Origin of the sequence: Microcoleus sp. F10-B2 (assembly GCF_036704965.1) — a bacterium.
Taxonomy (GTDB): domain Bacteria; phylum Cyanobacteriota; class Cyanobacteriia; order Cyanobacteriales; family Microcoleaceae; genus Microcoleus.
Window position 1 is genome coordinate 1 of record NZ_JAUBTB010000014.1, and the last position, 57,671, is coordinate 57,671.

Here is a 57,671-nt window from a genome sequence, read left to right on the forward strand (position 1 = left end):
AATCTTACGGTAATGAGTTAGCAGCATTTGTCATCATGCTCTATTTTGAACTCAGAGTACCGCCAGAGAAAATTCTGAAGTTGCTGCAATCGCAAGGGATAGTGATTTCGGCTGGGGAAATATCCAATATCTTGATTCACAAACACGCCTGTCAGTTTACCCTTGAGTATCAAGCTGTCTTACAAGCAGGGTTAGCCAGCACGTCTTATCAACACATAGATGACACAGGAATGCGGGTAAATGGAGTAAATCACTATGTAGTAACGCTGTGTAATCCATACTATACCAGTTTTTTTACTAATCGTCGCAAGAATCGCGATACGGTTAACCAATTGTTGTCTAAATTGTCGATAGACACTGACAAAGGTTTAGGCGAATCTATCAAAATTTTGGTGAGCGATGATGCCGGTCAGTTTAGTCAACTGACTAAACATCGGGCTTTGTGCTGGATACACGAAGGCCGTCATTACCATAAGTTGACTCCTTTCCTCAAATCTCATCAACTGGCAGTCGAAAATTTTGTGACCGAGTTTTGGGAATACTACGAGCGGTTAAAACTTGATCAACTTCACCCAACTACCACAGAGAAAAGTAATTTATCGCAAGAATTTGACCGCCTGTTCTCGCAAAAACAATCTTATCAAGCTTTGACCGATCGAATTGCCTTAACTAAACAAAAAAAACAACAACTGCTGTTGGCGTTAGATTTTCCTGATGTACCGCTAGACAATAATGAGGCGGAACGCGCCCTGCGAGAATATGTGATTAAACGCAAAATTTCTAACGGTACACGCACCGCGGAGGGAACTTGTGCGTGGGAAGTATTTTTGTCTCTATAGCAATCCTAAATGATTTTCTCTATCTAGATCAATCCTAAATGATTTTCTCTGTGTAAGTATATTGACGTATTTTGGGGAAATCAAATTTATGTTCGTTAGTAAAAAACTCAAATAAAAATTTGACAATCTTAAAAGAGCTACATAAATACCAATACTTTCTTAAAAAGTTTTTAGCTTGTAACCAAATATCTTCAACGGGATTCTGTTGGGGAGCATTGGGAGCAAATAAAATACAAGTAATTGACCAATTCTCAGGTTGTTTGTCACCATTTAGTTCCAATAAAAAGTCTCTAAATTATCCATATTTATGATAACTAGCTCCATCCCAAATCAAGATAATCTTGCAATTTTTATATTTATTTTGTAAGTATTTTATAAATTTAACTGTGGATTCTCCATCACCCGATGGATGGCTCTGAATATGGAATTCTTTGCTTTGATAATTGAGGGCGCCAAAATAAGTTTGTCTATCTTTTTCATTGGTAATTGGGACTTCAATTCTGATTTTTGATTGACCCCAAACATAACCAGTTAGATCACCATGAAGTAGATGACATTCATCTAAAAACAATACTATTATTTCCCCAGACTCTATACCAGCCTTGTTTTTAAATAAAATATCGTTAATCTCTTCCGTCTTGTTTTTTACCACTTTTTTATCAAATTTAGGATTAGCTTTTTGAGTTTTTTTCCAACTTATTTTCGCCCGGTCGAAAAGTTCATAGTAACTCTGTTTTGATTTATACATCACACCAAACTCTTGAGCTAAATAAGTAACCAACTCATCTAAAATCCAATATTCTTTATTCTTTAACCACTCGATTACTTCAGTATTTTGTCGAGCTGTTAAATACCCTTTTGACCCTTTATGTCCTAGTTTGATTCCGGCGATGCCTTTGGTTTTAAATTGTTTTTTCCAATAACCAATAAAAAATTTACTTACACCTAATATTTTGCTGATTTCATGGTAGATATTACCTGAAAGCGCCATCCTTACAGCTATTGCTCGTTTTAGTTCTCTTGCATCGATATCGCTTTTAATGAAATCTTCTAATTGGGCTATTTCTTTTTCCATATCTTTTTCTTGCAGTTGTAAGTTATTCATCTTTTTATTCACGATCGAGTATTGCATATAATTGTATCATAGTCTTGATAATGATTTAGGATTGCTATAGTTGACACCTGTCGCAAAAATGGGGTGAATTTTTACCACTATATTCTCGATCGCATTACACAAGCTTTTGAGCTACCTCAATTGGCAACTCTCATCAGAAATGCGGCTGTTTGAGCTGACGCGCTCATCACCATTTAACATCTATTCTTCCCCTACCTCTACACAATTAGAGCGACGCTCGCGCCTCATGAGCTGTACCTGATTCTCTCAATTTAAGGATTGAAGAGCTTTTTTCTGTACCTCACCTACCACCAGAAATGCTATCTTTTTTAAAGAGCGATCGCACCCAACATTTTGAGCAAGTTCTCAGCAATGAAGAACGTCCTCACTGTCGGGCGCGGTTGCTATAAAAGTTTGGGGTGCAGAACTTCTATCTGTAGGGTACACGGCAGAAGAACACCTTACCGATATGTAGCCTTTCTCAGTAACATGAGGTGCACGCTCGATCAGCGGCCATACCTCACCAAGATTGAGAACGGCTATAAGTAGCGAGTCAAACCACTTGTTGCGTATCGTGTATAAGTGATTAACTGGACTTGCTATGAAACCGCTAATATTATGTCACCTCGATCTACCGCAGTCAAATTGGTTGGTAGTTAGGACTTCATTCCTCATAAAACTGGCTCGGAACGATCGAGTTTTCTATGCAACGTTATACAGCACTTTTCAGGTTATACCATTTTTCTAAAGATGTGCTAGAGATAAAGAATGTAAGCTCCAAGACCATCCTGTGAGAAAACCAATGACATTATTTGTTAAAGATGATAAAATTTCCTGAACTTTTACGCGGAGTTCGTCAAGATTACTAAAGACTAACCAAGCTAAAAATTATTTGATGTATTCCCACACTCTTTCTGTTGGATTTACTTCAGGGCAATGAGGAGGCTGAAATAGTAAAATAATATTGTCTGGCAATTCAGATGTGCTTAAAAGATGACCAGGAGCATTATCGACTTGAATGATATGCAATTCATCTGGATATTGAAGCGACAACTGTTGCAAATATGCTTGAAAACAAACTTTATCTAAATGGGAAAACTCCAAAAAAAACTTCGACCAGTAGATGGGATACGGCTCCATAAAGCCAGAAATATTTAAATTTCCATTGATGTTTTTCTAGGGGTTTTACACCCCGTAGTGTTAGCCTTCGTCTCTGAATTGTATGTAGTCCTAATCGAGTTTCATTACTACACCAAAATAGAAATCTTTTGTATTTATTTAGTTGGTAATGAGCTTTTTCCAGCAAGGCTTTGAATTGATGAGATAGACTATTTTTGAATTCATTAATTGCCGTTGGCTTTTGTTCAACACTTCGAGGTGTTGGGATTTTTAATTTACTTTTTAACTCCCCTTTGACCAAAGAGTATACAGCTTGATAACTACTAGGTATCTCTTTGATTAACCAGAGCCAGAGATTAACTTCTTTATAACTGGAAAATCTGGGAGAGTCTCTCAATTATTGTTGTAATGAAGCCGCTACTTCAACTTAAAACTTCTTGGGCCTGCCAAAAATCTGCCGATTTTTTAACAAGTTTTCCAGACCACCCTCTTTATATTGAAAGAGCCAGCGATGAATTGTGGCTTCACTTTTACCCAAAACCGACGAGACTTCTCGGACTGTTTCTACTTTTTTTGATTGAAATAAATAAAGCATTTGAACTTTATTATATGCTAAAATTCTTTTTTGTTGTTTCCTAATCTCTAGCAATACTTCTACAGATTCGGCAATCGTTATATGAGGACGGCCAGACATTTTACTGTTCTCCTTTACTTTTTATATAAGTCTATCATAACTTTATAAAAATGGTATTAGTGAGGTACATAACAGAGCTAGGGACACGGCGCCGTGCCGTGTCCCTACGGCAATAGAAGAGCAATCTGGGTGTACTTCATAAACGTGGAATCTGCTGTAACGGTTATTTTACCAGACCTTATATAATCGCTGAGACTATTTCCTGCGACTCCGACGTTCTAACTCTTTAATTACTCTCAGAACAAACAGCGACATTAAAGCGCCAATTAATGCAAGTTGCCACAACCCGCATCCTGCCGCAGTTCCTAAAGCTGCTGACACCCAAATAGCGGCGGCCGAGGTAAGCCCGTGAACTTCAACTTTGCCTATTTCCTGTTGATTTTGCCGCAGGATTTCTCCGCCTCCCAAAAACCCAACCCCGGCAGCAATGCCTTGAATTACGCGCTCGATCGCCTCTCGTTCGTTTCCATTTTTATCTATTGCCAGCGGTATTAAAACAAACAGTGCAGAACCCATACTTACTAGCATATGAGTTCTCAATCCCGCTGGTTTGTGTCTGAGTTGGCGTTCCCATCCAATAATTCCGCCCACAAACATGGCTAGGCACAACCTTAATAGTATGCCTAGCCCATGATCGGGAGACCAAAAGTTAGCGATCGACAATGTTTTGCTGCAAATAATTAATCGGAAGATCCCAATATTAGCGGAGCACGATGTCCGATCGCAATCTCACTGCCAAATCTTGTTCCGGGCGAATCACGAGCACGTCAACGCTGCGCCGCCCCAACAATACTCCAGCTAAAGCGCCGATCCCAGCGCCTCCCAATACTTCTTCAGTGGCTATAGCTTTGTCGCCAGTAATGCCTGCTAGCGCTGCTGCTGCTGCTGCACCCAATGCTGCACCTTGCGCTACTGAACCTGTACCGGCACCTTTTTGAACTCTTTCGGTTCTGGTAATAACTCCCGAATAGCCGTCAATCCGATAGCGTTGGCGGCGGCTGATAATTAACTCTCTGGCAACAAATTGAGTACCGATTTGATTGCCTCTTCTGACAGGTTGCAGTGTCCCGACAATCTGACTGCCTGCGGGGATTAATACTCTGCCTTGAGCTGTGCGGATGTCTCGCGCTACTGTTAAAGTTAAAGGTGCTGTTTCTTCGCGGGTGACAAGAATTTTGTCTTTTTCATAGCTAACTGGAATTACACTGCCCGAGGGAATTCGGATGCTATCAAATTGGGAAATTCGTTGTTGGGCTTCTGCGGGGGTAGCTACCACCAGCGGCGCGCTGGTTCCAAGTGTAATGCCCAATGCGAGGATTGCTGCTGTTGCTGAACGCCATTTTTGAGAAGTAATCATATAAATTGTCTCCTTGCTTCGTTTTTGGTTTACTTAGGAACGCACTGCTGCTAAATTTGTTTCTGGTTTCGGATTCATCTGATGTTTTAATTATGGCAGCCTGGAATTGTACAAGCTGGGAAGATAAGGTAGATAATCCAGAATTTTAAAATTTGGAAAAATCGAGAAAATCCGCAAGACAGGGGCGATCGGGAAGATAAGGAAGATAGTCAACCGTCAACAGTCAACAGTCAACAGTCAACCGTCAACCGTCAACCGTCAACAATTAATTGTTGAGAGCGTTTAAGGCTAACAATCCAGCACCGAAAGCTGGTTCGTATCGGGGCGAGATGACCTTAGCTTTTGGGGCGATCGCACTTATTGCCGCTTCAAACCGACCCCGGAAATTTGCCTCTGAGTCCCACACACCTCCTACGAGCACAATTTCAAATTCTTCTCTGGGGTTAAATAGGGCTGAAATGGCTATTTTTGTTGAAAAGGTTAATTCTGCCACGGCACTGTTAATAATGCCGTCAGCGACGCGATCGCCCTCGGCTGCGACTCGATCGACAATCGGCGCTAAAGCTGCAATTTCTTTCACTCCCCAACCGCGCCGGTAAACGACTTCTACCAATTCTTCTAGGTGATTTAGGCCTAAATGGTTTTGAAAATTTTCTGCAAGTGCTGTAAAATTTCCGCGTCCGTCATAGAACTTCAAAGCCGCTTGCAAACCCTGAATGGCGATGTCATATCCGCTGCCTTCATCGCCTAAAAGATATCCCCAACCGCCGACTCGTTTAGTTTTCCCTTGACTGTTTTGCCCGAAAACAATCGAACCGGTTCCTGAAATAACGGTGATACCCACTGGATAGCCCGTGCCCCCAACAAGTGCGATCGCGCAGTCGCTGCAAATTACGATATTCCGAGGTAAGAACGATCGGGTTACTGGTAAAGTATTCGTCAACTGCAAGTTCTGCACTAGAAATTGCAATATTTCAATATCTTTTTGACGCCCGACGCCTGCTAGTCCCAGACCAATTGCTTCTATGTTGAGATTGCTAGTCGTCTCGATTTTAGCAGACAGAACTGCTCGTTCGATCGCCAATTGAATGGATTTTTTGGTTGTCTCAATTCCCAGAGTTTGATAATTTGACGGCCCTGCTTCGCCCCGTCCCAAAACAAGGTGGTTTTCGTCCATTAAGAGGCAGATAGTTTTCGTGCCGCCCCCGTCGATGCCGAATACGTAGCTCATGAATAATTTAGAGAATAATAGAGCAACCCAGATTAACAGATATATCTCTATTCTACGCTTTGCACACTCCGATTAAATCGACAGAGCAATGCTAATAATAATTAAACCAACTAAAGCTAACCAAACGAGATGGCGCTGACACCAATTTTTGATCGATTGCGGCCAGCCGCCGCTAATGTAAGGGCTCGTCGGCGGCACAAGCGGCTCAGCTCGATCGTGATAAAGCGTGCATTCTTTGGCAAAAGGACGCTGCGGGTAGTTGCAAGTGTCATCTTCGTGGTAAATACAAGTAGTGCACAGAAAGTCTTCCGATTTCGATCGATAAAGGGGGATACCCGGATGACCGAAAGCTTTGAGAGGGATTTTGCAGTGCGCGCAGGCGATGGCTCGGGCGTCTACAGGTTGGTGACAGCGGGGACAATCAGGCATTGACTTTGCTGGTGATAGGGTAATCTGGTCGGTAGCTCATTAGCGGGTTTTCCGAACGCCGAGAATGCGCGATCGACTCGCCATCAGGCGGCTGGATGCTCCAAAATAGAAAGGTAGGTGTGCGCTGATGTAACTTTAAGTTTACAGGTGGTTTCGCAGCGACCGCAGGCGACCTGAGCCGATCGGGTATGAAGGGGCAAACAGTAGGAAAAATTTATGGATAACAATAGCAACTTACTCAAACAACTGGTAATGCTGGGCATTGGTACTACCTCCTTGGTGGCCGAGAAATTGCAGGAAGTCAGCGAGCAGTGGGTCAAAGATGGCAAAATCAATTCCGAGCAAGCCAAAACCTTTGTCGATGACATGACGGAGCACCTCAAGTCGGAACAGGGCAATTGGGATACGCAGTTGCAGCGGCAACTGCGGAATATGCTGCAAGATATGGGCGTTCCCCGACAGTCCGAAATGGATGAGTTGCGGGGAAGGCTCGATCGTTTGGAACGTCAGATGCGGGATTTAGAGAACCGTAACTGGCGCTGAGTTCGATCGCCCGGGAGCGGTTCGCTGTTCTCTTGTGATAAAATTGTCACCCGAAGGCAGAAGGCTCAAGAAGGCACTTATGTAGAATTACAAACATTCTGACTTCATACTTTTGTCTTTAAAATTAGCTGGCACCTGCCATCTTTTGGCGGAAAAGTTCAGATAAAATTTGGTGGTTTTTGTTGTAATAGATGTCTTAGATATCTGAGATGTCGCGGTTAAAAGTATCAGGAGGATTAATTTTGCGAGGAGTTCTAGTCAGCTTGGGGGTAATGCTGGTTTGCTTTTTGTTTTTGATAGTCGCTCAAATGGGCGGTTCTGGGCCTCAAGCAGTTGCCGCCGAATTAAATAATCCTTCACCCGAGACTGCTATTGAGAAGTTATCAGCGCAGTCTTTGAATGAAGATAGCTTGCTAGTAGCTGATGCTACTTTACCGGAAGTACCAGCTACTATCGCTGGCAATAACATGACTGATAATACTGAGAAAGCTGAGAAAACTGTCACCACAAAATCAGGTCTGAAATATGTTGAATTGAAAGAGGGTAAAGGGGCGACTCCAAAAACCGGGCAGAAGGTGGTGGTGCACTACACTGGAACTTTGGAGGATGGCACGAAGTTTGACAGTTCGCGCGATCGCAATTCTCCTTTTGAGTTCAAAATTGGCGTAGGTCAAGTAATTAAGGGTTGGGATGAAGGTGTCGGTACGATGAAAGTTGGAGACCGCCGCAAGTTGATTATTCCCCCTGACCTAGGTTACGGCGCTCGCGGTGCCGGCGGGGTAATTCCTCCTAATGCTACGCTGATTTTTGATGTGGAATTGTTGAGAATCGCTGGCTAGGTAGCTCAACCTAATAAAACGTAAAACTTTGACGGTATTTAGAAACCCGGTTTTTCAAATAAACCGGGTTTTTTGGGTTATATCAATTCCGCTCTTCATCGGAATGATATAAACGGAGGACACGGCGCCGTGCCGTGTCCCTACCCCCATTAATTGTAGGGACACGGCACGGCGCCGTGTCCTCTGTATCATAAGGAGTGCAGCCGGAATTGATATTAGCGTGCGTCCAGAACTGTACAAATAAAGAAACCCGGTTTCTCAAATAAACCGGGTTTCTGGGATGACAGAAAAATAAACTAATTTTACTTGGTTTTCTTCTTCGTCGCAGTCGCAGTCGCCGTCTTTTTAGCAGTGGTTTTCTTCGCCCCAGTCTCCGTCTTCTTAGCAGTGGTTTTCTTCGCCGCAGTCTTCTCAGTTGCAGTCTCAGATTTCGCCGCCGCAGTCTTCGTTGACTTCTTGGACTTGCTGCTAGTTTTTCCCCCGGCAGCTTCCTTGGTTGCTAACAATTCCAGTGCTTTTTGTAAGGTAAAATTCTCCACAGATTCATCCTTGGACAAAGAAGCATTGATATCGCCGTGTTTCACGTAGGGGCCGTAGCGGCCGTCGTAAACATTGATGGGTTCTCCAGACTCTGGATGGGCGCCCAATTCCTTCAAAGGTGTGGTGGCTTTGCTGCGGCCGCGGGCGGCTTTCGGCTGCGCTAACAATTCTAATGCCCGATCGAGCTGTATAGTCAAAACATCATCCGGCGGTTTGATCGATCGATAATCCTTCCCAACCTTACCCTGGTCGTGAACCACATAAGGCCCGTACATCCCCAAATTAGCTTGCACCTTCGCCCCCGTCTCCGGGTGAGAACCCAACAACCGGGGTAAAGTCAACAAACTCACCGCCATATCCAGCGTCACGGTATCCTTATCCGTCCCCTTCGGTAAAGAAGCCCGCTTCGGTTTCTTGTTCGTTTCCGAAACATCCCCCAACTGAACGTATGGGCCGTAACTGCCAATCAGCACATAAATCGGTTCCCCGGTTTCCGGGTGAAGACCCAATTTTTCCGGGCCTTCCGTTTTTTGCTTTAACAGAAAGTCAACTTTTTCCGGGTCTAAATCTGCAGGCGTCAAATCTTGGGGAATCGATGCTTTTACCAGGCCTTCTTCGCTTTCTGATTCCAGGTATGCGCCGAATTTGCCGATGCAAACTTTGGCCGAGAGATTTTCCAATACCACAGTTCGGGCAACTTTCGCGTCAATCTGGCTTTCCTGTTCTTTGACTTGGGTTGCGAGTCCCGTTTCCCCTGTATAAAACTTTTGCAAATACGGCAGCCATTTAGCCTCGCCCGTGGCAATTTCATCGAGGGTTTGTTCCATTCGGGAAGTAAAACCGGTGTCTACTAAATCGGGAAAATGTGTTTCCAATAAAGTCGTGACGGCGAAAGCGGTGAATGTCGGAATTAGGGCGTTAGCTATTAATTTGGCATATCCCCGATCGACAATTGTACCGATAATACTCGCGTAGGTACTCGGACGGCCCACACCTTCGCTTTCGAGCATTTTCACCAGAGAAGCTTCCGTGTAGCGCGCGGGAGGTTGAGTTTCGTGTCCAACTGCCTCTAAATCTTTACAATTAGGTTTATCGCCCACCTTCAGCGCCGGCAAAATCACCTCTTGGTCTTCCAACGCCGCATTCGGATCGTCGGAACCTTCCACGTAGGCCCGCAAAAAGCCGGGAAAATCAATGCGTTTGCCGCTGGAACGGAAACCGGCATCTTCTACCTGAGTTAATACAGTGACGTGAGTTTGGCGGGAATCTGCCATTTGAGAAGCCACAGTCCGCTTCCAAATCAAATCGTAGAGGCGGAAATCAATGCCATCCAATCCGGTTTGCTGCGGAGTCCGAAAAGTGCTGCCGGCGGGACGGATAGCTTCGTGGGCTTCCTGCGCGCCTTTGCTTTTCGTCGTGTATTTGCGCGGTTGGGGGCTGAGGTATTCGCTGCCGTAAAGTTCTTGCACGCAACTGCGCGCCGCTTCTATCGCCTGTTCGGACAAATGCACCGAATCCGTCCGCATATAGGTGATAAAACCCCGTTCGTAGAGACTTTGGGCAATTCGCATAGTTTCCCGCGCACCCAGCCGCAGCTTGCGGTTAGCTTCCTGCTGCAAAGTCGAGGTCGTAAACGGCGGCGAAGGTTTGCGGGTGACTGGCCGTTCTTCGAGATTTGTGACAGTCCAGGGTTTGTTTTGGATGCGCGATAGTAAAGCCCGCGCCTGTTCTTCGTTCAGCAAAAGTACGCGGCGGCCTGCGATAATTTGCCCGGTATTTTCATCAAAATCGCTGCCGTTGGCAACTTTCACATTGCCGACTGTCACGAGTTTGGCATCAAAGGAAATCTTGCCCTTTTCCAAAAGGGCTTTTAAATCCCAGTAACTACCTTGGCGGAAGGCGCGGCGTTCGCGTTCCCGGCGCACCAAAAGCCTGACTGCGACTGACTGCACTCTACCGGCCGACAAACCCCAAGCGATTTTTTTCCACAGTAGCGGGGAGAGTGTGTAACCGACGAGTCTGTCGAGAATTCGGCGAGTTTCTTGGGCTTGTACAACTCGATTGTCGATATCGCGGCAGTGAGTCAAAGCATCGCGGATAGCTTCGCGGGTGATTTCGTGAAACACCATCCGCTTGATGGGAACTTTGGGTTTGAGGATTTGCAGCAAATGCCAGGAAATGCTTTCGCCTTCCCGGTCTTCGTCAGTGGCTAGAATCAGTTCTGTGGCTTCTTTGAGGGCGTCTTTGAGTTCTTTAACAATTTTCTTTTTATCTTTCGGGATGACGTAGAGGGGTTCAAAGTCTGCCTCCACGTTTACGCCGAGTTGCGCCCATTTTTCTCCTTTAACGGCTTCTGGTATTTCTTCGGCCGAGGAGGGGAGGTCGCGGACATGGCCCATCGATGCCTCTACGCGGTAGGTGGAGGGCAGGAAGTTGCGAATGGTGCGGGCTTTGGTCGGAGATTCGACGATGACTAGGGTTGACATGGCATCTTTAATATGGGTAGCGGCGCAGAAGCGAGTGTTTAATTTACAGAGTGTATGTCAGATGTCAAGGCTTCTGGAAACATTTGGGTATTATTTTCAACTAGAACAGCAGGATTCCCCCACCATAGCGTAGCTTGGTGGCGGGAGAAATGCGCGTGAGCGACGAATCCCGTCCCCAACCGAAACCGACAATCTTTAGATGTTGGAAGGGCTCTTTCGGTGAGGAGTGAACAAATTCCTTACTTTTCCTTGCTATCTTTATCTTCACGAGATACAATAATACTAGATTTCGTGAAAATAATGTCCCAAGTAATCACCGCCAAGCTAAAACTCAACCTGACCACCGAGCAAAAAGCTTTGGTGTCCCAGACTGCCTTGGCTTATCGAGATGCTTTGAACTACACTTCGCGAGTTGCTTTTGACGCAGGTAAAACCAGTAATGGGGCTAAGTTGCAGAAAGCTGTTTATAACGAGTTAAGAGCTAAATTTGGGCTGGGAGCGCAAATGGCTTGCAATGCTCCAAGACAGGTATCTGCTACCTATAAAGCCCTGTGGATCAAAGCAAAGCAGAACGCTGATGCTATTGCCAAAGGCTACACTAAGAAACGATATAAAGGACTAGACAAAGCTCCCAAGTATGTTTCTAGGACTTGCACTTTGAACTATCAGCGAGATTACTCATTTAAAACTGAGGGTCGAGTTAGTATTAACACTCTGAATGGTCGAGTGGTTGTTTCTTATAATGGTTACAATAAGCACCTTGCTCTGATTGCGAAATGCCCAAAGATTGGTGTGGCAAAGATTGTCTATCAGCGTTCTTCTAAGACTTACTACTTGATGGTGATCTTAGAGATAGAAACCCTTGAAATCGATCCCACAAAGATCACCAGAGTCTCTGGTGTTGATGTTGGGCAAAGATATCTGGCGGTAGAAACAGATTTACAAAACAAGTCTAAATTCTACTCTGGTAAATCTGCTAGACACAAAGCTAATCGCTACCATAAAGCGCGACAAACTCTTCAGCGTAAAGGCACTAGATCGGCAAAGCGTAGATTAATTGCTTTGTCTGGTAGAGAAAGACGGTTTATCGCTGATGTCAACCATCAAATCAGTAAAGAGATTGCTAAACCTCACAGCTTGATTGGACTAGAAAACTTGACTGGAATAGGGGATAGAACTAAGTCTAGGTCGGGAAAAAGGGCTAGCAAGAAGCAACGCAAAGCTAATCGGAACAAAGCTAAGTGGTCGTTTGCCGAATTACATGGCTATATTGATTATAAGGCTAATCTGAATGGTTCTTTGGCTACAAAAGTTCCGGCTCATTATACTTCGCAAAGTTGTCCTAAATGCGGTCATACATCGAAGGCTAATCGACCAAACAAAGGGCTAACATTTCGTTGTGAATGCTGCCAACATGAGTTGCATTCTGATTTGGTTGGGGCACGAAATATCACATTAAGAACGCTACTTGTCCGGCAAGACTGGATGAGTACGGGGAGCTTGTCAGTATCCCCTGATGTGTCAGGCAATGAAGCCAAAGCTGAGATTTTACAAAAATTCTCAGAATTGCGGTGGAGTCTGGACACAAGCCCCCACTATAGCGGTACTCCGCTTGGTGGCGGGTAATTGACACTACCTTAATTTTTAAGTTACTGCCTCACGGGTTGCAGGTGACAAGCTGATGGGATTTTACTGCTTTCGGGGCCGAGGCTGCCAATCGCGTCTCTACAAGATGCACCGGATGATGACCTGACTTTACCAGAATAGTCGGTAACTGGATGTTGAGACTGCTGGATGCGGGCGGATGGTTCCTCAATCTGGTTGTAACTTGAAGCTTGGGAAAGGTTGGGGGGATAGATTTTAGATTTTAGATTTTAGATTTTAGATTGGGAAAAATTGACTGAGTAGAGGTTTGGGACTATCGATTTTAGATTTTAGATTTTAGATTTTAGATTGGGAAAAATTGACTCAGTAGAGGTTTGGGACTTTGGTACAGTACGCTGTGCAGCATCAGCGCGGCGATCGGAAAAAAAGCGATCGCAGAAGGTTAAAATTACTGGAGCGATCGATTCTACGAACAATGCTATGACATTTGAATTCGACCATCTTTTTATCCTTACTGATATTGGTGCTTCGGAAGCTAATCGTTTATCATCATTCGGTTTAGTTGAGGGTGCATCTCGCATTCATCGCGGACAAGGTACAACCAATCGCTGTTTCTTTTTCCATAACGCAATGTTGGAATTGTTATGGATTCACGATCCAGAAGAGGCGCAGTCTGAGCCAATTCATCAGACTCGTCTTTGGGAACGATCGACAAATCGGAATAATGGTGCGTGTCCGTTTGGCATCTGTTTGCGTTCAGCCAAAGATTCTGATGACACAATTGCATTTTCTAGTTGGGCGTATCGTCCACCTTATTTACCTGAAACAATCAGTATAGCAGTGGCTACAAATAGTGATGTGTTGACTGAACCCATGCTTTTCCAAATTCCCTTTGGTCAACGTCCCGATCGATACTCGGGCGAGAACTCAAAGCCTTTGGAGCATGGTGTTGGTTTGCGCGAAATTACTCGTGTAGAATTAGTCAGTCCTGCTGCCAATAATCCCTCACCTGAACTGCAAGCAGTGCTTGAGACAAATCAGCTAAAGTTACGGATAGGAACCGAGTATTTTGTGGAGCTTGGTTTTGATGGAGAAGTGCAGGGACAACAGGTAGATTTCAGACCGGGATTGCCGCTTATTATCAGTTGGTAATCTCAAGCCGTCAGTTAACAATAATTTTTATAAACTGTAGAAGTCTTGGCATTGCACAATTTGAGAATGATGCTTGTGCGGAGCAGGAGTTAGGCATGAAAATACACGCCTTCGGGCGGGAGGCCCATCCCACAAAACAATCAAAATAATCCCGCAATTATGCAAGGCAGAATTTTTGGTCTATTAGCTATAGTTCACGGCGCTGCGACAGAATTATGGGAGCATCTCATATTTGTAAAAACACTTCTTCTGGCTCCTTCCTTCTTCCTCTTTCCTTCTTCCTCTTTCCTCCTGCCTCGCAGCCTCGGGCCGTTCTGCCTTAAAACTCCAATTTCTAGCTTAACTGCTTTCATTGAGATGCTCCCAGAATTATTTTTAAAGCGTCTGCCGTTAAATCAATTGTTTTTTAGTAATTTATTTTCATAAATTATTACTCAAACTCTCAGTGTCGCGGTAGTATTTTTTTGGGAAATTATATTTTTAACTAAAGTTCCCTTTTCAGTAACGTCAGCCTCCCGCTTAAAGACTAGCAACGTAATATCATCAAATACTTTCTGCTTACCGATATGTTGTCGCACATCTGCAATCACCGCCTCCTTAATTTCTCCAGCAGACTTGTGCCAATTTTGACCGATCACTTGACACAATTGCTTCAGTCCATACTGCTTTTTGCCGATGTTATAGGCTTCTGGAATGCCATCAGTATAAAGCACCACGCCATCCCCAGGTTCTAGTTCAATCAGGATGTGACTGATGAAGTCTGCGATATCATCATCTAAAGCGATCGGGAAGCCTAAATCCATCGTGTCGATGCGCTCAACCTCTCCATTTTTTCGTACCACTAGCGTTTCTTCATGTTGACCGCTGATGCTGATTCGTCCTTCGGAATAGTTCAAAATCGCCAGCGTCAAACTTTTCTCAGAATTCATCCGCTGCACGTTTTTGTAGAGGGTACGGTTGAGTACATCGAGGAATCGAACGGGGTCTAGTTCGCGAATCTCTTGCAGGGTGCGAACTGAGGTTTGCGTCATCAGCATTAGAATGCCACTCTCCAGGCCGTGTCCGGTGACATCGCCGATACCCAGTGTTACCACACCATCGATCTGTAGCACGTCGTAGTAATCACCTCCTACTTCATCGGCGGATTCCATATATGCGGCGATATCTAGTCCGTCAATTTCCAGTTCATCAGGGTTGGGCAAAATCATTTGCTGGATCTGACGCGCCACATTCAATTCTGCACCTAAACGGAGGTTGTCTTCTTTGAGTTTTGCGTTGAGGGCAATGATTTCCTCATTAGCATTAGCTAGTTCTGCTGTTCGTTCTTTAACTTTGTCTTCGAGGGTTTCAAAGGATTCTTGGAGTTGCCTCGCCATACTGTTGAAGGATCGTGCCAGCAGACCGATTTCGTCTTGCGATCGCATCTTCACACGCATATCTAAGCGACCGGCCGTAAACTGAGTAACCGCTTGGGTGAGGTCAATCACAGGCTTTGTTAATAGTTGTGCGATCGCAAAAGCGATGACAGTTACAAGTGTGGCGATGATTGCTAATAAAAGAAGTGCATCGCGTATTTGTTTTTCTACAGGTGCTAGGGCAACGGCAATGGGCTGTGCGAAAAGGACTGACCAACGTTGATGTTTCAGGCGGGCGATCGCTAAAAGGCTCAACTCATTTTTATTACCCCTACCTGGTAATCGTGTGGTTAGATAAGGCTGTTTAGTGTCTAATGCTTGCTTGAGTTCGGGCAAATTGATTGCAAGTTCTTTCCTTAGATTCTTAGGCAAACGCCCTTCGCGTTTCAGTTTCGCTACAAGATTGGGCGACAAAGGCACAATGGATTTGAAAAGGAGTTCTGGTTTAGTGCTATGTGCCAAATGGATATAGTTTTCATCTAAAAGAACTGCTAACGATTTCGCACCTCCGTGTTCAGTTTCTCGAGTCACCAACTGCTGGACAGATGTGGCATTGTATGCCACCCGCAATACACCCAATGTATTTCCCTTCGCATCGCGAACAGGACTGCTAAAGAACAGCGTAACGAGGTTGGGAATTGTCGGCGATTGCCTAATACTAGAAACAAAAGGTAGTTGAGTTTTGAGCGGTTTTTGGAAGTAATCTTGACCGGATTCATCTCGTCCAACATCCGGTGTATTCGTATCGAGTACATTCTGTCCCTTTAAGTTGAGCAAGGCATAGGAGATAATATTAAGCGTATCTTTGCGACTGAGCCTGGTTAAGGTTTCAGTCGCTAATATCTCTTGGGGACTATCCTTTCGCCGTTCTGGAGGTAGGTCCAGATAGGCTGCCAAACCCGGTAAAATTGCTTCTACGCGCACGGCATTGAGATTCGCATCGATAAACCCATCTATTCTGTTAGCGGTTTCGTGAGCCTGAGCAGATAGGGCTTGTCGTGCGTTTTCGGTCAAGGCGTTTTCGGTTGTATGTTTGTCGATAAATGCTAACAACAGCAATGGAATCAGAGCAACGACGAGAAACGACAAGATTAACTTTGTACGAATGCTTTTGAAAAAATAGCGATTCATGGTTTCAGACTAGGAGGGGGAGTTAAGAAAGAAGAATTGAACAAGGTTTCTAGATTGGGAAGGCGCGTTACATTGCCCGTGCGAATAAAAAAATCCGCATATTTAGTGGCAGTTTTGTATATATACTTAGGACTGTCTGATTGAAAGTATTTTTGATTTTCTGCCAAGTCAGTCAGGTCTATTCCCTCGAAAGATATTGTCTTGCTGGGAATATTCAACGCTTTGCTCGCGATCGCGTTTCCTTCGGGAACATTGGCTTCCCAATAGGACAAGCCTTGAAGCCAGCCTCGCACAAAGGCGCGAATATCTTGGGGGCGATCGCGTATGACCTCACCCCGAAACGCGACTACATCCAAAATTAAGCCAGGGGTTTGTTTGCTGGTAAACAAAATTTTTGCCCCTAATTCTAATGCTTCAGAAATATGCGGTTCCCAAGTGTGCCCTGCTTGGATAGCATTGTTTTGCAAGCGCTGGGTAACTTCTAAACCATCAACTTTAACCAGCCTAACATCATCGCTCGTCAGCTTAGAGATTTTCAACATCTCACTAACGAAGACTTCGCTAAAGCTGCCTAGATTTGCACCAAGCTTTTTTCCTTTCAAGTTAAGGATTGTTTTAATGTCGGATTGCGCGACTACCACATCTGCACCTGTCGATTCATCCACAACCATCACAGTTTGTATATCGGGATTTGTGGCACTCAAGATGATAAAATCGCCCAAGGTCAATCCGATCCCATCATACTTCCCTGCACTGAAATCTGCTTGTTGCAATTGTAAGTAGTCTGCATAGCTGAGTTCCACGTCTATTCCTTGCGCTTTGAAGAATCCTTTCTCTCGAGCGATGATGGCAGGTGTATGGCCAACAAAAGAGATACAACTTACTTTCAGGGGAGGACGTTTTACTTTTACAGGTGCTGAAGACTGACAAGCAAACAGCAGCCAGCCTGTAATAATAAAGATACAGATGTAATTGAGTAGTTTAGACATACTAGCTATAGCATTCCTGGTATCGAAAAAGCGACTGATATTTGATTGAGTTCGATCGACCTAAGTGCATCCTCCGCAATTGCCGCTAAACCTGTTCCGGGGGCGATATCTAGAACTTGCTGCCCCGACGATCGCACTTTTGCCAATTCTACTAACCGAGTTGCAGCTTGTTTGTGAAATTCATTTTCGCAGTCGGGACGGTTGTTGAAGTCATTGAGAATAAGTTGTTTGTACGCACTTAGCAAGTAAGCCATGCCGAATTACTGGTTTAACTTTCTATATTGTGGCAGTTATGGTCGATCGCGACTTTCGTCGCAGGTGACATCAGTTGGCAATCTCTACAATGCGCGCCAATGTATGCAAAACCGCTACCGAGTATCAACTCCCGGGTCACAAACACCCGCAAAACTGGGAGCGCGAAGCTGTAATCAGCTACAATCTGTGTTTGGTAAAGAATTTTTACGAGTTCGCTGCCCATTACAGCCTTTGCGGCTTGTACTACCCAACCTGCGTGAAAATATGGATTTTGCTACTCTTGCCGCCCAGCTAAATGCTGGAACTATCTTACCGGAGGGAATTGTCATCATCACCCTCTTGGTTGTTCTCGTCGGCGATTTAATCGTAGGCCGCAGTTCCTCGGGTTGGACTCCCTACGCTGCCGTTGCGGGTTTGCTGGCCGCCGTCGCTGCCTTGTGTTTGCAGTGGGATAACACGGATACCATCTCGTTTCTGGGCGGTTTTAACAGCGATGCCTTGAGTTTAGTATTTCGCGGAATTATCGTTTTGAGTGCGGCTGTCACTATTTTGATCTCCGTCCGCTATGTACTGCAAACGGGTACAGCTTTAGCCGAATTTATCGGCATTTTACTCAGCGCTACTTTGGGGGGAATGTTCCTCAGCGGCGCTGATGAATTGGTGATGATTTTTATTTCCTTGGAAACTCTGAGTATCTCGTCTTATTTGCTGACGGGTTACACAAAACGCGACCCGCGTTCCAATGAAGCTGCTTTGAAATATTTGTTAATTGGTGCATCTTCTTCGGCGGTGTTTCTCTACGGTATTTCGCTGTTGTACGGGTTGTCTGGCGGCGAAACTAAGCTGAGTGCGATCGCGGCTAACCTTTCTACTGTGAATGAAGGTCAATCTCTCGGTTTGGTGATTGCTTTGGTTTTTGCGATCGCCGGAATCGCCTTCAAAATCTCTGCAGTTCCCTTCCACCAGTGGACTCCTGACGTTTACGAAGGTTCTCCTACACCCGTGGTTGCCTTTCTTTCTGTCGGTTCCAAAGCAGCAGGTTTTGCCCTAGCAATTCGCTTGTTAACAACTGCTTTCCCCGCACTTACCGAACAGTGGCACTTCGTATTCACGGCCTTAGCTATTCTCAGCATGGTGTTGGGTAATGTGGTTGCCCTCGCCCAGACTAGCATGAAGCGGCTTTTGGCTTATTCGTCGATCGGGCAAGCCGGTTTTGTAATGATTGGTTTGGTTGCAGGAACAGAAGCCGGTTACTCCAGCATGATATTTTATATGTTGGTTTACCTGTTTATGAACTTGGGCGCTTTCGCCTGCATCATCCTGTTCTCGCTGCGGACTGGAACCGACCAAATTAGCGAATACTCCGGTTTGTATCAAAAAGACCCGCTGCTAACTTTAACCTTGAGTATTTGCCTGCTTTCTCTCGGCGGAATTCCGCCGCTGGCTGGATTTTTTGGCAAAATCTATCTGTTCTGGGCCGGCTGGCAAGCTGGACTTTACGGCTTAGTTATTCTGGGATTAATTACCAGCGTCGTTTCGATTTACTACTACATCCGCGTTGTCAAGATGATGGTAGTCAAGGAACCTCAAGAAATGTCGGATGCGGTGAAAACTTATCCCGAAGTTCGCTGGAACCTTCAGGGAATGCGGCCTTTGCAGGTCAGCGTTGTACTCGCCTTGGTTGCGACAAGTTTGGCAGGTATTTTGTCGAACCCTTTGTTTAATTTGGCTAATGATGCTGTTACCAAAAGTCCCATCTTGCAGTCGGCATTGAGTCAGATGAAACCTGTGGTGGCTGCAAAAGTTGAATCGAATTTGTTGTCTAGCCGCGATTAAGTTTACCTGTTTGGAAATCGGGAAAAGCGCCTAACTATTGAAGTTGGGCGCTTTTTTGTTGTGATATACTGTTAGTTATGATTTTTAACCGCAGATGCAGGCAGATTAACGCAGATAAACGTAGATAAAAGTTAGTACAGAGGCAACAATGTTAGTACAAAGTAAGAAAAAGTTTTATACTCCAGATGAGTACCGGAAGTTAGAGGAAAATGCTGAGTTTAGAAATGAATACCGCGATGGAGAAATTGTAAAAATGACGGGTGGTAGTATTAATCACAGCCGGATTATCCGAAATTTGAGTAGAGTCTTGGGAAATTTGCTTGAGGGGCAGCCCTATGAGCTTTTTCACAACGATTTGCGGTTGTGGATTCCTCGGTATCGACGGGGAACTTACCCGGATGTGATGGTGATTGAAGGGGAACCAGTTTTTACCGAGGGACGCAGTGATGAGATCCTCAATCCGATGCTCATCGTGGAAGTGCTTTCTAAGTCTACCAAGGATTTCGATCGAGAGGATAAGTTTCGGTTTTATCGATCGATCCCTGAATTCCGTGAATATGTGTTAGTCAATCAATCTGAGTTTTTAGTCGCACAATATATTAAAACAGAATCAAATGAATGGTTGTTTCGGGAATATGAGGGAGAGACAGCAACAGTTTCTTTTGCTTCCTTGCGAGTGCAAATGTCGATGAGCGAGATTTATGCAAAAGTGGTATTTGAAAGCCAGGAAACAGAAGTGCAGCAGTAAAATTCATGCTAGGGGGTGATGCAATGTCCAGCTTGGTAACAGTAAAACAATCATAATTTGGTTGGTGGTGAGGACTTTAGTCTTCTAATTTTTATGAGGGAAGATATGGATAAGTACCGAATTGTCGAAACTTTGACTGACAGCCAGATTTCTGACTTGATGGATTTATACAAAAACGAGTTTTGGAGCGACAAGCGGAAGCGGGAGGATGTTGTCAAAATGCTGGCTTCTACTGATGTTACCATTGGTTTTGTCGATGAGAGCGATCGACTAATTGGCATTATCCGCGTCATTACCGATTTCGTATACAGAGCCATGATTTTTGATGTCATTATCAAGCCGACACACAGAAAGATGGGACTGGGTGCGAAGTTGATGGATGCAGTTTTAAGCCATCCCGAACTGCAAGATGTCGAGCATTTTTATCTTAATTGTTTGCCCAACATGATGCCGTTTTACGAGCGTTGGGGTTTTACGGATGATGTGGGCGAACTTAAGTTTTTGCGGCGAACAACAGGCTGAACTCAGCCATTTTAAAGCCCCAATTTTTCTCGAATTGCGTCTTGTTTGAAACCTACTAAGACAGCCGTTCCATCTTTAACGAAAAGAGGACGTTTCAGCAGCATCGCATCCTTAGCAAAAGCCTCCACCCACTGTTCGCTCGTCCAATTATTCTTGTCGTCCCCCAAAGCACGGTAAGATTGACCGGAAGTATTTCGCATGGGTTTAAAACCCAAAGCAGCTACCCAGCTTTGAATTGTTTCGCGATGCGGCGGCTGTTCTTTTGTGTTAATAAACTCGTAATTAACGCCGCTATCTTGGAGCCACTGGAAAGCTTTTTTGCAGGTTCCGCAGTTCGGGATTCCGTAAACTTTAATTGACATAATATGGGGAATGGGGAATTGGGAGTTGGGAATGGGGAATTGGGAATTAACCAATAACTAATAACCAATAACTAATGACCACTGACTAATGACTAATGACTGCTGACTAATGACTAATGACTGCTGACTAATCTAGCTTGTTGAACCCATTTTTGCACGCGATCGACTGAAGGAGTCAAGTCATTGCGCTGCATTGTCGCTACGTGCAGCCTTAAAATTTGTTGGTGCAATCTCTCCACGGGCATTTGAGCCAATTGAGCCGGAGAAGCAACGCCGGCGTGCAGTAACAGCCCGCAATACTGACAACCTACACTCGGAATTCGAGCCAAATTTGCCATGGCTGCCCATTTATTAATATATTGAATGTTAATCTGTAATTGATGCGCTAGCAATGCTTTTGCAGCCTGCGTTTTCGTCATGCGAATTAGTTGTCCGGTTGTGGTGATGCTGCACTCTTCCAGTTGAGATTGGTTTTCCTTGCTCAATCCCGGTAAGTGTGCGATAGGCCAGTCGCGTACTTGTACGGAAGTTTGAGGAGCTTTGTGAGAAATTTTCATGTTTTTTCAGTGAATTTTACTTATACTTTAAAGTCTAAAATATCAAACCGTCAATACAGGCGATCGCTCAGCTCGCAAAATCAACAAAAACCAGACCAACAAATTTAGCTAATTGCGGGTATGGTGACATTTCTGGTAATTGGCTGCACAGTAGCACTTTCAGCCTTTCTTTCCTCGCAGCCGGCAGGGTTCCTGCTTAACAAAATCATGCCGGCGATGACGACAAATACGATTAAAAATACCGCCCTAAAAATGATAGCAAAAAATCCGAGCAAGATGAGACTTTTTCCAAAAATTGCTGCCAAGTTGGCAGTCAGGAATTTAGTGCTTTAATCCCGAGACTCAAACGACTTCCGCTTTATTGCAAACCAAACTCAAATTTATCGGTTTTTACCCATGAGAATTACAGCAGGTTATGATTTGTTAACTAATACTTTACACCAAAGGCGGCAAAAACTGGCCAATTTAATTAATTTTCCGGTAATTCTCTGGTCTGGTCGCAGCATTCCTCGCAATTATCCGGCACTTACTTTCCCTTTTCGCGCCAGCAGTCACTTTCTATATTTTGCTGGTTTGCCATTAGAAAATGCGGCCATTCGCTTAGAATCGGGTAAGTTAGAACTGTTCTTAGATGACGCACCTGCTAGCAACACGCTGTGGCACGGAGAAATGCCAAAAAGAGCAGAAATTGCTGAACTAATTGGGGCTGATGCTGCTTTTCCAATGGCCGAATTGAAAGCGCGATCCTCTTCGAGGGCTCCGCTAACGACAAATGCAGCAACTATCGCCGTCCAGGATTATTTGACTCAGTTGCAACAGTCTCAAATTCTCGATCGCCCTCTGGCACCGCCTAACTCGCCAACCGGAATCGACCTAGAATTAACTCAGGCGATCGTATCTCTGCGCCTGAACCACGATGCAGCCAGTTTGGCCGAATTGCGTCAAGCTGCGGCTGTCACCGTAGCAGCTCACAAAGCGGGAATGGCCGCAACTCGAAATGCTCAAATTGAAGCCGGGGTGCGCGCTGCAATGGAAAGTGTCATCATCTCCAAAAATATGACCTATGCCTATCCCAGTATCGTGACTGTACGTGGAGAAGTTCTGCACAGCGAACATTATCACAATCCCCTACAAACAGGAGATTTGCTGTTAGCAGATGTCGGTGCGGAAACATCAACGGGATGGGCGGCTGATGTGACTCGCACTTGGCCTGTTTCTGGTAAGTTTTCTCCGACTCAAAAAGCGATATATGATGTGGTTTTGGCAGCGCACGATGCTTGTATCGATAAAATTAGTCCGGGCGTGGAATATCAAGACATTCACCTGTTAGCTGCTCGAATTATGGCGGAAGGATTGGTCGATTTGGGCATTTTGCGGGGTCATGTTGAAGATTTGGTAGAAATGGACGCTCACGCGCTGTTTTTTGTCCACGGAATCGGACATTTAATCGGTTTAGATGTTCACGATATGGAAGATTTAGGAGATTTGGCGGGTTATGAAGAAGGGAGAGTTAGAAGCAGTCGGTTTGGGCTGGGATTTTTGCGGCTGAATCGAGTTTTGCGATCGGGAATGCTGGTATCGATCGAACCTGGATTTTATCAAGTTCCGGCAATTTTGAATAACTCGGAAAATCGCGCCAAATATAAAGATTTTGTAAAGTGGGACGAGTTGGAAAAATTCGCAGATGTGCGGGGAATACGCATAGAAGATGATATACTTGTTAGCGAAGAGGGTAGAGAAGTATTGACAGGGAAATTGCCAACAAAAGCTCTGGAGATTGAGGAGTTAGTTGCGGTAAGTGCATGAGTATGGATTGAATTAGATCGATCGGCCTCAGTTCGATCGGGTATGAAAAAAGATAAATAAAGGTCACTAACCCCACCCTAAAGGGATGGGGCTTGTAAGGAAGCCAAGCCATAGGTGGAAAACAAGCGCAAGTAGGACTAGACAAGGGTTGAGAAACCAATTTGAACTAACTCTTATGTGGCACTTCAAGGGACGTTACAGGCGCTCTTCCTAACCCGTAACCACTCCGTTAGTCAAAGTCGAAGGAAATTAAACAGTTAGGCTTACCGCTAAACCAACCCCATGCAATATGTTCCCGTAGTCGATCGAGATCGGCGTCCTTTAATGCCAACAACACCCGCAAGGGCAGAGCGTTGGATTAAATCTAAAAAAGCAACACCGTTTTTCCGTAAAGGGATATTTTGTGTTCGCTTAAACGTTGAACCTTCAAATCGTCATACTCAACCCGTAGCAGTTGGAATCGATCCGGGTTCTAAACGTGAGGGTTACACAGTCAAATCAAAAGCTCACACCTACTTAAATCAGCAATTTCATGCTGTTGATTGGGTCAAGGAGTCTGAAGAGACAAGTACAAATGCCAGACGTGCGAGGCGCTATCGTAAAACACCTTGCCGCAAACCCCATCAAAACCGCAAGCGGGGCCCGATTCCTCCCAGCACTAAAGCTCGCTGGCAGTTCAAAATCCGAGTAGTTAAAGTCTTTGATGGCTTATTTCCTATCTCAAACATTGGAATTGAGGATACAAAAGCTGTAGCCAAAAAAGGTTGTCGTAAATGGAACAAGTCATTTTCGACTTTAGAGGTCGGCAAAAATTGGTGTTATTCCCAATTAGAAAGAATTGCACCCGTCACCAAGTTTGATAGCTATACCGACACTTACTTAACTCGTCAAGAATGGGGTTTGAAAAAATCCACAGCAAAGTTGTCTAATGGTTTTGACGCCCATTGTGTCGATTCCTGGGTACGTCTTCAATCCTGGGAAAAACCGATATCGCCGTCCTTATGGTGGCTTCATGTCACAAGGATTAAAGCGTGGGGGAATTGTCAAACCTCCGAAATACGGCAAGTGTTATGTAGGTGGCGAAGATATTCAGAAATCTCGCATTAGCCTGCACAACCTTGATACAGGAAAACGCCTGTGCCAAAACGCAAAGCCCACGGATTGTAAGTTTTTGGCTTACAACTCTTGGCGAACCGTAAAGCCGTCCTTTTAGGACGGGGTTTCCAACCCATTTTTTTGATGAATAAAGCTTGGCAAATAGGTCTTTTGATGCTCGTTGAAAAACTGGCCGCGCAAGTCCAAAAATTCGCAGCACATAGACTTGCGCGCATTTTTCGGAAACGTGTATCCTCGCCGCCGCCGATGCAAGCTGCACCTTTGCCCAGCAACGAAGAAGAGAGGCTAGAAGCACTTTACCGCTACCACATTCTCGATACAGATGCCGAAGCAGCTTTTGATGACCTAACAGCTTTAGCCTCCTATATTTGCGGTACTCCTATTGCTTTAGTCAGCTTAATAGATTCTAACCGACAGTGGTTTAAATCAAAAGTCGGTCTGGAAGCGCCAGAAACTCCGAGAGAGTTAGCTTTTTGCGCCCACGCTATTTTAAATCCCAACGAATTGCTAGTTGTACCGAATGCTCTAGAAGACAATCGCTTTGCCGGCAATCCGCTAGTAACTTCCGATCCCAATATTCGATTTTATGCTGGAGCCCCGCTAGTAACTGCTGACGGTTTCCCGATCGGCACTTTGTGCGCGATAGATACAGTTCCTCGCAATCTCGCTCCAGAACAGCTAGAAGCGCTGCGGACTTTAGGACGGCAAGTTATCAGCCAAATGGAGTTGCGAATTAATCTGACTAAATTAAAGCGGGCACAGGTTCGGCAGAAACAAGTTGAAGCAAAACTCCGTTCAAGTGACGAGCAAATTGTCAATTTTTTGGAAGGGATGAGCGATGCTTTTTTTGCTTTCGACCTCCAGTGGCGATTTACTTACGTCAATTACAAAGCAGCGCAATTTTTACAGCGCTCGCCGGAAGAACTTTACGGTAAAAATTTTTGGGAAGAGTTTCCCGAATTAGTGAATTCGGATTTTTATGAAGAGTATCATGGAGCTGTAGCAAAACAAGTTGGAGTGGCTTTTGAACAATATTATCGTCCCTTAAAAGTGTGGGTGGAAGTCCGGGCTTTTCCTTCTCATGACGGCATTTCAGTGTTTTTTCACGACATAACCAAGCGCAAGCGGATGGAATCAGCACTCAGGAAAGAACAGAAAAAAACTGAAAGTTTACTGCTAAATATTTTGCCAGAACCGATCGCCGACAGGTTGAAGTACCAACCGGGGTTAATTGCAGATAAGTTTGAAAAAGCAACAATTCTTTTTGCTGACTTGGTGAATTTTACCCAAATTTCTACCACCATGTCCGCAACTAAATTAGTGTACTTGCTGAATGAAATTTTCTCAGCTTTTGACCAACTGAGTGAGAAACACGGCTTAGAAAAAATCAAGACGATCGGGGACGCTTACATGGTAGCAGGCGGTATTCCCATTGAACGCCCAGACCACGCAGAAGCGATCGCCGAAATGGCGCTGGATATGCTAGCGGCAATTAAGGAATTAAATGTGAAGCTAGACGCGCAATTTGACCTCCGCATCGGGATTAATAGCGGCCCGGTGGTAGCGGGGGTAATCGGCACTAAAAAATTCATTTACGATTTGTGGGGAAATGCCGTAAATACAGCTAGCCGCATGGAATCTCACGGCATAACAGGTCGCATTCAAGTCAGCCACTATACTTATGAGTTGCTGCAGGATAAATATGAATTTGAAGATCGCGGCGAGATCGAGATTAAAGGTAAAGGGGAAATGCGGACTTATTTGCTGACGGCTAGAAAAACAGCAAGCGCTCCCGAAATCGGAGAGTAAATAGGGAGCATCCCGATTTTATAAAAAGCGTTTTTTTAGGAGTGTTCGCCTATAGATATTGAAGCGAGATACAGCCATTGTAGGGACACGGCAATGCCGTGTCCCTAGGGAGAACGAAAAAGTGGCTGCGATCGCAAGGCAAGCAAAAGCGTCGGAGCAGATCGGTCAAATCAGATTATGCTATAGACAGAGATATCCGAGCAATCCTGTCCGCGGTACTCGACGTTATAAAAATACTAAGTTGAAGTCCTCGGAGCCTTTAAGATGGTTCAATTTCATATTCAAACAGATAGCGATATTCCAGCATCCACCCAACTATTCAATCAAATCAGGTTTGCGATCGCCTCGCGACAATTTCCGCCCGGACACCGCTTGCCCAGCACCAGGCAACTAGCCATGCAGACGGGTTTGCACCGCAACACCATCAGCAAAGTATACCGACAGCTAGAAAATACGGGACTCGTAGTAGCCCAAGCAGGATCTGGCATTTACGTCCGCGCTCAAGGCCACGAAGGCGGCAGCAAACTCAAATCTCCGATCCTCGAAGAATATCCCCTTGCCAACAAAATAGTGCAAGAAAGTATGGATCAACTGCTGGGACAGGGCTGTACGCTCAACCAAGCGAGGGAATTATTTTTGGCCGAAATTGACTGGCGGCTCAGATGCAGCGCCCGAGTGCTCGTCACAGCCCCCACAGAAGACATCGGCGTGGGCGAGCTGATGGCGAAAGAACTCGAACAAGCTCTGCGCATTCCCATACAGTTAGTGCCGATGGAACAGCTAGGTACTTTTTTGGATCAAATCTCTTCGGGAACTGTGATCACCAGCCGATATTTTATCGGAGAAGCAGAATCGATTTCGGCACCGCGTTCGGTGCGAGTCATTCCCGTAGATATCTACGACTACAGCCAGGAAATCCAGCTAGTGGGGAGTTTGCCGAAAGACAGTTATTTGGGTCTTGTCAGCCTGAGTCCGGGAATGTTGCGATCGACCGAAGTCATCATCCACAGCCTCCGGGGAGAGGATTTGCTGGTGATGACGGCATTGCTGTCAGACGCCTACAAGATTAACTCGATCGTGCGATCGGCCAGAACAATTCTCTGCGACCAACCGAGTTTTGCTACAGTAAAAGCTGCCATTAACGCGGTCAGAGAAGATATTATTCGTCCCCCTCAACTGGTATGCTGCGAAAATTACATCGGCTCTAAGTCGATTAATTTGCTCAAGCGCGAGTTGGGCTTGGGGTGATACGATTGTCGATTTTCGATTTTCGATTGTCGATTAAAAAATTGGGAATGACTTACTGCATAATGGTTGGGATATTCTTTAAAGTTGCATCCTTTTGGGAACTGGTATAATTCTCAATTCCTAATGGGCGTAAGGTGCTTAGGTAGGTTGCACCCTACATAATTTAGGTTATGCGTCTAGGACTGAACTCGTAACTTTCAACTTCCATTACCCAATACCGGATACCGGATACCCAATTCCCAAATACCGATTACCAATTATCAATTACCAATCATTTATGACAATTGAAATCCAACCTTCTATTAATGTTAAAACCGCGATCGAAAGCCGGCGGGCCGCGCGCAGCTTCAAACCCGATCCGATTCCGCCAGCAATATTGGCAGAGATTTTGCGGTTGGGAGTGCGATCGCCCTCCGGTTACAACTTGCAGCCTTGGCGGTTTATCGTACTTCAAGACCCAGCCAGCAAACAAAAATTAAAAGCTTGCGCTTTCGACCAGCGCCAAGTGGTAGAAGCCCCAACAGTATTAATTTGCTGTGGCGACCGGCGCGCCGGTGAACCCGAAAACACCGAAGCCGTCATCGAGTTGGGCAAAGCAGCAGGCGCAATGAATGACAATTTAGCCGGTTATATGCGGCAAGCAATCCCGCAATTGTTCGAGAACCGTCCCTGCTTCGAGTCCCTAGAAACTTGGACAAACAGGCATACAATGCTCGCAGTAGCCCACTTAATGATTGCAGCTAAAAGCTTTGGGGTAGACAGTTGTCCGATGGAAGGTTTTGTCAGCGCTAAGGTGAAAGAAGCCTTTCAAGTTCCCGAAGAAGTAGATGTTTGCTGTTTGCTGCCGCTTGGTTATGCAGCAGAACCTTTGAAACAATACGGCGGGCGTTTTGACGTGACTCAAGTTTATTACAGTGAAAGTTATGGAGAGACCTTGCAAATTGAGATTTGAGAGTTAAGATTTGAGAGTTAAGATTTAAGAATTGAGATTTGAATGAGTCGGTACAAGTTCAAACAAATCGGAAATACCGACAATTTCGCTATTTCGCAATCCGAAATCTAAAATCTAAAATCTAAAATCTAAAATTTCAAGTGGTGATATCAGAGAGAGGAAAAATATGACAGTAGCAGCGCGACAAAGCAACGCCCAAATTTTAGAAGTAAAGTTGCAGCAGCACTTACAAGCAGCCGGATTTAAAAAATTACCGCTTTATATCAGTTGCGATTTTCGAGATGAATCTTTAACGGTTGTGGGAGAACACCCGCGCAGTTTAGTTCTCAAAGCAAAACCGACTTTTGCAGTGCTAGAAGCAGCCATTCTCGAAATAGAACCAGAATCTATTCAACAGATTGGACTTTGCCTAAAAATTACCGGGCAAAAACAGCCTTATGCTTTCCATTCTTTTACCATGCACAACCCTGTTTTGTCAAGACAAAAAACAGTGCAGTTGTTCAAAAAAACAGAGAATACCCCCGCAGAAGAAACCGGGATAGTCTTAACAGAAAATGCGGCCCAGACGGCGGATGTAAAGGAGGAAATACCGTTAGAAACGGATGGGAAAGATGCGTGGGATGAAGAATATTTCCCCAATTTGTCTGAGAGCTCCAGCAATTCAGATCCGATCGCCTTTAAAGTAGCTGCCATACCGACAGATATTGCAGACAATCCCTTCAATCCGCTGGATATGGAAGCGGTAACAGTTGCCCAAAAACCCAAGCATTCACCGTTTGCGATGCTGGCTGCTGCAGGAATGGTCAGCATGGCGGCGCTAATTTTGGCAGGCGGTTATTATATGCTGAGCCGCCCCTGTGTCATCGGAGAATGTACTGCATTAGCTAATGCCAAACAGTTGAGCGAGAATTCGACGAAGACGCTGAAAACCTCAAAAGTTGCCAACAGCCCTCAAGAAGCGCAGGAACAGTTAAAACAGGCGATCGCCCTTTTGGAACCGATTCCCTCTTGGTCAATTCATCGCGGTGAAGCTCAAACCGCCCTGGAAAACTACCGCCAGCAAAGTCAGAATTTAAACTCTGCGATCGATGCAGCGCGCTTCGCACAATCAGCAGCTCAAAAAAACAAAAATCCGCCTTATTCTGCTGAGAATTGGCAGGAAGCGCAAGCTCTGTGGCAAAGCGCGATCGCCGAACTCGGAGAAATCCCCACAGATAGCCCGGTTTATCCGTTTGCTCAGAGAAAGACAAAAGAATACCGGAAGAATTTAGCAACTGGAAATCGCCAGTTAAGCACAGAGAAACAAGCTGAAAAAACGCTGCTCGCCGCCAAAAATACAGCCCAAATAGCAGAAGCTCGCGAAGCAGTAGCTCAGACAGCCGAGACTTGGGCTCAAGTACAATCAGGTTGGGAAGAATCTCTCGAAATCCTATCAGAAATTCCCACGGGTACGACATCTTACCAACAAGCTAAACTGCTAGTTCCCAAATACGAAACCAAACTTTCACAAGCTCGCGAACGCAAAAATGTCGAAGGAATTTCTGAAGATGCCTACACTCAAGCAGTCACTTTAGCAGCTCAAGCTAAAATTTTTGAGGGGCAAAACGCCTGGTTTAAAGCATCAGAATACTGGCGGAGAGCTTTGAGTTACGCGGAGCAAGTGCCGGCGGCAACTTCTTATTCCCAGAAAGCCCAACCGCTGATCGCTTCCTACAAAACTTCATTGCAGCAAGCAGAAGTAAGGTTGCAGGAAGAAAGAAAACTGCAAAAAGCCCGCACCGATTTAGATAGAACTTGTAAAGGCAACCCCAAGATTTGCGACTATACTGTTAGCAAAGATTTGATTGCCGTGCAGATGACTCCTAATTACGTGCAGAAACTGCAACAAACCTTCATCCAAGCAAACAACAACAATGCTGTGAAGACTCGCCAAGCTGTAGAAAAGCACGTTCAAACGTTGCAAAAAGCTTTGGAGGCGATCGCCGAAAACGCCAAAATCCCGATGCAGGTGTACGATGGCGAAGGCAAGCGGATTGGGAGTCACGAACCGAAATAGTTGTAGTTGTAGGGTGCGTGAGGGCGAAAAATCTGTCTGAACGATCGAAATATTTACACTCACGCATCGCCAGCAATTTCACCTGCGGTCAATCCAGCTTGAAAAACTTGTTGTGCCGTTAATTTTAACTCTGGAAAAGTTGGCGACTCAATCCTATCATTTCCCCGAAACAAACTCACCTCATACTCGCCGTCAACTAACTGATAAACCGATATCGTTGGTTGCTTGGGATTGCCAATAAACCTGCGGCCACCCAAACCGAGATAATCCACAATCCAGTATTCAGGAATCCCGATTAGTTCATATTCGCCCACCTTCCTGATGTAGTCATTTTGCCAATTCGTGCTAACGACTTCAACAACGAGCGGAATTGATGCGCCTTGAGTCACAGTTGAGAACTTTTCCCAAAGAGGTTCTGATGCTAAATTTGGGCGGTTTAATATCAAAATATCTGGAGAATAAGCAGAGAGGTTTTCGAGCTTTTTAACTAAGGCTTGTTTGGGGAAAATGTACGGAAGTTTTCGCATTCTGGACTCAGCGTTTAACTCTGAAACTAAAAAACTGATAACTTCTTCATGCTCTCCTAATGGCTGTGACATTTCAACAATCTCTCCATTGTGCAGTTCATAACGTGCATTTTCTGGCTTCCATTCCGCAAATTCTTCAAAAGTTAGCGGTTTAGTTGCAGTTTGAATCATGGCTATTCTCCTGAGTTATGGCTCGGGCGGGTTTATGACATTTATCATTTGTATGGAAGATATTGGTGAACCCGCCCCTACGGTAATCATAATCAATTTACATCTACAATCACCAATTAACAATTACCATTTGATCAATTGTGCGTCTTGATTGAAAAACTTCCGAGACAATCCCTCAGTCAACAGCAGAGTTGCGATTAAAGTTGCCAGCGCTAACACAAACATAATCAAAATCTGGTAAGATGCTGCATCGAGAGGACTGACACCGCTCAGCATTTGACCTGTCATCATTCCCGGTAAAGTCACGATTCCTACCACCGTCATTGTATTTAAGAGGGGGATTAATCCAGCTTTGATCGCATCTTTGCGGTATTGTTTGACTGCTTGCTGCGGCGTGGAACCTAAACTTAAATGGGTTTCTATTTCTAACTGGCTGCTATTAACTGTACTGAGAAGTCTTTCGCCGGCGATCGCCCCGGAGTTCATGGCATTGCCCAAAATCATACCCGCTAAAGGAATCAGGTATTGCGGTTCGTACCAAGGGTCAGGTTGCAAAATTAGCAAGTTTGTATAGGCGAGAGTCAAGGCCGTACTGATAAAAATTGAACCCCAAACTAAGGGCAGTAAGTTCTTGATTTTTTTGCTGATGCGGTTGCTGGCAACCATGCTAGCTGTTGTCAGCATGATTGCTAGAACTGCTAAAACCAGCCAAGGATTTTTTCCCTCGGGGTCAAATACGACTGCGAGCACGTAGCCGACCAAGATTAGCTGGATCAGTGTGCGCCCGGCGGCGATCGCGATCGCCCCCTCCAATCCCAATTTCTGCCACGCCGAAAGCCCGATCGCGATCGCCACCATCCCCAAAGCCCAACCCAAATCTGTAAAATCTAGCTGAATTAACACCCGCCCACCCTTTCGATAATGTGATTGTTTCCCTTTCCAAATATAAGATATTGCAATAAAGGTTTCTGAGAAACAGTTTTGCTGTAAGAATTTGCTTTGATGATGGTTGCAATTTGTGGTGTGAAGAGTGAATAATGTTCCCCCCCTCGACTTAACCCGCCAGTACGCCTTAATTGGCGACGAGATAACTGCTGCGGTGCAAAAAGTGCTTGCCTCTGGCGGCTACGTAGGCGGCCCCGCCGTGAAGAGTTTTGAACGAGAGTTCGCCGACTACACTGGAGTTTCCGAGTGCGTGGGCTGCAACTCCGGCACCGATGCTTTGATTTTGGCTTTGCGAGCTCTCAAAATTGGCCCTGGCGATGAAGTGATTACCACTCCTTTTACCTTTTTTGCTTCGGCTGAGACAATTAGCGCCGTCGGCGCAACTCCCGTATTTGTCGATATTGACAGCGGGACTTTTAATATGGATGTCGAGCTCCTCGAAGCCGCAATTACCGAAAAAACCAAGGCAATTATGCCCGTGCACATCTTCGGCCAACCGGTAGACATGACTCGGTTGATGGAAATTGCCACTCGACACAATTTAGCCGTAATTGAAGATTGCGCCCAGTCTGTCGGGGCCCAGTGGCAGTCTCGAAAAGTCGGCAGCATCGGCCATGTCGGCTGCTTCAGTTTTTATCCGACCAAAAATTTAGGCGCTTGCGGTGACGGAGGCGCGGTGACGACAAACGATCGAGCCCTGGCAGCTTCAATGAGAATGCTCAAAGAACACGGACAGTCTTCTAGGTATTTCTACGAAGAAATCGGCTACAACAGCCGTTTAGACGCCCTGCAAGCGGTGATTCTCAGCATTAAATTGCGGTATCTCGACAGTTGGAACGCCCAGCGGCGGGAGAAAGCGGCACTTTACAGCGAATTTCTCTCCCGCGTGCCCGGAGTTGCCGTCCCCAAAGCATTGCCGGAAGCAAAAGGAGTTTGGAATCAATACACGATCCGGCTGACAACTTCAGAAGAGGCGCAAAATCCCTCTGGCAATTTTCGAGATTGGATGCGGGCTCAGTTGCAGGAATGCGGCATCGGTTCGATGGTTTACTATCCGTTACCTTTGCACCTCCAACCTGTTTACAAATCTTTGGGCTATCAAGCAGGTCAGTTGCCGCAGGCCGAGCAAGTTTGCCGCGAGGTCTTGTCTTTGCCGATGTTCCCGGAACTGTCGAGGGATCAACAAGAGCGGGCGATTTATGGTCTGAAAGATTGCTTGGCTCAGTCCGTGAAGTTTTTTGACTGAACACTTGTACTTTTATGTACTATATTTAATGAAAAGAAACAAATTTAGGCTGGCAATCCGCCTCGAACGGGTGCATTTTCCGCTCGCCTAAAAATTGGAATGCGATCGGTCAATGATGAAGAAGGAAGTTCGGCAACGGATTCTGTAACGGATGTAACGGATGTAAAGGATAGAAGGAAGAGGGAAGAGGGAAGAGGGAAGAAGGAATAAGATTTTAACTTTTAACTTTCGACTTCCAATCCCCGATGCCTGATGCCCGATGCCCGATGCCCGATGCCCAATTCTCAATTTAACCTGTAATTTTCATAAGATAAGAGGAAAATAAACGAGTGCCTCAGTATCAATTCACTCAGGCTAGACGCTACGATCCACAAGCGATCGCTCAGTATTACCGCAACCGTCCTTGGAAAGCAATTTGGCGCGCAATTACCGTTATTTGGTCTTTTGCCGGCTTCGTGCTGGGGATGCTGTGGGACAGTTGGCAGCACGAAGTCGCAGCACACCAGCCGGAACGGGCCGCCCACCTGCGACAAATACTCACTCGCTTGGGCCCCACTTTCATTAAAGTCGGCCAAGCCCTTTCTACCAGACCGGACTTGATCCGCAAAGACTTTCTCGAAGAACTGATCAAACTTCAGGATCAATTGCCGCCCTTTGACTCGGTGCGCGCTTTCGAGATTATTGAAGCGGAACTAGATCGCAAAATTAGCGAAACCTACAGCGAAATCTCCCCCGAACCTGTCGCTGCGGCAAGTCTCGGTCAAGTCTACCGAGCTCGCCTCCTCACCGGGGAAGCAGTAGCAGTCAAGGTTCAGCGACCGAATTTGCTGCCAGTCTTGAGCCTCGATCTTTATTTAATGCGCTGGGCCGCTGGATGGTTGGGCCCGTTGCTGCCGCTGAATCTCGGTCACGACCTTTGTTTAATAGTCGATGAATTCGGTATCAAATTGTTCGAGGAAATTGATTATATCAATGAAGGACGCAACGCCGAGAAATTTGCTACAAATTTTGCCGACGACCCGACAGTAAAAGTTCCGAGCATTTACTGGCGTTATACTTCAAATTGCGTTCTGACTCTCGAATGGATTGACGGCATCAAGCTGACAGATATGGAAAGTGTTAAAGCCGCAGGTTTGGATACCGATAGTTTAATTGAAGTCGGAGTCCGCAGCGGTTTGCGGCAGTTGCTAGAACACGGATTTTTTCACGCTGACCCCCATCCGGGAAATCTGTTTGCCTTAGCGGATGGCCGCATGGCTTACATTGATTTTGGGATGATGGATCAGATGGAAGAAACAACTAAAGAAACTTTGGTTGATTCTGTCGTTCATTTGATCAACAAAGATTACTTAGAGTTAGCCAAGGATTTTGTCAAACTTGGCTTTTTGACACCAGATACAGATATTATGCCGATCGTTCCGGCGTTGGAATCTGTATTGGGTGATATCGTCGGCGAAAAGGTGTCAGATTTTAACTTCAAGACGATTACAGACCAGTTTTCCGAGTTGATGTACGATTATCCTTTCCGGGTGCCGGCGAAATTTGCCTTAATTATTCGCTCTCTGGTGACAGAAGAAGGTTTGGCGCTGACGCTGAATCCGAATTTCAAGATAGTCGAGGTGGCGTATCCTTATGTAGCGCGGCGTTTGTTGAACGGAGAATCTCCGGCACTGCGGCGGCGTCTGATTGAGGTATTATTCAAAGATGGCAAATTCCAGTGGAACAGGTTAGAGGACATGATCGCGATCGCTAGGTCCGATCGCAGTTTCGACCTGCTACCGACTGCACAGCTAGGCTTGCAATTTTTGCTGTCAGAGGAAGGCTCTTTTTTGAGACGCCAGCTAATGTTAGCTTTGATTGAGGACGATCGAATCCACACCGAAGAAGTTCGCAGCCTGTGGAACTTAGTCAAGGAAGACTTGCAACCCAGTCGCCTGTTCAACGTTGCTCTAGGCGCTTTGGCGGAGTTTTCCACAGAAGGAGCCGCGGCGCTGACTCGGTTTTAATTAGAAGGAAGTTCGGCAACGAGCACTGTACAAGATGTAACGGATGTCAGTCCGATGTCCGTCGGAAGAAGGAAGAAGGAAGAAAAATAATTCTACTCTTCCCAATTCCCAATTCCCCATTTCCCATTCCCCATTCCCCATTCCCAATTACCCAAATTACCCAAATTAAGGAATTATTCGTGTATTATTTTCCAGAACCTCCCTATTTTTTAATGTCGGCTGGACTGCTAGCAGGTATGGCCTCTGGCCTAGCCTTTGAAGCAACTCTCAAACAAGCTGTACAACAGTGGTCTAAAAATCGTTCTACTCGCACCTTGGCTAACCTGCCAAGGCTGCAATTGGTCATACCTTTTCTGGGAATGGCTGGCGGTATTTGCGTATTTTTAGCTTCTGGAATGGAGATTTTTGGCTTCCCAAAACTACTTTCTTATGCCTTAGCTTTGCCACTGACGGTACTCACGGGTTGGCTAGTTTGGACTCAGCTAGGTAAGCTTTTGATGGAGTTAGAACGCGGAGGTTCCCAAGCGCTGGATTTAGATTCTTTTGAACAATAAAAATCAACTATCAACCTCTTTTTATCAGAAGGAAGGGGGTTGATAGTTCTCTAAGATTAATCCTATTTGATGCTTTTAAACCGCAGAGAACGCAGAGAACGCAGAGGAAGAGAAAGAAGAAGATGACAACTTAGGCAATAATTTGTGTAAAAACTTAAAAATCTAAAATCTAAAATCTAAAATCTAAAATCTAAAATCTAAAATCGAATGAGTATTTTAATTGTTACGGGTGCAGCGGGATTTATTGGCTCTAACTTAGTAGAAACTCTTTTAAATCGAGGGGAGACGGTGATAGGTGTTGATGAGTTCAACGACTATTACGATCCGGATCTCAAGCGCAAGAATATTTCACGATTTGAAAAGTATCCGGGTTTTGAATTGGTGGAAGGCGATATTTTGTCTCTAAATTGGCGAGGTCTTTTATCGGATGCTAAGGTAATATTTCATCAGGCGGCGCAAGCGGGAGTTCGTGCTAGCTGGGGCGACGGTTTTCGCAGCTATACCGAACGCAATATTAACAGCACTCAAGTATTGTTAGAAGCGGCCAAAGATGCGCCAAGATTGCAAAAGTTTGTCTATGCCTCTTCTTCTTCAATTTACGGCAACGCTGAATCTTTTCCCACGAATGAAAACGCTTGTCCGCAGCCAGTTTCTCCCTACGGAATTACGAAATTAGCCGGTGAACGTTTGTGCGGGCTTTATTACAAAAATTTTGGCGTTCCGACTACTTCGCTGCGCTATTTTACGGTTTACGGGCCGAGACAGCGCCCCGATATGGCTTTTCACAAGTTTTTTAAGTCGATTTTGTTTGACGAGGCGATTTCAATTTTCGGGGACGGATTGCAAACGCGCGATTTTACTTTTATCAGCGATTGCGTTGCGGCGAATTTAGCGGCCGCTGAGGTTCCGGAAGCTGCGGGGGAAGTTTTTAATATTGGTGGGGGAAGTCGGGTAGTTTTGAAAGAAGTTATTGATACAATAGAGAGAATTGTCGATCGACCTATTCGGATAGATTTTACTGAAGCTGCTAGGGGAGACGCGCGGCACACTAGCGCGGATGTGTCTAAAGCCCAGAAAATCTTAGGTTATCAGCCGCAGGTTGCTTTAGAAGAAGGTTTAAGGCGCGAATGGGAGTGGATTCAGTCTTTGTACAGTTAGATGCTATCTATCCCAGAAATTCCGCAACTTAAATTGAACATTATTAAATTTTTGAATCACCCAAGTTTTGAGATTTCTCTGCAAGCGAACCAACACATTTGGAGGCGCGAGTTTTGGCTGTGTTTCCGGCGAATTCAAATAGCGGTAGTGCAGAAACACCTCTCGGTAGGGAATCTCAACATCTTCGCCAGCACACAATCGAGTAAACTTTGCAGCCGAAATGCTCATGTAGTGCAAATAAGTCAGCCGTCGCCCTTTATCGTATAGAACATAATCTATCACATCAAATTGAGAAGACCAATGATTGCCCGTTACCTGTTCGGGCTGAGAATATGCAAAGTTGTAAAAAGAGATATTGCTGCGGGAAACTAAATAGTTAAATAAAGGTTGGTCGGTTCCCCGCAAAGACAAAATTTCTGCTTCTCCTGAAGTCAATTTATTTAAAAGTTGGCTTGAGTTATTTCGATTTAAAATACCTTTTTTTGAAGCAAACCAACCAGCACAAAAAATCTGTGATTGCAGTTGGTTAATGTTAAAAAATTTTGGCAGTTTCGCCGAGGATAAATCAAATACATAATTAAGGTCAGACTTATATTGAAAATCGTTGGCTACCCAATCAAATTCATCAAGTTTTTGATAGATGTAATCGAGAGAACCCATTAACAGAGTGTCGCAGTCAAAATAGACAAATTTGTCAAAAGGCCCGTCAAAACAGCAAAATTTTCGGTGCATTCCCAAACAGTGAACTTGCCCCCAACCTTTAGCTTGCCAAACTTGTTGAGCTTTGCGGTGAGAAGTCCAAGCTTGAGTCGCAAAGTCTTCCCAGAAATGGATAGAATCGGTATTGTCAAACAGGGTGACATTGTGTAGGGTGGAAATGTGCGATCGCACTTTTTTCAGGTTATCATCGTAGGGAATGATGCAAACAAGAATATCTTTTGCCCCGTTGACTTCTAGACTGTTCAATAAAGCCACGAATTGGTCGAAAACAACATCGTTTGCCAGAATATAAATGCCGTCAGCCATAGTTTTTTAGTTAATAAGTAACCCAGCGCATATATATTGCTTTTTAGGTGCGGGCAAAATGCCCACACCACAAGAAATAAAATTTATTGATTGTGGAACAGGCCGGAAAGCCTGTTCTTCAAAGCTTGTTTGGTGTCAAAAACAAAACAAAATTTATTGATTGTGGAACAGGCCGGAAAGCCTGTTATTCAAAGCTTGTTTAGTGTCAAAAAACCAAGAAAACTTATGAATTGTGGAACAGGCCGGAAAGCCTGTTATTCAAAGCTTGTTGGTAATGATACAACATAGGATTTTCTCCTCACCTACTGAAAGCCAGAAATATTGTTTGCACTAAATTTAGTTTTTTATCTTTTTCATTGAGATAACGATAATGTTTCCAAAGTTTCCAATAAGGACTCCCCGATTTAATCGGTATTCCAGCCCAGTGAAGATATTTTAACCTTTTACCTTTGTCATAAAGAACATAATCTATTTCTTGAAAATGTTTAGAACCAGCCCAGCTTCCAGGTTCGGTTGCTGAATCTTTAACAAGATTGCAGCGTTTGGGAATCAGTTTAAGAATGATATAATTTAGTATAGGTTGGTCTGTGACATTTTGAGTAAAGTCAAAATATTCTCGATGCTGCGAACATTCTCGCAAAATCTCATACATTTGCGCTTCTGTAATAGTTCCTTTTCGGGAAGCCCAAAAACCGCTGTTAAATACATCTTGAAACTGTGAGTCTGTAAAGATATTTTGTTCTTTTACAGCGGGTGAAAATACATTTCGCAGTTTTTCGCTGAGGTGGTGGTAGTCGCAGCAAAAAAAGTCTACTTCTGATAGTTTGTCGAGGTTGGCTGCGATGTCTTCAAAGACGATGATATCGGTATCGATGTACAGAAATTCGTCAAGCGGGCCAAACCAAACGGCGAGTTTTCGCATTTTGTTGGGGAGGGCTAAAAAGTTGCGATCGAACATTTGGCCAATTTCTCTGGTAAACTGTTCCACAAACTCCAGATTTGGGAACAATTGCACCCCGTGGAGACGGCTGAGTGCGGCTGCGACTTGCTGATAATTGTCGTCGAAGGGAATCAGAAAAACAGGTACTTGACAATTGTACAGACGTATGGTGTTTAGAAGGGCGATCGCACTTTCGATCACCTTATCATTCGCAACAATATAAATACCGCGACTCATACATTTATCCTCAACCTTCTCAATACCCTTTTTAACAAATTCGGCGCAGAAACCTCAGTATAAGACTTTGGCGCTTGGGCAAAAATCGGACGCTTGGACGGTTCGCGGAGATAGCGGTAATGCAGGAACAAATCGCGATAGGGAAACTCAATATTTTCGCCCGCACAAACTCTCCGAATTAAATCCGGTGGCACGCCAATATAATGAATGTAAGTAAGTCGGTTTCCCTTATCGTACAAAATGTTATCTTGCTGTTGGAAATGTGGGGAAGTGACGCTACACCCAGTTTTTTCGTTATCCGGGAGGCTATAAGCAAAATTATAGCTATTCATCCCGGTTTTCATCACCATATAATTGAGCAACGGCTGTTCTCCCGCACCTTCATAGAGAATTTCCGCCTCGCCCGATTGGAGTTGAGCTAACAGCCATTTCCTAGTATTTTGCTCAAACAATCCTTGCTTGCTGGCGTAAAATCCCGAACAAAATATTTCCGAGTCTAGCCGATTTTTGTCAAAAACTTCGAGCAGTTTTGGCGACTTAATATTGTATACTTTAGTTGGATCGCGAAATTGAAAATCATAAACCACAAAATCCGATTCCTCTAACTTCTGAAAAATAGCATCAAGGGAATTCATCACCAAAGTATCGGCGTCCATGTAGATAAACTTTTCAAACGGGCCGTCGAAAGCGCAAAAGCGCCGGTGTGCGCCGTAAAGCCGGAATTTTTGGCGGTTCAAACGCTCGGGTGCGGCTGCTTGCATGAATTCATCCCATCGCTGAATTGAGGCGCTATCTTCATAAATAAAAACGTTGGGACGGTTAACAATTTCAGCTTTGATTTGCTGTATCTGGTCGTCGAAAGGATAAATACAGACAGGAGTATTTGAGCCTAATCTAACTTCAATACTGTTGAGTAAGGCAATTAGTTGATCGTAAACTGTGTCGTTGGCAAGCGTGCAAATTCCCTTCATATCTATAGTCTCGCGAAGGCGGACTTTGTTTGTGTAGTTGCGGTTTCCACCGCCGAATTATCTAAAGGGTAAAAGGATAGAGAAGAGTCCTCGCGGGAAAACTAGGACGAGGGAGAAACCGACGCTAGCGCCACGCGAAAACCCCTGTGCCACCCCCCATAGTCGGCCCAGCACCAGTCACGAAGGTGACTGCCACAATAGACCGCAGAATGATACCAAGAACCGCCACGCTGCACTCGGCAATCATCTGTACCAGTTTCCCAGGAACTTCCGTCAGTTGGTGCGTCGTTATAGTTTTCGTGCCACCTATCGCTGCACCATTCCATAACATTGCCGTGCATATCGTAGACTCCAAAGTTATTAGGGGGAAAACTCCCGACATCGGTTGTTTCTCTGCGGTAAAGTCCTTTGGGGACGTTTGCGTAGGGCAAGTTTCCGTCATAGTTGACTAAATCGGGGGTAATAGTTTCCCCAAAATGAAATTGGGTTGTTGTTCCCGCACGGCAAGCGTATTCCCATTCTGCTTCACTCAGGAGGCGATATTTTTTTCCGGTTTGTTGCGAGAGTTTGCCACAGAATTCGACTGCATGGTACCACCCTACAGTTTCTACAGGACGTTTTTCACCTTTATCATCGGACGGGTTGTTTCCCATCACTGCTTGCCACTGTGCTTGGGTGATGGGATATTTGCCTGCATAAAAAGCGGGTACTGTTACTTGATGCTGTGGCCTTTCATCATCTCTACCTGATTCTGTTGCTGGCGAACCCATCATAAATGTGCCACCGGGAATATAAACCATTTCCAGCACAACTCCGTTCCCTAAGTCTTCGGGGAAGAAGCGAGCAGAGGAAGTATGGCGACTGTTTTCTTGTCCTTCAGCATCAACCGTTATCACATCAAACTCAAAGGTAGGCAAATATTTGTGTAACTGCTCTTTTAGATTTAGTTCATCTCTATCCTTCAACAGTGAAAAGGCTGCCAACTTCACCGCCATTGATTCATCTTGCAGTACCCCAATTATTAAATCTAAACCAGCTTCTCCATATTTGAGCGCTTCAGACAGTGCAGCAATTTTTACCTCGACAATCGGTGAAGCCAAACGACATTTAACGCCGGGAATCCCGCCTAAGACAGCAGCACCTAATGGCAGTTGAGATTGACCGCCGAGTACAGCATCGTATTCTCTGGGTTGATTTTGGTTTTCTGTCATGGCGCTATTTCCTAAGATACAAAATTGGACAGCCAATTCAGCAAGTTCAATTCGTGGAGAATGATTTGTCTGGCTTCGGCAATTTTCTCCCTCGCTTGATGCCAATAATCCGCATTAGCTACAACCTCTTTAATAAATTCTACTCCTTTCTCATCCAGACTGGGAAGCCGCAGAAAACTCCCTGCAGGCAACAACTTATCCGCCGCCGAACCGCCGTAATAAATTGGCAAACACCAAGCTAACAAAGCATCCCAAAGCTTCTCGCTGACATACCAATCGTTTTCGGCATAATTTTCAATAGCTAAGTTGTAATAGTATGGTGCGACAGCGTGCCATTTATTGTTCATAGTGCCGTTCCCGCGCGCCCAAGTTGGCAAGTTTCGCCCGTAAAGGTCAAAATCTAATTCTCGTTCTTGCAGCAATTTGATAAAGTCTAATCGGTGGCGGTGATTGGCGCTGCGGCTAACACCTGAAGTAATCCAAGAACAGGATTTAGTTTTCGGCGGCGCAGGCATTTCATCCAGTTCTCGAAACGAATTAGAGTGATACCAAATCGCGGGCATATAATCGGGTTTGGGTGCGAAGTCGTCGGGCCCGGAAACGTAACCGCAATAAAGTTTGGCTTGTTCGTAGTTGGCTTTGGTAATTTCAATAACTTCTGGTAATGGCGGCTCCCTGATCAGGTAAATTATGCGTTCTTTGGGGACACCGCAAAATTTTTCTCGAATGTCGTTTTCGGGATTTTTGGGGCTTGGACGGCGAATTTTGTCGATCCAAGATTGCTTTTTGGAAGGTCGGGGAAAGTCGAATTGATACATCAGTAAAAAGTCTGGTTCTGGGTGGTTGGCTAGCATTTGAATGTTTCCCCATTTGCCGAAGTTTTGGGGGGTTTGTTGCCACAGCCAGTCGCTTTGACTCATGCCTGGATAGGTGGTGATTGTGCTGATGATTTGTGGGTTCATTTTTAATAATAAATGTGGTTTTTGCGTTTGGCAGGGCGGGTTTATGAGATTATTTATTTGAGGCGATGATTGTTGGTAAAACCCGCCCCTACGGAATTTTGAATTATCGAATATCGCACTTGCCGATCCACATAACTTAAAATTCTCTGTATCCTATTTTCCCACGAAAATTGCTTGACAAAATCCATTGTTTCTGCATAACCTTCGCTCTTCCTCGGATATTTGGTTAAACAATCTCGAATGCTTTGTGCGAATTTGTGCGGGTTATCCGGTTCGCACCAAGTTGCTGCTATATTTCCCAATTTAAATTCCATTAAAGATGCAATCTCCGTCGCGACAATCGGAGTTCCCGATGCCATGTAATCAAATAATTTTAAAGGAGATGTGAACGTCGCGGCCTCTGTCAAACAGTGCGGGTGAGTCAAAACATCGGCTGCTTGCAGCAAGCTAGCTAGTTGATTTTGAGGCAGGTAGCCGAGAAATTTAATGTTGTTAACTTGCTTGTCTTTGGCTAATTGCTGGTAGGCTGTTACTTGGGATGAATCACCGCCCGCGATCGCAAATTGAACTCGCGGCAACTCCTTAGCCACATCCACCAACATATCAACACCTTTAAACGGGTAAAGTCCTCCCGCATAAACTGCTAAATACTGTCTTCCATCTGTTAATAATTGCTGCCGCCAATTCTGGGCAGCTTCTGTTTGTCTCGCAAGAAACAAATGGTTAAAACCGTTGTGCAGCGTAATTACTTTTTCGGGTGGCATCCCATTCTTAATCATGCTGTCTCGCACAGTCTCGGCAACAGTTACAGCAATTTGAAATAGAGGATTGCGAACAATTTCTGATTCAAATTGCTTGTTTTCATGGTGGTGCTGTTCGTAGATAGCGGGAATACCGTTTTTAATGGCAGCTTTGACAAAGTTCCAGTCGCGGGTGTGGACAATTTGAGTCGATTTAAGCAGGTGAATTGGTAAATAGTATTTTGATACTATTGTACTCGCACTCGTCCACTTGGTGTCCCAAAGGTCGAGCGGCCACGGGACGGGCAAATCTGCTACTTTTAATTGTTCCTGAAGATTGTAAATTTTGGCAAGTTTGTCATCCCGTTTCCTCGGTTGAAAAGGACGAAGTAAATCAACGGGATTCCAAGCATTCCATCCTTTGCGGAGGTATACCAAAACTGCTGGATAACCGAGATTTGCTGCGGCATTTGCAGAGTGGGCAACTTGAACTAAGCTCGCTACATTGGGTTGCGGCAAGACATTTCTGGTAAAAAATACATAATATTTAGACATGGGAATTAAGAATTTGTAATTGGGAATTTTTCCTATTGAATGTTGACTGTTAACTGCCAACTGACTAATGACTAAGGACTACTGACTAATGACTACTGCCAACTGCTTTCCTGTCAACTGCTTTCCTGTCAACTGCTTTCCTGTCAACTGACTACTTTTTAAGAGCTTGACGCTTAATAGTATTTTCTATAAATTCTAAAGTAGTGAAAATATTAGCAGCCGAGTGAAAGGATTCTCTGATTAACTCGTCTCTTTCTTCGGGAGAGTCTACCATTTCATCTACTAGCAGTTTGAGGTAAGCTATCATGGGAGTCAGGCGAGTGCGAATTTCGTAAGAACCTCTAATTAGAGCTTCATCGCGAGCGGTTTCTTCGGCAAATTGCACTGAATACAAGCGAGTGTAGTAACCTCCTTTTGCTAGCAATTCTTCGTGGGAGCCAATTTCTACTACTTGTCCGCGATCGATCACGGCGATTTTGTGGGCTTTTTGGACTGTGGAGAGGCGGTGGGCGATTACCAACGTTGTGCGATCGCAGCTCAATTTCTCGATCGCCGCTTGCACGTACCTTTCCGAAACCGTATCCAGCGAACTCGTTGCCTCATCCAAAATTAAGATTTCCGGGTTTTGCAGCAAGGCTCTAGCAATTGAAATTCTCTGACGCTGCCCTCCCGATAATATCACCCCCCGATCGCCAATTTGAGTATCCAACCCCTCCGGCAACAGTTGGATAAACTCGTAAGCATTCGCTCCCTTCGCCGCTTCCACAATTTCTTCCTCAGTCGCTTCGGGCCTAGCGTAAGCAATATTTTCGCGCACAGAAGCATTAAACAAAAACGTATCTTGGCTAACAATACCCATCGCTTGTCTGAGACTTTTCAGCTCAAATTCGCGCAAATCCCTACCATCGATCGAGATATGACCTTCAGTAGGATCGTAAAATCTCGGCAGTAAATCTGCCAAAGTTGACTTGCCAGAACCCGACGCTCCTACCAAAGCCAAAGTAGTTCCATGAGGTAGAAATAAATCAACTCCTTGAAGAACTAAATTTTTGTGATTGGGATAACTAAAAGATATTTTATTAAAATGAATTCCCGATCGCAAATGATTGTAAGGCACAGAACCGTTTAGCATAAACGGCTTGTCATCACAGCTCAAAAACTCATTAACTACCTCTACACTAGCCGAGGTATTAGCAAATTGACTCCGCCCGCTATTCAACTGAGAAATGAAAGGAATTAACCTAAAAAGTACCAATAAATATGTCAACAAAACTGTAGAAATCGACTCTACTTCATTCGCAAATATTGTGCGTCCTATAAATACAATCAAAATAATAACTATCAAATTAACAACTTCGTTAATTGGAGCGATCGCCGCATAATTGACCTGAGCCTGAAAATCCGCTTGTTCTCGCCTGTGAATTAAATGCTTGATCCGCTCATACTCCCTTTCCTCGTTCCCGGTTGACTTGACCAGCCGAATCCCAGTCATGGTTTCGAGGACTCTAACCGAATAATCTTTCGACATTTCAGAAAGCAGGTGTCCAAAATGCTTGGAACGGTTAATAATATATTGATTTGTCCAAGCAACTAACGCCAGCAAAACTGTAGATGTCACCGTCAATTTCCACGATATAGAAAGCAGCAAACCAACAAACACCAAAACCGTGATTGAGGTAGTAAACATTCCGATCGCCGTGCCCACTGCACTAGCAGTCCGGCCAATCTCTCCGCCCAATCTATTAATTAAATCCCCGACTTTAGTTTTAGAATAAAAATCTAAATCTACTTCTAACAACAAGCGCAAACCTGCTTCTCGCAAATCAAAAGTCAGAGATCGCGTCAGAGAAGTAGCTACTAAAGTATTAATATAACTCGCAACATTTTTCAAAATAATTGCCAGAACAATCGTCACTGTTATCAACATTAAACGCTGATTTGGGAGCATTCCCTCAAAGGGATACATCAAAGTTTTAATTACAGGTGGAGCGCCGCGCAGCTCGATAGCTTCGTCTAAAAAACTTAAAAGCACTGGTACAATCAGAGTAGTGCTGATACCGTTGAATAAAGCCCCGGAAAAGCCCAGCATCACAGTTAACAGAATCCTGCCGGGATATCGTCTGGCAAATTTTAGGAGTAGCTTATTGGCAGACATGAAGCATTCCCAGCTAAACAGTACGGCATCTCAAAATATTCTTTAATTACAACCAGTGTTTCCTCCTCCATTCAGTCGTTTGAAAGTTAGCTCTATATACCTGAAATTATATCTGAAAGTATCGGTGCCATTGCTTGAATGCTATATTTTTTCACGCATCTTTCCCGAGCTTTCATTCCTTGCAAATTTGCGGCTGTCAAATTTTGAAATATCCATTGAATTTTTTGGGAAATTTGAGCCGGAGAACTCGGCTCGACTAAATAACCGGTTCCCCCTAAAATTGCTGGAATATCTCCCACTCGCGTAGACAAAACAGGCTTAGCCATTGCCATGCCATCTGTCAGCTTGAGCGGAAACTGAGCCACGGCTGTGAGAGTTTCTCGCTGAGGAACAATGACAACATGAGCCGCCGCGACGACGGACGGCATCGTCTCGACTGGAAACCTGGGCAGTCTAACAATCCAACGCCCCCATTGTTTCACAAGTTTATCATCATAATCATCATAAGGACTCCCACCGACGATCGCTAATTTTAAATCGGGCTCGTTTAACTGTTCGAGGGCCATCAAAACATCCTCAACACCTTTATGAGGTCGCGGTGCCCCGGGAAACATCAGAACCCTATACCCCGACAAGCCGTAACGCTGCCTGCTCAATTCAGGATTGTATTTAGCGGGGTCGAACATTTCAGTATCTTTGCCGTTAGGCAAATATATACCACCAAAACGCTGTTTTAAAAACTCAGTATGAACGGTGACTGCATCAGCGCGGGAAACTAAACTTTCCATCCACTTGACATATAGCGGATGATCTGGTTCTCTCAATTGACCGTTTTGTTGGAAAATATCTCGATAAAGTTGTTTGAAAGAGGGACGGTATTTCCATTCATCTCCACCGAACCAGCTAAGTTCCCAGTCATCTATATCTAAAATGACAGGGCGGCGAGTATCCAGTATTTTTAGCAGCGATAAACCAAAGCTTGTAGGTTTAGGTTTGACTGCATAAATAATATCTCCATCTATTTTTTTTAAATTTTTTTGAGCATCCATCAAAAACCCCGGATATTTTTTACCCGGTATCGCACATACCGGGATGCCTCGCGGAGGAATAGCATACAATTCCTTGCCAAACTGAAATCCGATAACTTCTACCTCGCAGTTAAGCTCTATCAGGACTTGAGCTAAGAGAAAAGCACGAATTGCACCTGCTCCTGACAAATCGCTCACCACTAATGAAACTTTCACTTGGTAATTTTTTTTTAAGTTGCTTTATTTTCTTACTTAACCGAGCTTTTGTCAAGGGTAGCAAAGCAAACAATATTTTTTTGAGGCAAACTTTCGGATCTTTTAAGGCTAAAGCATCTTTGATTTCTTGTCTAAAATTGGTTGCTCCTGATGCTGTTGGCAAATAAAGCTGCGGATGAATTAAGGAAAGCTGAAAAATGTTAGTTCGAGCGGCATCTTTTTGCAAGACTGGATTCGTTGTTAAATATGCCCCTTGACAAAAATAAGGAATGAGAATTAAATAACTTACACTCTTGAAAGTGGGGTGGGCTCTCGTAGCCCGCCCTTTTTGGACGGGCGGGACGCCCATCCCACCATCACAATTAAAATTGTAAGTTATTTAATTCGCGATCCTAAGTATATTCTGGTCGTAGTACGATTTAAGTCGATCGTTTTGCCATATCAGTCCTGAAGGCAAAAACCCGGGTTTTTCACGTAATTTGGTCGTATACGCTCAAACGCGACAAGGAGAAACCGGGTTTTTTGGGGAACCGTGCATAAGTCCTGCATATTTTATTTCTCACGCAGTCAATTGCCAGATATCCTTGCTATTGGAATAGTTTCGCTCAATAGTCGGGCAACTGTTCATTTCCGCGATTTTTTCTTCTTTGAAATTGTACTGTGGCAGAGAATAAAATAACTGCGATCTGGTTCACTAAAGACTCTACAAATATCTGGACACACTCAAAGAGCAAGTGTTTGGCAACTTCTCAGGAAGAAATTAAATCAAATTGTTTTTCATATCATGTCCGATAGAGTGACCGCGATTAAAAGGGCGGGTTTTTGAGATTGGAGATTGTTGGCAGATATTTTTCGCGAGGGGAACCCCTACCGTATTAGGGGTAATCGACCGGACATAATATCATATCGTTTCCGGCTGCACTGGTAAGCGAGGACACGGCGCCGTTCCGTGTCCCTACAATCGATCGATTGTAGGGACACGGCATTGCACTCGCGGTGTCCTCCGTTTATATCATTCCGATGAAGAGCGGAATTGATATCAATGGGCAAAGCCTGGTTTAAATCTAATGCTAAAAAGTTAACATTAGACTTATAGCCTTTTTGGGTAAACCCAATTACCATCAATTTAAAAATATCCTCAACAACTAATTATTTGAATGTTTACAGCCTAGTCCCCGTGCCACAACCAGATAAATTACTCGCTTTTGCTGCACGAATTACCAGATAATATGAATAATTTTTCTAGCTGATTATTGGGATGTTTTTTGCAAGTACAAGACTTACGCACAGACTCTATTTGTAGGTGCGGACTAACCTTGCCAGTACAGATAGTATCAAAAATGATTCCTTGCGTAAGTCCTAAAGTATTGATATAGTTCTTCCGTATAATGTTGCACAATAGCTAGAATAATTATATTTCATTTGTTGTGAATGATATTTTTTAAATCAACCGCAGAGGGCGCAGAGGCCACAGAGAGAAAGAAACAAAGAGATAGAGATGTTCAGTAATTTGCAGCGGTTGTTATAATATTGAAATCTTGAGGAGGTTACTCAAGTTTATTTTAAACGCCAGGGATTGTTAAGTTGATTTGGTAAAAATATTTTAGCCATGCGATCGACTATTCTAGTAAAGAGCGATCGCGTCACGTTCTTCGCGTACTGAGGGCGGTAAGGATAAGTGCAGTGCATTACTTTAATCGGTTTGTCGATCGCATAAACATCTTTCCACTTATCCAAGTAGTTGTAAACAGCGGACAAAGTTTTCATTTTCGGTTTGACAGATTCAACCGCAGCGGCAAAAGCACCTTGATCCTTTAATAGTAGCACATTTTGATTGGCAACTACTATCTCAAAATATTTCAAGAAATTGTGGAACAATTCGTAATTTTTACTGCTTTTCGTAAAAGCGATAAATCCGCCATTGTATTGAATGCTATTTTCGTTCAACGGCAATCCGACAGACTGCAAAGTTGACAGAATATCCTGCTTGACTCTTAATAAATTTGCAGCTTTAGCAATTGCAGGCTGCACGTCTTCTGTCACCAGTAAGTCTACTTCATCAAGAAAATCAAAAACTTCATCAATTGGCGACAGCAAACAAATATCGCAATCCATATAAATAGTCTTGTCAAACATAGATTCCCCGTACAAAGCCAGCTTAGCTTGCCGCGACGCTAAAACAGAATTTTCATTAGAGGGTGCAGGTTTCAATATGACATTTCCAAACACCTGAAGTAAGGGATATAAAATTAGAGGTACTCTATCTATTAAAATAATAATTGGTTCCCGGTGAAATTTCCTGACCGAGGCCAGAAAATGAACGCAATCTTGGAAAGAGTAAAGACCTGTTAAAATAGTAATAAATCCCTTAATTGCTAATTTATTTGAAATCATTAATTTACTTATTTATAAATTTATTGAGTTATTTGAAGAAGGGTTTAGAAATAAACATCACACGGGTAAAAAATTTTTTTTTACTTCTCTTAATAGCATCAAGTACGCTCTAATTTTGTCAGCGTACTGCCGCAAATTGGGCGTATTTTCTCAAGTTAATGGTAAGGTGCGGAAGGCGCACCCTACATACTAAGAGTTGTGGCGTTTTTGATGCCACTGCCAAGCATGGGAGATAATGTTCTTGATGTCGGGATACTCTGGAGACCAACCCAAGGTTTTGATGGCTTTCTCGCTGCTGCCAACCAAAGCAGGCGGGTCTCCCGGACGCCGATCGCACTCAACAGCCTTAATCTCTTTTCCCGTCACTTGGCGAGCCGTTTCTATCACTTCTTTCACCGAAAACCCGCCGCCGTTGCCCAAATTAAAGAAATCTGATTTGCCACCATTTAGCAAATATTCTAATCCCAAAATGTGAGCCGACGCCAAATCGTTAACGTGAATGTAATCCCGAATGCAAGTACCGTCAGGAGTATCGTAATCCGTGCCAAAAATTGCGATCGAATCTCGTTTCCCCAAAGCAGCAAACAACACCAGCGGAATCAAGTGAGTTTCGGGATTGTGATCCTCTCCTAACAACCCGTTAGGCTCAGCACCAGCCGCGTTAAAATAGCGGAAACAAACAGACTTCAAATTGTACGCAGCGTCAAAATCCGACAAAATCCGTTCTACCATTAACTTAGTAGCACCGTAGGGATTGATCGGGTTTTGCGGGTGGTCTTCTGTAAGCGGAATTTTCTGCGGTACGCCGTAAGTCGCGCAAGTAGAAGAAAACACAAATTTCTTCACCCCAGCAGCGAGCATTGCTTCCAAAAGGGTAATAGTGCCGATGACATTGTTGCGGTAATATTTAGCTGGGTCGGTAACAGATTCGCCCACGTAAGCGTATGCAGAAAAGTGCATTACCGCATCAATTTTGTGCGTAGCGAACAAGTTGTCGAGAAGAGTGCGATCGTTCGTATCGCCAACTACCAAATCCACCTGCAAAACCTGCTCTACTAGATCTCGGTGGCCGTAAACTAAATTATCCAAAATCACCACACCGTAACCCGCGTTTTTCAGTGCTAATACCGCGTGAGAGCCAATATATCCAGCTCCGCCCGTCACCAAAATAGTTGGTTTTTCTGCACTCATTTTATTAGGCCTTTTTTTTGTAACTGCAACTGTCGATTATCTGGTAAATTTACAAGTTCAATCGATAAACTTGATGCGACCAATTTGGAGATAATCAAAGATCCGATTGATTTGATGTCGCTCCTCCTCTGAAATTTTATCATCAGAGAGGATAGCCGAAGTCAAAACTAAATGTTCCCGGCGAGAGATTTTGCCAGACGCGACAATCCGATCGACCATTTGAAATATTGTTAAGTTCGATTTGTTTTGAGACGTTCGCATAAGTCATCGCGCTTTTATGTCAGAATAATCATAGCAGCTTGCAGTTCTTGACGAACTAGCTCAGTGTTTACACTCATTGATTGTAAGTAAATAATTACTGTTGAGAGGCAGTTTTCTATGCAGGTTTATCGGCTTCCCGTACTGTCCGACAACTACATTTTCTTGCTGCACGACCCCGATCGCGGCACAGCAGCCGTCATCGATCCAGCGCGATCGCAGCCAGTATTAGAGCAACTGCGATCGCTCGGAGCCGAATTAACCGCAATTTTCAACACGCACCACCACAGCGACCACATAGGCGGCAATCAGGAACTGATCGATCGTTTTCCTCAAATTAAAGTTTACGGCGGCGCCCAAGACCGAGGCAGAATCCCGGGACAACAAGTGTTTTTACAAGCGGGCGATCGAGTTTCTTTCGCCAACAGAACCGCCGAAATCTTCTTCGTACCCGGTCACACAAAAGCTCACATCGCCTACTATTTCCCCCCCAGCAACCCAGGCGAAACCGGCGAATTGTTCTGCGGCGACACCTTATTTGCAGGAGGCTGCGGCAGGCTGAAAGAAGGCACTCCCGCCCAAATGTTAGCCTCTCTGGGGCAACTGCGAAACTTGCCAGACAATACCAGAGTTTGGTGCGCCCACGAATACACGCTGAACAACCTGCAATTTGCCTTGAGTGTGGATGGCGACAATCCCGATTTACAGCACCGCTTCGCCGAAGTCAAGGAAGCCCGCAGCCGATCGCAACCTACAATACCATCATCGATCGGCCTGGAAAAAAGCACAAACCCATTTTTGCGCTGGGATTTTCCCAACCTCCAATCAGCAGCCAACACCCGCGATCCAGTGCAAACCTTCGCTCGATTGCGCGGCATGAAAGACCGATTTTGAGCATTACCAACAATAAAGATCGCTAGATCGAGCCATAATTGATTGGGGCGGAGCTTTCGCAGGGTTTCGGTATTGATAGAAAGCGCATCACTTGAGTTGAACTATCTTCAGTATGGTAGTTTTTCCCTACTCGATCGCATTTGCAACAGCCAGAAAATTGCCCGCAGCCTGTGCTGAATCTCGCAACTTGTTAAGAGGTGGGATTCTCATATAAAATAAATAGTCTAGAGCTTGATACTCCAGCAGGACGATCGACATCCCTCTGAGGTTTGAATTGTCACCCGGATTAAATCAAAAGTTCCTTTGAATTATTTCTCTATTCATTGACGATCGCGATTGGCTTGACCAAAAGTAAAACGAGCCTTGTTAGAAATTGATGAAAAACCTAGGCAATACTGAACCCCAACCGAAAATTGACCCCTCTGTTTCAACCGATTCTCACAAAGCGCTCTATCCGGGCGCGGCTTTGCCAATAACAGATGTAGGAATGGTTCTGCAATTGGCAGATGGTAGGATTCAGGGGTGCAATTTTCACGCCGAGGATCTGTTGGGGATGACAGCAGAACAGATGCACGGCTGCACTTCAATCAACAGTCGGTGGCATACTGTGCGTGAAGATGGCTCGGATTTTCCCGGCGAGACACATCCGGCGATGGTGGCGCTGCAAACGGGCCAACCATGTTTAAATGTCATCATGGGCTTCGATCGGCCACAGGGAGAAGTGATTTGGTTGACGCTCAATTCTCAACCTTTATTTCAGGCAGATCGATCGACTCCCTATGCGGTAGTAACAACCTTCACTCCTATCGCTCAACAAAAGCCCGAACCAGTTTGTAACGCGCCCGCGCCACAACTCTCAGACACCCTCGAAAGTATTTCGGACGGGTTTTTTGCTTTGGATCGAGACTGGCGATTTACCTACCTCAATTCGCAAGCGGCGCGGTGGCTGAATCGATCCTCAAAAGATTTGATCGGCCGCAGGATTTGGGAAGAGTTTCCCGAATCAGTGGGCAGTTTGTTTGAACAGGAATATCGCCACGCCGCCACCTTCCAAGTTACAGTTAGTTTTGAATCTTTTTATCCGCCGCTCAATGCTTGGTATGCGGTACGAGCCTATCCGATCGCATCGGGACTTGCCGTTTATTTTCAAGATGTGACCGAGGAGAAAGCGGCTCGGGCTGCTTTTATTAAACAAGCGCAAACTGTGCAGCAACAACTCGCAGAAATCGAGGCGATTTATGCTAGCGCGCCAATCGGACTTTGCTTTATCGATACCGAGTTGCGGTTTGTCCGCATCAACGATTGCCTAGCAGAAATTAACGGAGTTCCAGCCGCCGCCCATATCGGCAAAACATGGCGCGAAATCTTGCCAGAAATGGCAGATGATTTAGAGCCGCTTTACCGACAAGTTATTGAAACTAAAGTTCCACTCCAACAGCTTGAAGTTCGCAGGACGAACTCAGCACAGCCAGAACAAGAACAGGATTGGCTGTTGAGTCTCTATCCGCTCAGGGCCCAGGACGATCGCGTCCTGGGCGTGAATGTGACGGTGCATGAAATTACCGAACGGAAAGCTACCAAAAAAGAAATTCAACGGCTCAACCAAGAACTAGAGCGACGAGTTAATGAACTGCAATCGATACTTGATGCTGTACCTGTGGGTATTACGATCGCCGACGACCCACAATGTCAAGTAATTCGCGCTAATCGGTTTGCCCAATCAATGTTGAAAGTGCTGCCCGATACCAATGTTTCTGGAACCGGAGAGCAAGCCGCAGCCCTGCCGTTTAGACGACTCCGCAACGGACAGCAAATTCCGGGAGAACAACTCCCCATGCAACTAGCCGTGGCTTCCGGCGTCGCAGTGCGAGATGTCGAAATTCAAATGGTGCGATCGGACGGGGCCCTGTTTGATTGGTTGGTGAATGCGGTGCCGTTATTTGACGAACAAGGCGCAGTTCGCGGCTGTGTGGCGGCGTTTATGGATATTAGCGAGCGCAAACAAGCTCTTGCTGCTTTGCGCCGTTCCGAGGAACGCTACCGCACTTTGTTTGAGTCGCTAGACGAAGGTTTTTGCGTCATCGAAATGCTGTTTGACGCCAACGAAAAGCCGATCGATTACCGCTTTTTGGAAGTCAATCCGGCCTTTGTCAAACAAAGCGGACTCGAACAAGCTGTGGGTAAAACGGCGCGACAACTGCTTCCGGATATCGAAGATTATTGGTTTGAGATTTACGGGAAAGTCGTGCTGACAGGGGAACCCGTGCGCTTCGAGCAGGGTTCGGAAGTTATGAACCGCTGGTTTGAGGTTTCGGCGTTCCGCACTCCTGAGCCGCACAGCCGAAAAGTCGCCATACTTTTCAAAGAAATCAGCGATCGCAAACAGTCGGAAAATCTTTTGCGGCAACAGGAAGAGCAACTGCGGCTGTTCGTAAAACATTCGCCTGCAGGGGTGGCGATGTTTGACCGCCAGATGCGGTATATGCTGGTGAGCGACCGCTGGCTGGCAAGTTACGGACTCGGCACTCAAAACATTGTAGGCCGATCGCACTACGACATCTTTCCCAATTTGCCCGATCGCTTGAAACAAATCCACCAGCGCTGTCTGGCGGGAGAAGTCGAAATCTGCCAAGAAGATCGGTTTCCCCGCCCTGATGGCTTAATCGACTGGGTGCGCTGGGAAATTCACCCTTGGCGAACCAACACCAATGAGATTGGCGGCATCATGATGTTTTGCGAAATCATCACCGAGCGCAAAAACGCTCAACTCGCGCTGCAAGCGGCCAACCAACAAGTCAGCAATATTATAGAAAGTATTACCGATGCCTTTATGGCGCTCGATTCACAATGGCGCTATACCTACGTTAATGCCACAGCAGAAAAACTGCTTTCTCGATCGAGAAACGACTTGTTAGGTCGATCGATCTGGGAGCTATTCCCCGCCGAGGGAGAATCGAATTCGAGGGTATATCAAGAATTTCATCGAGTCGTTAACGAGCAAGTTTCTGTCAAATTTGAAGAGTTTTCCCCCTCGCTCCAGATATATATAGAAGTGAGCGCCTATCCTGCAGCCGAAGGACTTACGGCTTATTGGAGCGATATTAGCGATCGCAAACGCACTGAAGAAGAACTGCGGCAAAAGAATGCGATTTTGAATCTGATTAACGAGTCAGCGCCCACGCCAATTTTTGTCAAAGATCGAGAAGGACGGATTATTTATGCAAATCCAGCCACGCTGGACGTACTGGGCAAACCTGCTGCTGAAGTAATTGGCCGGCGCGATCGCGATTTATACCCAATAGCAGAACTTGGAGCCACAGTCACCGAAAACGATCGGCGCATTATGGAATCCGGACAAACAGAAGTCGTCGAAGAATCTCCCGATGGCATTCGGACATTTGTGGCAATGAAAGCTCCCTACCGCAATCAGGCGGGAGAAGTCATCGGTCTGATTGGCATCTCCAGCGACATCACAAATCGCAAACGAGCAGAAGTCGCGCGGGAAGAACAAACTAAGTTACTGCAAGTAATTATTGACAGCATTGGTGACGGTTTGATTTTGGCCAACCAACAAGGGGAGTTTGTGCTGTTTAACAGAGCCGCCGTGCGGATATTCGGTCAGCTATCGAATCAAAAATCTTGTGAGGAATGGTCGATCGCTTACGGGCTATTTTTGGCAGACAAAAACACTCTCTTCCCCGACGCTGAACTACCTCTAGCCAGAGCAATCAAAGGTGAATATGTCAATGATGTAGAGGTATTTGTCCGCCGCGAAGATTCCGCAGAACGCTGGATCAGTATCAGCGGTTATCCAGTAGTTGATGCTAGCAGCCAAATCAAAGGCGGAGTGATTGTCTGTCGGGATATCACAGAACGCAAACAAGCAGAAGCAGCGTTGCAAGAAAGCGAAGAACGATTCCGCAATATGGCTAACAACACTCCTTTTATGGTATGGGTAACAAACTCCACAGGCTACTGTAGTTTCCTGAGCCAAACCTGGTATGACTTCACAGGTCAAACTGAGGAAATAGGTTTGGGATTGGGTTGGGTAAACGCGCTGCATCCAGAAGACCGAGAATACGCCAAGAACGCATTTTTGACCGCCAACGAACGCCAGGAACCTTTCCGCGTAGAATATCGCATCAGGCGTAAGGATGGCGGATATTCTTGGGCGATCGATGCGGCTGCTCCCAGATTTTCCAAAAGCGGACAATTTGAGGGTTATATCGGTTCTGTTATCGACATTACAGAGCGCAAACAAGTGGAAACCGAGCGCGATCTGGTTCTGCAATTAGAACAAACTGCCCGCGCAGAAGCCGAGCGAGCTAACCGCATTAAAGACGAATTTCTGGCGGTGCTTTCTCACGAGTTGCGATCGCCCCTGAATCCGATTTTAGGCTGGTCGCAACTGCTCGTCGGCGGCAAGCTGAACGCGAATCAAAGTGCCAAGGCTTTTGAGACGATCGAGCGCAACGCGAGACTGCAATCTCAATTAATCGAAGACTTGCTTGACGTGTCTCGGATTCTGCAAGGAAAACTCAGATTGAATGTTGCTCCGGTGAATCTGGCAAACATTATTCCATCTGCGGTGGAAACGGTGCAATTAGCAGCCGAAGCTAAAAAAATTCAAATCCAAACAGTCTTAAATCCCGATGTGGGGAAAGTTGTAGGCGATACAAGTCGCTTGCAGCAAATTGTGTGGAATTTGTTATCAAACGCGGTAAAATTCACTCCCGAAGGCGGTCGAATTGAAGTTAGATTAGCGCAAATCAAACACCAAGCTCAAATTCAAGTCATAGACACTGGTAAAGGTATTATTCCCGATTTCTTGCCTTATGTTTTCGACCATTTCCGGCAAGAAGATGGCGCTACAACTCGCAAATTTGGCGGCTTGGGATTGGGATTGGCGATCGTCCGCCAACTGATCGAACTTCACGGCGGAACGGTGTTGGCAGAAAGCGCAGGAGTTGGTCGAGGAGCGACGTTTACGGTGAGATTACCGCTATTAAATGATGATTCTAGAAGGCAGGAGGAGGAAGCTGTCAATGGGGCTGCTAGTCCCGCTCTCTCATCCTTGCCGCTAGCTGGATTGAGGATTTTGGTGGTAGATGATGAACTCGACTCGCGAGATTTTGTCGCTTTCGTGCTTGAGGAAGCGGGTGCAGAGGTGATTTCCCTGTCATCTGGTGCTGAGGCACTACAGTCGATCGAACAAACTGCACCGGATTTGCTCGTCAGCGATATCGGAATGCCCCAGATGGACGGGTATATGTTGATAAATCGCATCCGCACTCAGCTTGCGCCTGAGTATCGGCAGTTGTTGGCGATCGCCTTAACGGCCTATGCTGGAGAAGCAAACGAGCGCCAAGTTTTGCAAGCAGGATTTGACAAACACTTAGCCAAGCCGATCGATCCGACCCAGTTAGTTGCTACTGTAGCGCGATCGCTCGTCGCCCAGCGCCTGAAAAATAAAGCCTGAGTTCTCGGTAAGACATTGTACTGTAGTTGATTTGGCTCATTACAGCACCCCCGTTTG

At 45.1% G+C, this 57,671-nt stretch carries 44 protein-coding genes and 1 pseudogene; 20 read left to right on the forward strand and 25 right to left on the reverse strand.

Annotation, left to right across the window (positions count from 1 at the left end):
• On the forward strand, positions 1-839 hold an 839-nt coding region (locus QUA99_RS07780), incomplete at its 5' end, for an IS66 family transposase (protein WP_333343496.1).
• Positions 840-1,134: 295 nt separating this feature from the next.
• Here QUA99_RS07780 and QUA99_RS07785 read toward each other — a convergent pair.
• The 6 genes and pseudogenes from QUA99_RS07785 to QUA99_RS07810 all read right to left on the reverse strand — a co-directional run bounded on the left by QUA99_RS07785 (position 1,135) and on the right by QUA99_RS07810 (position 6,783).
• Entirely contained in the window at positions 1,135-1,944 is an 810-nt protein-coding gene (locus QUA99_RS07785) for an IS630 family transposase (protein ID WP_333343494.1), read from the reverse strand.
• A 753-nt stretch (positions 1,945-2,697) separates the two neighbouring features.
• Positions 2,698-3,766 (reverse strand): annotated as a pseudogene (locus tag QUA99_RS07790) (IS630 family transposase).
• A 195-nt stretch (positions 3,767-3,961) separates the two neighbouring features.
• Positions 3,962-4,429: an MgtC/SapB family protein gene (locus QUA99_RS07795; RefSeq protein ID WP_333460330.1), complete on the reverse strand. Its 468-nt coding sequence runs from the start codon at positions 4,427-4,429 to the stop codon at positions 3,962-3,964.
• A gap of 37 nt (positions 4,430-4,466) precedes the next feature.
• Complete coding sequence (locus QUA99_RS07800) at positions 4,467-5,123, reverse strand: hypothetical protein (protein WP_333235557.1); 657 nt, start codon at positions 5,121-5,123, stop codon at positions 4,467-4,469.
• Between the two features lie 265 nt (positions 5,124-5,388).
• Complete coding sequence (locus QUA99_RS07805) at positions 5,389-6,354, reverse strand: BadF/BadG/BcrA/BcrD ATPase family protein (protein WP_333235556.1); 966 nt, start codon at positions 6,352-6,354, stop codon at positions 5,389-5,391.
• 72 nt (positions 6,355-6,426) lie between these two features.
• Positions 6,427-6,783, reverse strand: coding sequence for a zinc ribbon domain-containing protein (locus QUA99_RS07810; RefSeq protein ID WP_333235555.1), 357 nt, complete (start codon positions 6,781-6,783; stop codon positions 6,427-6,429).
• Positions 6,784-6,999: 216 nt separating this feature from the next.
• Here QUA99_RS07810 and QUA99_RS07815 point away from each other — a divergent pair, with 216 nt between their 5' ends.
• The gene (locus QUA99_RS07815) at positions 7,000-7,326 is read left to right on the forward strand and encodes a phasin family protein (protein ID WP_333036214.1); all 327 of its coding nucleotides are present in this window, start codon (positions 7,000-7,002) and stop codon (positions 7,324-7,326) included.
• 242 nt (positions 7,327-7,568) lie between these two features.
• Complete coding sequence (locus QUA99_RS07820) at positions 7,569-8,165, forward strand: FKBP-type peptidyl-prolyl cis-trans isomerase (protein WP_333235566.1); 597 nt, start codon at positions 7,569-7,571, stop codon at positions 8,163-8,165.
• Positions 8,166-8,467: 302 nt separating this feature from the next.
• Here the strand turns inward: QUA99_RS07820 and topA are convergent, their stop codons facing one another.
• Positions 8,468-11,191, reverse strand: a complete 2,724-nt coding sequence (gene topA / locus QUA99_RS07825) for a type I DNA topoisomerase (RefSeq protein WP_333235554.1) — start codon at positions 11,189-11,191, stop codon at positions 8,468-8,470.
• A gap of 300 nt (positions 11,192-11,491) precedes the next feature.
• On the opposite strand from topA, the gene QUA99_RS07830 reads away from it, so the two are divergent.
• Positions 11,492-12,817, forward strand: a complete 1,326-nt coding sequence (locus tag QUA99_RS07830) for a transposase (protein WP_333235553.1) — start codon at positions 11,492-11,494, stop codon at positions 12,815-12,817.
• 327 nt (positions 12,818-13,144) lie between these two features.
• The gene (locus tag QUA99_RS07835; protein WP_333235552.1) at positions 13,145-13,948 is read left to right on the forward strand and encodes a hypothetical protein; all 804 of its coding nucleotides are present in this window, start codon (positions 13,145-13,147) and stop codon (positions 13,946-13,948) included.
• 434 nt (positions 13,949-14,382) lie between these two features.
• On the opposite strand, the gene QUA99_RS07840 is transcribed toward QUA99_RS07835, so the two are convergent.
• From QUA99_RS07840 to QUA99_RS07850, 3 genes are read right to left on the reverse strand one after another with little or no spacing between them, the layout of a single operon-like run.
• Positions 14,383-16,494: a SpoIIE family protein phosphatase gene (locus tag QUA99_RS07840; RefSeq protein ID WP_333235551.1), complete on the reverse strand. Its 2,112-nt coding sequence runs from the start codon at positions 16,492-16,494 to the stop codon at positions 14,383-14,385.
• Positions 16,491-17,483, reverse strand: a complete 993-nt coding sequence (locus QUA99_RS07845) for an ABC transporter substrate-binding protein (protein WP_333235550.1) — start codon at positions 17,481-17,483, stop codon at positions 16,491-16,493. The genes QUA99_RS07840 and QUA99_RS07845 overlap by 4 nt, the downstream gene beginning before the upstream one ends.
• A gap of 5 nt (positions 17,484-17,488) precedes the next feature.
• Entirely contained in the window at positions 17,489-17,737 is a 249-nt protein-coding gene (locus QUA99_RS07850; protein ID WP_333235549.1) for a hypothetical protein, read from the reverse strand.
• Between the two features lie 265 nt (positions 17,738-18,002).
• On the opposite strand from QUA99_RS07850, the gene QUA99_RS07855 reads away from it, so the two are divergent.
• From QUA99_RS07855 to QUA99_RS07865, 3 genes are all read left to right on the forward strand, one after another.
• The gene (locus QUA99_RS07855) at positions 18,003-19,574 is read left to right on the forward strand and encodes an NAD(P)H-quinone oxidoreductase subunit N (protein WP_333235565.1); all 1,572 of its coding nucleotides are present in this window, start codon (positions 18,003-18,005) and stop codon (positions 19,572-19,574) included.
• Positions 19,575-19,722: 148 nt separating this feature from the next.
• The gene (locus tag QUA99_RS07860) at positions 19,723-20,322 is read left to right on the forward strand and encodes a Uma2 family endonuclease (protein ID WP_333235547.1); all 600 of its coding nucleotides are present in this window, start codon (positions 19,723-19,725) and stop codon (positions 20,320-20,322) included.
• 105 nt (positions 20,323-20,427) lie between these two features.
• Positions 20,428-20,844: a GNAT family N-acetyltransferase gene (locus QUA99_RS07865; RefSeq protein WP_333235546.1), complete on the forward strand. Its 417-nt coding sequence runs from the start codon at positions 20,428-20,430 to the stop codon at positions 20,842-20,844.
• Positions 20,845-20,855: 11 nt separating this feature from the next.
• On the opposite strand, the gene QUA99_RS07870 is transcribed toward QUA99_RS07865, so the two are convergent.
• Positions 20,856-21,206: a Spx/MgsR family RNA polymerase-binding regulatory protein gene (locus QUA99_RS07870; protein WP_333235545.1), complete on the reverse strand. Its 351-nt coding sequence runs from the start codon at positions 21,204-21,206 to the stop codon at positions 20,856-20,858.
• A gap of 113 nt (positions 21,207-21,319) precedes the next feature.
• Positions 21,320-21,763 carry a DUF4332 domain-containing protein gene (locus QUA99_RS07875; RefSeq protein WP_333235544.1) on the reverse strand — a complete coding sequence of 148 codons (444 nt, stop codon included), beginning with the start codon at positions 21,761-21,763 and terminating at the stop codon, positions 21,320-21,322.
• Positions 21,764-22,159: 396 nt separating this feature from the next.
• Between QUA99_RS07875 and QUA99_RS07880 the strand changes: the two genes are divergently transcribed.
• The 6 genes from QUA99_RS07880 (at position 22,160) to QUA99_RS07905 (ending at position 30,750) form a co-directional block, all read left to right on the forward strand.
• Positions 22,160-23,569, forward strand: coding sequence for an aminopeptidase P family protein (locus QUA99_RS07880; RefSeq protein WP_333235543.1), 1,410 nt, complete (start codon positions 22,160-22,162; stop codon positions 23,567-23,569).
• Positions 23,570-23,851: 282 nt separating this feature from the next.
• Positions 23,852-24,676: an RRXRR domain-containing protein gene (locus tag QUA99_RS07885; protein WP_333235542.1), complete on the forward strand. Its 825-nt coding sequence runs from the start codon at positions 23,852-23,854 to the stop codon at positions 24,674-24,676.
• Positions 24,677-24,838: 162 nt separating this feature from the next.
• A complete protein-coding gene (locus tag QUA99_RS07890) occupies positions 24,839-26,494 on the forward strand; it encodes an adenylate/guanylate cyclase domain-containing protein (protein WP_333235540.1) in 1,656 nt (551 codons plus the stop codon).
• Positions 26,495-26,758: 264 nt separating this feature from the next.
• The gene (locus tag QUA99_RS07895; RefSeq protein WP_333235539.1) at positions 26,759-27,742 is read left to right on the forward strand and encodes a GntR family transcriptional regulator; all 984 of its coding nucleotides are present in this window, start codon (positions 26,759-26,761) and stop codon (positions 27,740-27,742) included.
• Between the two features lie 277 nt (positions 27,743-28,019).
• Positions 28,020-28,694: a nitroreductase family protein gene (locus tag QUA99_RS07900; RefSeq protein ID WP_333235537.1), complete on the forward strand. Its 675-nt coding sequence runs from the start codon at positions 28,020-28,022 to the stop codon at positions 28,692-28,694.
• Positions 28,695-28,860: 166 nt separating this feature from the next.
• On the forward strand, positions 28,861-30,750 hold the full coding sequence (locus QUA99_RS07905) for a hypothetical protein (RefSeq protein WP_333235536.1): 1,890 nt from the start codon (positions 28,861-28,863) through the stop codon (positions 30,748-30,750).
• Between the two features lie 59 nt (positions 30,751-30,809).
• On the opposite strand, the gene QUA99_RS07910 is transcribed toward QUA99_RS07905, so the two are convergent.
• Positions 30,810-31,448: a Uma2 family endonuclease gene (locus tag QUA99_RS07910; protein WP_333235535.1), complete on the reverse strand. Its 639-nt coding sequence runs from the start codon at positions 31,446-31,448 to the stop codon at positions 30,810-30,812.
• A 123-nt stretch (positions 31,449-31,571) separates the two neighbouring features.
• Complete coding sequence (locus QUA99_RS07915) at positions 31,572-32,351, reverse strand: ABC transporter permease (RefSeq protein WP_333235533.1); 780 nt, start codon at positions 32,349-32,351, stop codon at positions 31,572-31,574.
• Between the two features lie 127 nt (positions 32,352-32,478).
• Here QUA99_RS07915 and QUA99_RS07920 point away from each other — a divergent pair, with 127 nt between their 5' ends.
• From QUA99_RS07920 to QUA99_RS07935, 4 genes are all read left to right on the forward strand, one after another.
• Positions 32,479-33,639, forward strand: coding sequence for a DegT/DnrJ/EryC1/StrS family aminotransferase (locus QUA99_RS07920; protein ID WP_333235532.1), 1,161 nt, complete (start codon positions 32,479-32,481; stop codon positions 33,637-33,639).
• Positions 33,640-33,968: 329 nt separating this feature from the next.
• The gene (locus tag QUA99_RS07925) at positions 33,969-35,645 is read left to right on the forward strand and encodes an AarF/ABC1/UbiB kinase family protein (RefSeq protein WP_333235531.1); all 1,677 of its coding nucleotides are present in this window, start codon (positions 33,969-33,971) and stop codon (positions 35,643-35,645) included.
• Positions 35,646-35,824: 179 nt separating this feature from the next.
• Positions 35,825-36,199 (forward strand): hypothetical protein, encoded by a 375-nt coding sequence (locus QUA99_RS07930; protein WP_333235530.1) that lies wholly within the window; start codon positions 35,825-35,827, stop codon positions 36,197-36,199.
• Positions 36,200-36,406: 207 nt separating this feature from the next.
• A complete protein-coding gene (locus QUA99_RS07935) occupies positions 36,407-37,357 on the forward strand; it encodes an NAD-dependent epimerase/dehydratase family protein (RefSeq protein WP_333235529.1) in 951 nt (316 codons plus the stop codon).
• Between the two features lie 3 nt (positions 37,358-37,360).
• On the opposite strand, the gene QUA99_RS07940 is transcribed toward QUA99_RS07935, so the two are convergent.
• The 11 genes from QUA99_RS07940 to QUA99_RS07990 all read right to left on the reverse strand — a co-directional run bounded on the left by QUA99_RS07940 (position 37,361) and on the right by QUA99_RS07990 (position 51,244).
• Entirely contained in the window at positions 37,361-38,383 is a 1,023-nt protein-coding gene (locus tag QUA99_RS07940; protein WP_333235527.1) for an Npun_R2821/Npun_R2822 family protein, read from the reverse strand.
• A 298-nt stretch (positions 38,384-38,681) separates the two neighbouring features.
• Positions 38,682-39,560 carry an Npun_R2821/Npun_R2822 family protein gene (locus QUA99_RS07945; protein ID WP_333235526.1) on the reverse strand — a complete coding sequence of 293 codons (879 nt, stop codon included), beginning with the start codon at positions 39,558-39,560 and terminating at the stop codon, positions 38,682-38,684.
• A complete protein-coding gene (locus QUA99_RS07950; RefSeq protein WP_333235525.1) occupies positions 39,557-40,531 on the reverse strand; it encodes an Npun_R2821/Npun_R2822 family protein in 975 nt (324 codons plus the stop codon). Before QUA99_RS07950 ends, QUA99_RS07945 begins: the two co-directional genes overlap by 4 nt.
• 101 nt (positions 40,532-40,632) lie before the next feature.
• Positions 40,633-41,742, reverse strand: a complete 1,110-nt coding sequence (locus QUA99_RS07955) for a formylglycine-generating enzyme family protein (RefSeq protein ID WP_333235524.1) — start codon at positions 41,740-41,742, stop codon at positions 40,633-40,635.
• Positions 41,743-41,753: 11 nt separating this feature from the next.
• Positions 41,754-42,704 carry a glycosyltransferase family 10 domain-containing protein gene (locus tag QUA99_RS07960; RefSeq protein ID WP_333235523.1) on the reverse strand — a complete coding sequence of 317 codons (951 nt, stop codon included), beginning with the start codon at positions 42,702-42,704 and terminating at the stop codon, positions 41,754-41,756.
• 53 nt (positions 42,705-42,757) lie between these two features.
• Positions 42,758-43,999 carry a glycosyltransferase family 4 protein gene (locus QUA99_RS07965; RefSeq protein WP_333235521.1) on the reverse strand — a complete coding sequence of 414 codons (1,242 nt, stop codon included), beginning with the start codon at positions 43,997-43,999 and terminating at the stop codon, positions 42,758-42,760.
• A 151-nt stretch (positions 44,000-44,150) separates the two neighbouring features.
• Entirely contained in the window at positions 44,151-46,154 is a 2,004-nt protein-coding gene (locus QUA99_RS07970) for an ABC transporter ATP-binding protein (RefSeq protein ID WP_333235519.1), read from the reverse strand.
• A 92-nt stretch (positions 46,155-46,246) separates the two neighbouring features.
• On the reverse strand, positions 46,247-47,398 hold the full coding sequence (locus QUA99_RS07975) for a glycosyltransferase family 4 protein (RefSeq protein ID WP_333235518.1): 1,152 nt from the start codon (positions 47,396-47,398) through the stop codon (positions 46,247-46,249).
• Between the two features lie 1,557 nt (positions 47,399-48,955).
• Complete coding sequence (locus QUA99_RS07980; RefSeq protein ID WP_333235517.1) at positions 48,956-49,792, reverse strand: hypothetical protein; 837 nt, start codon at positions 49,790-49,792, stop codon at positions 48,956-48,958.
• Between the two features lie 189 nt (positions 49,793-49,981).
• The gene (galE, locus tag QUA99_RS07985; protein WP_333235516.1) at positions 49,982-50,983 is read right to left on the reverse strand and encodes a UDP-glucose 4-epimerase GalE; all 1,002 of its coding nucleotides are present in this window, start codon (positions 50,981-50,983) and stop codon (positions 49,982-49,984) included.
• Between the two features lie 57 nt (positions 50,984-51,040).
• A complete protein-coding gene (locus QUA99_RS07990; RefSeq protein ID WP_333235515.1) occupies positions 51,041-51,244 on the reverse strand; it encodes a hypothetical protein in 204 nt (67 codons plus the stop codon).
• A gap of 117 nt (positions 51,245-51,361) precedes the next feature.
• Between QUA99_RS07990 and gloB the strand changes: the two genes are divergently transcribed.
• Together gloB and QUA99_RS08000 are read left to right on the forward strand one after the other, a co-directional pair.
• Positions 51,362-52,135 carry a hydroxyacylglutathione hydrolase gene (gene gloB / locus QUA99_RS07995; RefSeq protein WP_333235514.1) on the forward strand — a complete coding sequence of 258 codons (774 nt, stop codon included), beginning with the start codon at positions 51,362-51,364 and terminating at the stop codon, positions 52,133-52,135.
• A gap of 376 nt (positions 52,136-52,511) precedes the next feature.
• Entirely contained in the window at positions 52,512-57,614 is a 5,103-nt protein-coding gene (locus tag QUA99_RS08000) for a PAS domain-containing protein (RefSeq protein ID WP_333235513.1), read from the forward strand.
• The last annotated feature ends 57 nt before the right edge of the window (positions 57,615-57,671 follow it).

Coding starts and splice junctions, on each gene's coding strand:
- QUA99_RS07785 (WP_333343494.1), bottom strand. CDS start 1,944: ATGAATAACTTACAACTGCAAGAAAAAGATATGGAAAAAGAAATAGCC.
- QUA99_RS07800 (WP_333235557.1), bottom strand. CDS start 5,123: ATGATTACTTCTCAAAAATGGCGTTCAGCAACAGCAGCAATCCTCGCA.
- QUA99_RS07805 (WP_333235556.1), bottom strand. CDS start 6,354: ATGAGCTACGTATTCGGCATCGACGGGGGCGGCACGAAAACTATCTGC.
- QUA99_RS07810 (WP_333235555.1), bottom strand. CDS start 6,783: ATGCCTGATTGTCCCCGCTGTCACCAACCTGTAGACGCCCGAGCCATC.
- QUA99_RS07815 (WP_333036214.1), top strand. CDS start 7,000: ATGGATAACAATAGCAACTTACTCAAACAACTGGTAATGCTGGGCATT.
- topA (WP_333235554.1), bottom strand. CDS start 11,191: ATGTCAACCCTAGTCATCGTCGAATCTCCGACCAAAGCCCGCACCATT.
- QUA99_RS07830 (WP_333235553.1), top strand. CDS start 11,492: ATGTCCCAAGTAATCACCGCCAAGCTAAAACTCAACCTGACCACCGAG.
- QUA99_RS07840 (WP_333235551.1), bottom strand. CDS start 16,494: ATGAATCGCTATTTTTTCAAAAGCATTCGTACAAAGTTAATCTTGTCG.
- QUA99_RS07845 (WP_333235550.1), bottom strand. CDS start 17,483: ATGTCTAAACTACTCAATTACATCTGTATCTTTATTATTACAGGCTGG.
- QUA99_RS07850 (WP_333235549.1), bottom strand. CDS start 17,737: ATGGCTTACTTGCTAAGTGCGTACAAACAACTTATTCTCAATGACTTC.
- QUA99_RS07855 (WP_333235565.1), top strand. CDS start 18,003: ATGGATTTTGCTACTCTTGCCGCCCAGCTAAATGCTGGAACTATCTTA.
- QUA99_RS07860 (WP_333235547.1), top strand. CDS start 19,723: ATGTTAGTACAAAGTAAGAAAAAGTTTTATACTCCAGATGAGTACCGG.
- QUA99_RS07865 (WP_333235546.1), top strand. CDS start 20,428: ATGGATAAGTACCGAATTGTCGAAACTTTGACTGACAGCCAGATTTCT.
- QUA99_RS07870 (WP_333235545.1), bottom strand. CDS start 21,206: ATGTCAATTAAAGTTTACGGAATCCCGAACTGCGGAACCTGCAAAAAA.
- QUA99_RS07875 (WP_333235544.1), bottom strand. CDS start 21,763: ATGAAAATTTCTCACAAAGCTCCTCAAACTTCCGTACAAGTACGCGAC.
- QUA99_RS07880 (WP_333235543.1), top strand. CDS start 22,160: ATGAGAATTACAGCAGGTTATGATTTGTTAACTAATACTTTACACCAA.
- QUA99_RS07885 (WP_333235542.1), top strand. CDS start 23,852: ATGCAATATGTTCCCGTAGTCGATCGAGATCGGCGTCCTTTAATGCCA.
- QUA99_RS07890 (WP_333235540.1), top strand. CDS start 24,839: ATGCTCGTTGAAAAACTGGCCGCGCAAGTCCAAAAATTCGCAGCACAT.
- QUA99_RS07895 (WP_333235539.1), top strand. CDS start 26,759: ATGGTTCAATTTCATATTCAAACAGATAGCGATATTCCAGCATCCACC.
- QUA99_RS07900 (WP_333235537.1), top strand. CDS start 28,020: ATGACAATTGAAATCCAACCTTCTATTAATGTTAAAACCGCGATCGAA.
- QUA99_RS07905 (WP_333235536.1), top strand. CDS start 28,861: ATGACAGTAGCAGCGCGACAAAGCAACGCCCAAATTTTAGAAGTAAAG.
- QUA99_RS07910 (WP_333235535.1), bottom strand. CDS start 31,448: ATGATTCAAACTGCAACTAAACCGCTAACTTTTGAAGAATTTGCGGAA.
- QUA99_RS07935 (WP_333235529.1), top strand. CDS start 36,407: ATGAGTATTTTAATTGTTACGGGTGCAGCGGGATTTATTGGCTCTAAC.
- QUA99_RS07940 (WP_333235527.1), bottom strand. CDS start 38,383: ATGGCTGACGGCATTTATATTCTGGCAAACGATGTTGTTTTCGACCAA.
- QUA99_RS07945 (WP_333235526.1), bottom strand. CDS start 39,560: ATGAGTCGCGGTATTTATATTGTTGCGAATGATAAGGTGATCGAAAGT.
- QUA99_RS07950 (WP_333235525.1), bottom strand. CDS start 40,531: ATGAAGGGAATTTGCACGCTTGCCAACGACACAGTTTACGATCAACTA.
- QUA99_RS07955 (WP_333235524.1), bottom strand. CDS start 41,742: ATGACAGAAAACCAAAATCAACCCAGAGAATACGATGCTGTACTCGGC.
- QUA99_RS07960 (WP_333235523.1), bottom strand. CDS start 42,704: ATGAACCCACAAATCATCAGCACAATCACCACCTATCCAGGCATGAGT.
- QUA99_RS07965 (WP_333235521.1), bottom strand. CDS start 43,999: ATGTCTAAATATTATGTATTTTTTACCAGAAATGTCTTGCCGCAACCC.
- QUA99_RS07970 (WP_333235519.1), bottom strand. CDS start 46,154: ATGTCTGCCAATAAGCTACTCCTAAAATTTGCCAGACGATATCCCGGC.
- QUA99_RS07980 (WP_333235517.1), bottom strand. CDS start 49,792: ATGATTTCAAATAAATTAGCAATTAAGGGATTTATTACTATTTTAACA.
- galE (WP_333235516.1), bottom strand. CDS start 50,983: ATGAGTGCAGAAAAACCAACTATTTTGGTGACGGGCGGAGCTGGATAT.
- QUA99_RS07990 (WP_333235515.1), bottom strand. CDS start 51,244: ATGCGAACGTCTCAAAACAAATCGAACTTAACAATATTTCAAATGGTC.
- gloB (WP_333235514.1), top strand. CDS start 51,362: ATGCAGGTTTATCGGCTTCCCGTACTGTCCGACAACTACATTTTCTTG.
- QUA99_RS08000 (WP_333235513.1), top strand. CDS start 52,512: ATGAAAAACCTAGGCAATACTGAACCCCAACCGAAAATTGACCCCTCT.